Source organism: Stenotrophomonas nematodicola (assembly GCF_009467805.1).
GTDB classification, from domain to species: domain Bacteria; phylum Pseudomonadota; class Gammaproteobacteria; order Xanthomonadales; family Xanthomonadaceae; genus Stenotrophomonas; species Stenotrophomonas nematodicola.
In genome coordinates, this window is the sequence record NZ_WIAY01000001.1 from 1,491,373 (window position 1) to 1,546,653 (window position 55,281).

At 67.6% G+C, this 55,281-nt stretch carries 53 protein-coding genes, 12 tRNA genes and 1 other RNA gene (2 of these 66 cut by a window edge); 26 read left to right on the top strand and 40 right to left on the bottom strand.

Features of this window, described 5'->3' with window-relative positions; all coding sequences use genetic code 11:
* Positions 1-109, bottom strand: the 5' portion of a protein-coding gene (gene rpmF / locus GDJ08_RS07020) for a 50S ribosomal protein L32 (protein ID WP_017357626.1). Its footprint begins 89 nt before the window's first position; only the first 109 of its 198 coding nucleotides appear in the window; its start codon is at positions 107-109; the stop codon falls past the left edge of the window.
* 107 nt (positions 110-216) lie between these two features.
* Positions 217-726, bottom strand: a complete 510-nt coding sequence (locus GDJ08_RS07025) for a YceD family protein (protein ID WP_136005608.1) — start codon at positions 724-726, stop codon at positions 217-219.
* 114 nt (positions 727-840) lie between these two features.
* On the opposite strand from GDJ08_RS07025, the gene GDJ08_RS07030 reads away from it, so the two are divergent.
* The gene (locus GDJ08_RS07030) at positions 841-1,413 is read left to right on the top strand and encodes a Maf family protein (protein WP_153164555.1); all 573 of its coding nucleotides are present in this window, start codon (positions 841-843) and stop codon (positions 1,411-1,413) included.
* On the opposite strand, the gene GDJ08_RS07035 is transcribed toward GDJ08_RS07030, so the two are convergent.
* Positions 1,398-3,266 carry an ArnT family glycosyltransferase gene (locus GDJ08_RS07035; RefSeq protein WP_153164556.1) on the bottom strand — a complete coding sequence of 623 codons (1,869 nt, stop codon included), beginning with the start codon at positions 3,264-3,266 and terminating at the stop codon, positions 1,398-1,400. The genes GDJ08_RS07030 and GDJ08_RS07035 overlap by 16 nt on opposite strands.
* A 40-nt stretch (positions 3,267-3,306) precedes the next feature.
* On the opposite strand from GDJ08_RS07035, the gene GDJ08_RS07040 reads away from it, so the two are divergent.
* Genes GDJ08_RS07040 through GDJ08_RS07055 form a run of 4 tightly spaced genes read left to right on the top strand, consistent with a single transcriptional unit; the run spans position 3,307 to position 7,702 of the window.
* A complete protein-coding gene (locus tag GDJ08_RS07040) occupies positions 3,307-4,260 on the top strand; it encodes an AAA family ATPase (RefSeq protein ID WP_206147290.1) in 954 nt (317 codons plus the stop codon).
* A gap of 37 nt (positions 4,261-4,297) precedes the next feature.
* Positions 4,298-5,236, top strand: a complete 939-nt coding sequence (locus GDJ08_RS07045) for a DUF58 domain-containing protein (RefSeq protein WP_153164634.1) — start codon at positions 4,298-4,300, stop codon at positions 5,234-5,236.
* The gene (locus GDJ08_RS07050) at positions 5,229-7,181 is read left to right on the top strand and encodes a transglutaminase TgpA family protein (RefSeq protein WP_153164557.1); all 1,953 of its coding nucleotides are present in this window, start codon (positions 5,229-5,231) and stop codon (positions 7,179-7,181) included. The genes GDJ08_RS07045 and GDJ08_RS07050 overlap by 8 nt, the downstream gene beginning before the upstream one ends.
* Positions 7,178-7,702 carry a Slp family lipoprotein gene (locus tag GDJ08_RS07055; protein ID WP_017355152.1) on the top strand — a complete coding sequence of 175 codons (525 nt, stop codon included), beginning with the start codon at positions 7,178-7,180 and terminating at the stop codon, positions 7,700-7,702. Before GDJ08_RS07050 ends, GDJ08_RS07055 begins: the two co-directional genes overlap by 4 nt.
* A 39-nt stretch (positions 7,703-7,741) precedes the next feature.
* Here the strand turns inward: GDJ08_RS07055 and GDJ08_RS07060 are convergent, their stop codons facing one another.
* The 4 genes from GDJ08_RS07060 to dnaX all read right to left on the bottom strand — a co-directional run bounded on the left by GDJ08_RS07060 (position 7,742) and on the right by dnaX (position 11,135).
* Positions 7,742-8,092 (bottom strand): histidine triad nucleotide-binding protein, encoded by a 351-nt coding sequence (locus tag GDJ08_RS07060; RefSeq protein WP_017355153.1) that lies wholly within the window; start codon positions 8,090-8,092, stop codon positions 7,742-7,744.
* Between the two features lie 73 nt (positions 8,093-8,165).
* Entirely contained in the window at positions 8,166-8,765 is a 600-nt protein-coding gene (recR, locus tag GDJ08_RS07065) for a recombination mediator RecR (RefSeq protein WP_017355154.1), read from the bottom strand.
* A 96-nt stretch (positions 8,766-8,861) separates the two neighbouring features.
* A complete protein-coding gene (locus GDJ08_RS07070) occupies positions 8,862-9,182 on the bottom strand; it encodes a YbaB/EbfC family nucleoid-associated protein (RefSeq protein WP_017355155.1) in 321 nt (106 codons plus the stop codon).
* Between the two features lie 6 nt (positions 9,183-9,188).
* Positions 9,189-11,135 carry a DNA polymerase III subunit gamma/tau gene (gene dnaX, locus GDJ08_RS07075; RefSeq protein ID WP_153164558.1) on the bottom strand — a complete coding sequence of 649 codons (1,947 nt, stop codon included), beginning with the start codon at positions 11,133-11,135 and terminating at the stop codon, positions 9,189-9,191.
* 136 nt (positions 11,136-11,271) lie between these two features.
* Between dnaX and GDJ08_RS07080 the strand changes: the two genes are divergently transcribed.
* The 6 genes from GDJ08_RS07080 (at position 11,272) to GDJ08_RS07105 (ending at position 15,278) form a co-directional block, all read left to right on the top strand.
* A tRNA-Ser gene (locus GDJ08_RS07080) sits at positions 11,272-11,364 on the top strand.
* 226 nt (positions 11,365-11,590) lie between these two features.
* Complete coding sequence (locus tag GDJ08_RS07085; RefSeq protein WP_153164559.1) at positions 11,591-12,814, top strand: DNA methyltransferase; 1,224 nt, start codon at positions 11,591-11,593, stop codon at positions 12,812-12,814.
* 2 nt (positions 12,815-12,816) lie between these two features.
* Positions 12,817-13,692: a DNA methylase gene (locus GDJ08_RS07090; RefSeq protein WP_229296475.1), complete on the top strand. Its 876-nt coding sequence runs from the start codon at positions 12,817-12,819 to the stop codon at positions 13,690-13,692.
* Between the two features lie 116 nt (positions 13,693-13,808).
* Complete coding sequence (locus GDJ08_RS07095) at positions 13,809-14,081, top strand: hypothetical protein (RefSeq protein ID WP_153164561.1); 273 nt, start codon at positions 13,809-13,811, stop codon at positions 14,079-14,081.
* A gap of 89 nt (positions 14,082-14,170) precedes the next feature.
* Positions 14,171-14,815 carry a cation efflux transmembrane domain-containing protein gene (locus tag GDJ08_RS07100; RefSeq protein WP_017355640.1) on the top strand — a complete coding sequence of 215 codons (645 nt, stop codon included), beginning with the start codon at positions 14,171-14,173 and terminating at the stop codon, positions 14,813-14,815.
* Positions 14,816-14,828: 13 nt separating this feature from the next.
* On the top strand, positions 14,829-15,278 hold the full coding sequence (locus GDJ08_RS07105) for a GNAT family N-acetyltransferase (RefSeq protein ID WP_136005590.1): 450 nt from the start codon (positions 14,829-14,831) through the stop codon (positions 15,276-15,278).
* 4 nt (positions 15,279-15,282) lie between these two features.
* Here GDJ08_RS07105 and GDJ08_RS07110 read toward each other — a convergent pair whose 3' ends face one another.
* Positions 15,283-15,600: a DMT family transporter gene (locus GDJ08_RS07110; RefSeq protein ID WP_017355638.1), complete on the bottom strand. Its 318-nt coding sequence runs from the start codon at positions 15,598-15,600 to the stop codon at positions 15,283-15,285.
* A 275-nt stretch (positions 15,601-15,875) separates the two neighbouring features.
* Here GDJ08_RS07110 and ffs point away from each other — a divergent pair.
* Positions 15,876-15,972: signal recognition particle sRNA small type (gene ffs / locus GDJ08_RS07115), an RNA gene on the top strand.
* A gap of 10 nt (positions 15,973-15,982) precedes the next feature.
* Here the strand turns inward: ffs and GDJ08_RS07120 are convergent.
* From GDJ08_RS07120 to GDJ08_RS07130, 3 genes are read right to left on the bottom strand one after another with little or no spacing between them, the layout of a single operon-like run.
* Positions 15,983-16,369 (bottom strand): nuclear transport factor 2 family protein, encoded by a 387-nt coding sequence (locus tag GDJ08_RS07120; protein ID WP_153164562.1) that lies wholly within the window; start codon positions 16,367-16,369, stop codon positions 15,983-15,985.
* A gap of 2 nt (positions 16,370-16,371) precedes the next feature.
* Positions 16,372-17,136, bottom strand: coding sequence for an MBL fold metallo-hydrolase (locus tag GDJ08_RS07125; protein ID WP_017355636.1), 765 nt, complete (start codon positions 17,134-17,136; stop codon positions 16,372-16,374).
* Positions 17,136-17,885 (bottom strand): 3-deoxy-D-manno-octulosonic acid kinase, encoded by a 750-nt coding sequence (locus GDJ08_RS07130; RefSeq protein WP_017355635.1) that lies wholly within the window; start codon positions 17,883-17,885, stop codon positions 17,136-17,138. Before GDJ08_RS07130 ends, GDJ08_RS07125 begins: the two co-directional genes overlap by 1 nt.
* 21 nt (positions 17,886-17,906) lie before the next feature.
* Between GDJ08_RS07130 and GDJ08_RS07135 the strand changes: the two genes are divergently transcribed.
* A complete protein-coding gene (locus tag GDJ08_RS07135) occupies positions 17,907-18,947 on the top strand; it encodes a glycosyltransferase family 9 protein (protein WP_017355634.1) in 1,041 nt (346 codons plus the stop codon).
* Between the two features lie 29 nt (positions 18,948-18,976).
* On the opposite strand, the gene GDJ08_RS07140 is transcribed toward GDJ08_RS07135, so the two are convergent.
* A complete protein-coding gene (locus GDJ08_RS07140; protein WP_017355633.1) occupies positions 18,977-19,381 on the bottom strand; it encodes a DUF6165 family protein in 405 nt (134 codons plus the stop codon).
* Between the two features lie 339 nt (positions 19,382-19,720).
* Positions 19,721-19,811 (bottom strand) — tRNA-Ser (locus tag GDJ08_RS07145).
* A gap of 167 nt (positions 19,812-19,978) precedes the next feature.
* Between GDJ08_RS07145 and GDJ08_RS07150 the strand changes: the two genes are divergently transcribed.
* Entirely contained in the window at positions 19,979-20,683 is a 705-nt protein-coding gene (locus GDJ08_RS07150; RefSeq protein ID WP_026070711.1) for a PP2C family protein-serine/threonine phosphatase, read from the top strand.
* A gap of 78 nt (positions 20,684-20,761) precedes the next feature.
* Here the strand turns inward: GDJ08_RS07150 and dnaQ are convergent, their stop codons facing one another.
* From dnaQ to GDJ08_RS07165, 3 genes are read right to left on the bottom strand one after another with little or no spacing between them, the layout of a single operon-like run.
* Complete coding sequence (gene dnaQ, locus GDJ08_RS07155) at positions 20,762-21,493, bottom strand: DNA polymerase III subunit epsilon (protein WP_153164563.1); 732 nt, start codon at positions 21,491-21,493, stop codon at positions 20,762-20,764.
* Positions 21,494-21,497: 4 nt separating this feature from the next.
* Entirely contained in the window at positions 21,498-21,950 is a 453-nt protein-coding gene (rnhA, locus tag GDJ08_RS07160; protein WP_017355630.1) for a ribonuclease HI, read from the bottom strand.
* Positions 21,951-21,961: 11 nt separating this feature from the next.
* Entirely contained in the window at positions 21,962-22,606 is a 645-nt protein-coding gene (locus GDJ08_RS07165; protein ID WP_153164564.1) for a class I SAM-dependent methyltransferase, read from the bottom strand.
* An 11-nt stretch (positions 22,607-22,617) separates the two neighbouring features.
* Here GDJ08_RS07165 and gloB point away from each other — a divergent pair, with 11 nt between their 5' ends.
* Positions 22,618-23,385, top strand: coding sequence for a hydroxyacylglutathione hydrolase (gloB, locus tag GDJ08_RS07170; RefSeq protein WP_153164565.1), 768 nt, complete (start codon positions 22,618-22,620; stop codon positions 23,383-23,385).
* Positions 23,382-24,596 (top strand): lytic transglycosylase domain-containing protein, encoded by a 1,215-nt coding sequence (locus GDJ08_RS07175; RefSeq protein WP_153164566.1) that lies wholly within the window; start codon positions 23,382-23,384, stop codon positions 24,594-24,596. The genes gloB and GDJ08_RS07175 overlap by 4 nt, the downstream gene beginning before the upstream one ends.
* Positions 24,597-24,717: 121 nt before the next feature.
* Here GDJ08_RS07175 and GDJ08_RS07180 read toward each other — a convergent pair whose 3' ends face one another.
* From GDJ08_RS07180 to GDJ08_RS07260, 17 genes are all read right to left on the bottom strand, one after another.
* Positions 24,718-26,691, bottom strand: coding sequence for a peptidyl-prolyl cis-trans isomerase (locus GDJ08_RS07180; RefSeq protein WP_153164567.1), 1,974 nt, complete (start codon positions 26,689-26,691; stop codon positions 24,718-24,720).
* A 179-nt stretch (positions 26,692-26,870) separates the two neighbouring features.
* Positions 26,871-26,947, bottom strand: a tRNA-Asp gene (locus GDJ08_RS07185).
* Positions 26,948-27,037: 90 nt separating this feature from the next.
* Positions 27,038-27,114: transfer RNA gene (locus GDJ08_RS07190), tRNA-Asp, on the bottom strand.
* Positions 27,115-27,196: 82 nt separating this feature from the next.
* Positions 27,197-27,273: transfer RNA gene (locus GDJ08_RS07195), tRNA-Asp, on the bottom strand.
* A gap of 29 nt (positions 27,274-27,302) precedes the next feature.
* A tRNA-Val gene (locus tag GDJ08_RS07200) sits at positions 27,303-27,377 on the bottom strand.
* A gap of 11 nt (positions 27,378-27,388) precedes the next feature.
* Entirely contained in the window at positions 27,389-27,661 is a 273-nt protein-coding gene (locus tag GDJ08_RS07205; protein WP_017356992.1) for an HU family DNA-binding protein, read from the bottom strand.
* A 205-nt stretch (positions 27,662-27,866) separates the two neighbouring features.
* Positions 27,867-30,332: an endopeptidase La gene (lon, locus tag GDJ08_RS07210; protein ID WP_017356991.1), complete on the bottom strand. Its 2,466-nt coding sequence runs from the start codon at positions 30,330-30,332 to the stop codon at positions 27,867-27,869.
* A gap of 143 nt (positions 30,333-30,475) precedes the next feature.
* On the bottom strand, positions 30,476-31,765 hold the full coding sequence (gene clpX / locus GDJ08_RS07215; protein ID WP_017356990.1) for an ATP-dependent Clp protease ATP-binding subunit ClpX: 1,290 nt from the start codon (positions 31,763-31,765) through the stop codon (positions 30,476-30,478).
* Between the two features lie 126 nt (positions 31,766-31,891).
* Positions 31,892-32,518 (bottom strand): ATP-dependent Clp endopeptidase proteolytic subunit ClpP, encoded by a 627-nt coding sequence (gene clpP / locus GDJ08_RS07220; RefSeq protein WP_017356989.1) that lies wholly within the window; start codon positions 32,516-32,518, stop codon positions 31,892-31,894.
* Positions 32,519-32,585: 67 nt separating this feature from the next.
* On the bottom strand, positions 32,586-33,881 hold the full coding sequence (gene tig / locus GDJ08_RS07225; RefSeq protein WP_153164568.1) for a trigger factor: 1,296 nt from the start codon (positions 33,879-33,881) through the stop codon (positions 32,586-32,588).
* Between the two features lie 235 nt (positions 33,882-34,116).
* Positions 34,117-34,201, bottom strand: a tRNA-Leu gene (locus GDJ08_RS07230).
* A 63-nt stretch (positions 34,202-34,264) separates the two neighbouring features.
* The gene (locus tag GDJ08_RS07235; RefSeq protein WP_153164569.1) at positions 34,265-35,602 is read right to left on the bottom strand and encodes a chloride channel protein; all 1,338 of its coding nucleotides are present in this window, start codon (positions 35,600-35,602) and stop codon (positions 34,265-34,267) included.
* A gap of 184 nt (positions 35,603-35,786) precedes the next feature.
* A tRNA-Lys gene (locus GDJ08_RS07240) sits at positions 35,787-35,862 on the bottom strand.
* A gap of 124 nt (positions 35,863-35,986) precedes the next feature.
* Positions 35,987-36,062: transfer RNA gene (locus GDJ08_RS07245), tRNA-Lys, on the bottom strand.
* Between the two features lie 81 nt (positions 36,063-36,143).
* A tRNA-His gene (locus tag GDJ08_RS07250) sits at positions 36,144-36,220 on the bottom strand.
* A 35-nt stretch (positions 36,221-36,255) separates the two neighbouring features.
* A tRNA-Arg gene (locus GDJ08_RS07255) sits at positions 36,256-36,332 on the bottom strand.
* Positions 36,333-36,377: 45 nt separating this feature from the next.
* A tRNA-Pro gene (locus GDJ08_RS07260) sits at positions 36,378-36,454 on the bottom strand.
* Between the two features lie 179 nt (positions 36,455-36,633).
* On the opposite strand from GDJ08_RS07260, the gene GDJ08_RS07265 reads away from it, so the two are divergent.
* Entirely contained in the window at positions 36,634-37,392 is a 759-nt protein-coding gene (locus GDJ08_RS07265) for a Bax inhibitor-1/YccA family protein (protein ID WP_017357323.1), read from the top strand.
* A 53-nt stretch (positions 37,393-37,445) separates the two neighbouring features.
* On the opposite strand, the gene GDJ08_RS07270 is transcribed toward GDJ08_RS07265, so the two are convergent.
* The 4 genes from GDJ08_RS07270 to grxC form a co-directional block, all read right to left on the bottom strand.
* Positions 37,446-38,201 carry a sulfite exporter TauE/SafE family protein gene (locus GDJ08_RS07270; protein WP_153164570.1) on the bottom strand — a complete coding sequence of 252 codons (756 nt, stop codon included), beginning with the start codon at positions 38,199-38,201 and terminating at the stop codon, positions 37,446-37,448.
* A 97-nt stretch (positions 38,202-38,298) separates the two neighbouring features.
* Positions 38,299-39,306: an isocitrate dehydrogenase gene (locus GDJ08_RS07275; RefSeq protein WP_136005567.1), complete on the bottom strand. Its 1,008-nt coding sequence runs from the start codon at positions 39,304-39,306 to the stop codon at positions 38,299-38,301.
* Positions 39,307-39,524: 218 nt separating this feature from the next.
* Positions 39,525-39,917, bottom strand: coding sequence for a carboxymuconolactone decarboxylase family protein (locus tag GDJ08_RS07280; protein ID WP_017357320.1), 393 nt, complete (start codon positions 39,915-39,917; stop codon positions 39,525-39,527).
* Entirely contained in the window at positions 39,914-40,213 is a 300-nt protein-coding gene (gene grxC / locus GDJ08_RS07285; protein ID WP_017357319.1) for a glutaredoxin 3, read from the bottom strand. Before grxC ends, GDJ08_RS07280 begins: the two co-directional genes overlap by 4 nt.
* Positions 40,214-40,365: 152 nt before the next feature.
* Between grxC and GDJ08_RS07290 the strand changes: the two genes are divergently transcribed.
* The 8 genes from GDJ08_RS07290 to lpxH all read left to right on the top strand — a co-directional run bounded on the left by GDJ08_RS07290 (position 40,366) and on the right by lpxH (position 50,513).
* Positions 40,366-42,006: a M48 family metalloprotease gene (locus tag GDJ08_RS07290; protein WP_136005563.1), complete on the top strand. Its 1,641-nt coding sequence runs from the start codon at positions 40,366-40,368 to the stop codon at positions 42,004-42,006.
* Positions 42,007-42,139: 133 nt separating this feature from the next.
* A complete protein-coding gene (phoB, locus tag GDJ08_RS07295; RefSeq protein ID WP_017357317.1) occupies positions 42,140-42,829 on the top strand; it encodes a phosphate regulon transcriptional regulator PhoB in 690 nt (229 codons plus the stop codon).
* Between the two features lie 83 nt (positions 42,830-42,912).
* Entirely contained in the window at positions 42,913-44,253 is a 1,341-nt protein-coding gene (phoR, locus tag GDJ08_RS07300; RefSeq protein ID WP_136005559.1) for a phosphate regulon sensor histidine kinase PhoR, read from the top strand.
* On the top strand, positions 44,250-46,331 hold the full coding sequence (gene ppk1 / locus GDJ08_RS07305) for a polyphosphate kinase 1 (protein WP_017357094.1): 2,082 nt from the start codon (positions 44,250-44,252) through the stop codon (positions 46,329-46,331). Before phoR ends, ppk1 begins: the two co-directional genes overlap by 4 nt.
* A gap of 123 nt (positions 46,332-46,454) precedes the next feature.
* Positions 46,455-47,981: an exopolyphosphatase gene (ppx, locus tag GDJ08_RS07310; RefSeq protein WP_136005556.1), complete on the top strand. Its 1,527-nt coding sequence runs from the start codon at positions 46,455-46,457 to the stop codon at positions 47,979-47,981.
* Positions 47,982-48,078: 97 nt separating this feature from the next.
* Complete coding sequence (locus GDJ08_RS07315; protein WP_017357092.1) at positions 48,079-49,215, top strand: glycosyltransferase family 4 protein; 1,137 nt, start codon at positions 48,079-48,081, stop codon at positions 49,213-49,215.
* Positions 49,196-49,735, top strand: coding sequence for a phosphatase PAP2 family protein (locus tag GDJ08_RS07320; protein ID WP_153164571.1), 540 nt, complete (start codon positions 49,196-49,198; stop codon positions 49,733-49,735). Before GDJ08_RS07315 ends, GDJ08_RS07320 begins: the two co-directional genes overlap by 20 nt.
* Positions 49,736-49,772: 37 nt before the next feature.
* Positions 49,773-50,513: a UDP-2,3-diacylglucosamine diphosphatase gene (gene lpxH / locus GDJ08_RS07325; RefSeq protein WP_017357090.1), complete on the top strand. Its 741-nt coding sequence runs from the start codon at positions 49,773-49,775 to the stop codon at positions 50,511-50,513.
* 85 nt (positions 50,514-50,598) lie between these two features.
* Here lpxH and GDJ08_RS07330 read toward each other — a convergent pair whose 3' ends face one another.
* Positions 50,599-51,855 carry a zinc-dependent metalloprotease gene (locus GDJ08_RS07330; RefSeq protein ID WP_017357089.1) on the bottom strand — a complete coding sequence of 419 codons (1,257 nt, stop codon included), beginning with the start codon at positions 51,853-51,855 and terminating at the stop codon, positions 50,599-50,601.
* Positions 51,856-52,093: 238 nt separating this feature from the next.
* Here GDJ08_RS07330 and GDJ08_RS07335 point away from each other — a divergent pair, with 238 nt between their 5' ends.
* Positions 52,094-53,584 carry a phospholipase effector Tle1 domain-containing protein gene (locus tag GDJ08_RS07335; protein WP_153164572.1) on the top strand — a complete coding sequence of 497 codons (1,491 nt, stop codon included), beginning with the start codon at positions 52,094-52,096 and terminating at the stop codon, positions 53,582-53,584.
* Here GDJ08_RS07335 and GDJ08_RS07340 read toward each other — a convergent pair.
* Together GDJ08_RS07340 and purF are read right to left on the bottom strand one after the other, a co-directional pair.
* Entirely contained in the window at positions 53,557-54,417 is an 861-nt protein-coding gene (locus GDJ08_RS07340; protein WP_206147307.1) for a ferritin-like domain-containing protein, read from the bottom strand. The genes GDJ08_RS07335 and GDJ08_RS07340 overlap by 28 nt on opposite strands.
* A gap of 10 nt (positions 54,418-54,427) precedes the next feature.
* Positions 54,428-55,281 carry the 3' portion of an amidophosphoribosyltransferase gene (gene purF / locus GDJ08_RS07345; protein WP_017357086.1) on the bottom strand. The gene runs 613 nt beyond the window's last position, so 854 of the gene's 1,467 nt are visible here — the last part of the coding sequence; the start codon falls outside the window, past its right edge; it ends in the stop codon at positions 54,428-54,430.

The following is a 55,281-nucleotide window of genomic DNA, read 5'->3' on the forward strand; positions in this document are numbered from 1 at the left end:
GCACTTCGCCCGTGGTCGGGTCGGTCGACAGCTGCTTGGCGCTCAGGGCGTCATGCGCACGGCGCATACCGCGGCGGGACGGGGTAACACGGGATTTCTGCACAGCCATGGGATTGCTCCAAACTCGGTTCGTTTTGCTTCGTCGTTTCGTCGCACAGGACGCCAGCGCCCAGCACAGTCTTCGCTTTCGCCGCAGCCGCCGACGACAACCGGCTGCTATTGTTTTTTCAACGCCGCCAATGCCGCGAACGGATTGGCCTTGCTGATTTCTTCTTCGGTCGGTGCCCAGTCGCGATCCACTGCCTCACCATCGGGAGACAGCGGTACCACCGGGACGGCCAGGACGAGTTCGTCCTCGACCAGTTCCAGCGGACGCAGTTGGCCGTCCTCGGGGACCAGCCACGGCTCATACCCTTCCGGCAACGAGGATTCATCCTCTTCGCTGCGGATCAGGCCGAGCCGCTGCACCATCGAGACCGGCAACAGGAAGCGCTGCAGGCTGCGCTGACAGATCAGCGGCAACTCGGTGTCGATGGTCAGTTCAACATAGGATACCCGCAGGATGTCGTCGTGCGCGAATTCCAGTGCATAGGTGCACCGGCCTTCGGTATCGGCAACAAGGCCTTGCAGGCGGGTCAATTCAGCCAGATCGACCTGGCCGTCGAAGCGCCTGCGCGCTGCGACCATCCGCCAAGCATCCAGCAATTCGGGCACGTTCGCGGACATAAGCCGCTGAATGTTAAGGATCGCCCGGCCTGCTGTCAAATCCGGTTTCAGTCAGGTTGCAGCAGCCGCCCTGGAGCAGCCAGACTGCCGGCCTTCCGCGCCCGGTATTGTCGCATGACCCCGCTCCTGCTTGCCTCCACCTCCCGCTACCGTCGCGAACTGCTGGGGCGCCTCGGGCTGCCCCTGGACACCGCGCGCCCGGACGTGGACGAGACCCCCGCCCCCGGCGAGGCGCCGCGCGCGCTGGCGGTGCGGCTGGCGCAGGCCAAGGCGGCCGAGGTCGCCGCGCGGCATCCGGGCCGCTGGACGCTGGGCTCGGACCAGGTCGCCGAACTGAACGGGGCCCCGCTGGGCAAACCCGGCACCGTGGCCGCCGCGCAGGCCCAGCTGGCGGCGATGTCCGGCCAGTCGGTGGCCTTCCACACAGCCATCTGCCTGATCCGCGATGGCGAGATCCACCAGGCCTGCGACCTGACCGAGGTCCGCTTCCGCACGCTGGGCGCCGATGAGATTGCCCGCTACGTCGCCGCCGAGCAGCCGCTGGACTGCGCCGGAAGCTTCAAGTGCGAAGGCCTGGGCATCACCCTGTTCGATGCAATCGACAACCGCGACCCGACCGCGTTGATCGGGCTGCCGCTGATCGCCGTGGCGCAGCTGCTGCGCCTGGCCGGTTATCGCTTGCCCTGAGCCTCGCCGGCGGGGCGCGCGGGGACCACGAACGCCTGGTCCTGCCAGCGCTCGACACTGCCATCGCGTCCATACAGGTTCAGGCCCAGCCAATGCCGGCCGGGCGCCAGCGCGCGGGTATCGATACGCGCGTCGAAGCCGACGTTGGGGTGCTGCGGGTCGTTGGAGATCTTCCAGAAGGCGGTCACGTCGTAGGCCCGACCGTACTGCGCCTCGGCCACCGGACGATCATCGACCAGCAGCTCCACCCGGGCCAGGCCGATGCCATCCTTGAACGCCCAGCCGCGCACATCGAGCATGCCGTCCACCGTGGCATCGGCCACCGGCGTATCGATCCACGCCATCGCCGGCGTCACGCAGGGCCCGGCGGCGCGCTCGGCCGGCAGTTTGAACAGCAGGAAGCGCTGGAAGCCGTGGTCGTTGCTCACCACCTGCGGCGGCGGCAGCGGGCCCACCTGGCGGCAGACATCGTGGTAGCGCTCCAGCAGATCGCGATAGCGCTGGTCGCTGGGCGACAGCACCAGCAGCATGGGCGCATTCCGCTGCCCCTCGTGCAGCAGCCCCCACAGGCCGAGCTGCGCACTGCGTCCGTGCTTGTCGTTCAACGGGTGCTGCAGCACCTCGATCGACGGGTCACGCAACTGGAAGCCCAGCTCCGCACCCACCTTGAAGTTGCCGGCCAGCACCCGCGTGCCGGGCGGCATCGTCGCCAGCGACTCGCGCACGGCGCTGGCCAACGGCTGCCAGCCGGCGAAATTGCGCGGGTAGTACTTGTAGCCGGCCAACTGCTCGCGCAGCGCCGGCGTGGAGGCCACCAGATAGTAGGAGAAGGCCAGCGCCAGACCGGCGCCGGCCATCCACCAGCCGGTGCGGCGCAGCCAGCGCGGCCAGCCATTGAACACCACCGGCACCGCGATCAGCAGCGCCAGGTAGCCCGGCAGCGGCCAGTGGAAACTGATGCGCTCCACATCGGTGAAGAAGCCGAGCACGAAGATCGCCACTGTCGATACCGCGCCGATCAGGCCGAAGTAGCGCCATTGCGCGCGCGCACCACCGCCAGCGCGGGTGCCCGCAAGTGCCACCTTCCACATCGCCACGCACAGGATCGGCGTGACCAGCATCGGCTGGATCACCAGGAACCACAGGCCACTCCACTGGAAGGCCCACGGATGGCGTTCGACCACCTGGAATTTCAGGCCGGCCTCGTGGTTGTCGGCATTCCATGCCAGCAGCGGCAGCCAGGCCAGCACGCCGACAGCCAGCGCCACCCACACGCGCGGATCGCGCAGCATGCGGCGGCCCTGCGGCAGCAGCAGCAGCGCAATGAACCCCACCACGATCACACCGATGAAGCGGTAGTGGCTGAGCGCGCCGATCATCAGGCCCAGCCCCAGCTTCACCGCCGCCGCCGCATCCACCTGGCGCAGCAGGCGGGCCCCGGCGTCCAGGCACAGCACCGCCGCCAACGCCATCGGCACGTCCGGCACCGCCAGCATGCCCAGCGTGGCAGACAGCGGCATCAACAGGGTGAGGCTGCCGGCCTGCCACCCTGCCACCGCACCGAACCAGCGCGTGGCGATCCGCGATACCGCCCAGGGCAACCAGGCACCGATCGCCAGGAACGGCAGGCGCTGTGCCAGCACATGCGGACCACCGATCTCCACGCCCAGCCGCGACAGCCACGCCGTCAGGCCGGGCAGGTCCGAATACGCGGCCGCCAGATGCTGCCCTTCCTGCCAGTAGAACGCTTCGTCCACGAACAGGGGCAGGCGCGCGGCCACCACCAGTTTGACGGCGGTGACCAGCGTCCATAGCAACAGGAAAATTGTGCGTGCGCGTTGTTCGCCTTGCATTGCTCTATAGAATCAGTGGAATCATCGACACGAGACGGACATGGACAACTCGCCCCACGTGCCAGCCATGCTAACCGATGTCCTGCGACAGTCCCTTCGCAGCGCGCAGGACCAGGTCAACGCCCTGCTGCTGGGCAAGCAGCACGAAGTGCGGCTGGCGTTCGTCGCGCTGCTGTCCGGCGGTCACCTGTTGATCGAAGATCTGCCCGGCCTGGGCAAGACCACCCTCGCCCATGCGCTGGCCTCCAGCCTCGGGCTGGGCTTCCAGCGGGTGCAGTTCACTTCGGACCTTCTGCCAGCGGATGTGCTCGGCGTCTCGGTTTACGACGCAGGCAGCCGTCAATTCCAGTTCCATCCGGGCCCGGTCTTCACCCATGTGCTGCTGGCCGACGAGATCAACCGCGCGCCGCCCCGCACGCAGAGCGCGCTGCTCGAAGCGATGGCCGAGCAGCAGGTCACCCTTGATGGCACCACCCATCCGCTGCCTGATCCGTTCTTCGTCATCGCGACCCAGAATCCGGTGGACCTGTCCGGCACGTTCCCGTTGCCGGACTCGCAGCTGGACCGCTTCCTGCTGCGGCTGGCGCTGGGCTATCCCAATCCGGAATCGGAGCGCGAACTGCTGCGCGGCACCGACCGCCGCCACCTGATCGCCCGGGCGACCGCCCAGCTGAGCGACGCCGACGTGCGCACGCTGCGCGAGGCCGTGGGCCAGGTGCACGCCAGCGACGCGCTGATCGGGTACGTGCAGGCGCTGCTGACCCGCAGCCGGCAGCACGCCGGGGTGCGCGTCGGCCTGTCGCCACGCGCGGGCCTGGCCCTGCTGCGCGCGGCCAAGGCGCATGCATTGCTGCTGGGGCGCGCGCATGTGGTGCCCGAAGACGTGCAGACCCTGTTCGTCGCCGTGGCTGGCCACCGCCTGGTACCCGAGGCCGAGGCCTCCACGGGACCGGCGCTGGCGCGGGCGATCCTGCAGACCGTCCAGGTCGACTGAGATGCACAGCGGCTGGGGAGACCGCTTGAAGCAGAGGATGCTGCCGGCCAATGGCCGGCACTACACGCGTCCGCGCCAGCCCGACACGTTGCCGCAGCGGATCGACCGCCGCCGCATCTATGTGCTGCCGACCCGCTTCGGCCTGTTCGTGGCCGTCCTGCTGGGCGCGATGCTGCTGGGCGCGCTGAACTACAACAACAACCCCGCGCTGCTGCTGGCCCTGCTGCTGGGTGCGACCGGCATCGCCAGCGCGATCAGCGCGCACCTGCAGTTGTCGGGCGTGCAGGTGGACGCGGTGTCGGCCGACCCGGTGACCGCCGGCCACCCGCTGCGCCTGCGCATCAGCCTGTCGCGCCGCGACGCGCGCGCCCGGCGTGGACTGCGGATCGAACACCACAACACCCTGGCCTTTGCGCACCTGGCGCACGACGACCAGACCGAAGTCGATCTGGATATGCCCACCACGCAGCGCGGCTGGCTGGACCTGGACCGCATCCGGCTCTCCACCACCCAGCCGCTGGGCCTGGTGCGCGCCTGGACCTGGGTGTGGCCGGACACGCCGTTGCTGGTCTACGCCGCGCCCGACACCCAGGCGCCGGCACTGCCCGAAGGCGGCGGTGACCCGCTGCACACCCGCGTGCATCCCAGTGGCGAGGAGCTGCATCAACTGCGCCCCTATCGCGCCGGCGACCCGCCGCGCAGCATCGCGTGGAAGCACTCGGCCCGCCGCGATGCGCTGCTCGTGCGCGAGTACGAGCGCCCGGTGGGACTGGACGTCCAGCTGGACTGGCGGCACCTGGCACCGCTGCCGACCGAAGCCCGGATCGCGCGGCTGGCACGCTGGGTGGACCTGGCCGAACGCGAGGGCCGCCGTTACACGCTGACCCTGCCCGGCCACCCGGTGCTGGGCCCGGGCAGCGGCAACGCCCACCACCACCTGTGCCAGCGCGCGCTGGCGGTGCTGCCGCATGGCTGATCCCGTGCTGCCCCCCGATCTGCCGCGCAGCGCGCGCCACTGGAGCCTGGCCAGCGCCGCGCTGGGCCTGCTGCCGCTGCTGCTGCAACTGCCCGATGCGCTGGCGGCGGTAATCGCGGCGGTTGCGATCGGCACGGCGCTGGCCTCGCGCGGACGGGTGCTGCCCGCGCCGCTGCGGGTGCTGCTGGTCCTGGCCATGCTCGGCGCGATCTACTGGCAGATGGGCGCCCGGCCCGGCCGCGACACCGGCTGCGCGCTGCTGGCGGCGATGCTGGCGATCAAATCCAGCGAGCTGCGCTCCCTGCGCGATGCCCGCAGCCTGCTCGGCTTTGCGTTGTTCGCCCCGTTCGCCGCGTTTCTGCTCGACCAGGGGCCGCTGACGCTTGCGCTGGCGATGCTGGCCGCGTTGACCGCCCTGCTCGCCCTGCAGCGGCTTGCGCATGTGGAAGGCCAGGCCGCGCCTCCCGCCGCGCGGGGGCAGGCACGCGGCATCGCCCGGCTGGTGGCGCTGGGGCTGCCGCTGGCGCTGGCCGCGTTCTGGCTGTTCCCGCGCCTGAGCGAGCCGCTGTGGGGTATCCCCGAGCGCGCGGTGTCCAAGCCGGGCCTGTCTGACAGCATGGAACCGGGCACCTGGCTGGACCTGATGGCCGATGACACGCCTGCCCTGCGCGTGCAGTTCTTCGGGGCCGTGCCGGCGCCGTCGCAACGCTACTGGCGCGGCCCGGTGATGACGCGGTTCGACGGCCGGCGGTGGCAACAGGATCGCAGCCTCGACCGACGGCCGCCGCCGCAGGTGACCCACGGGGCGACGCGCTGGGACTACCAGATCGACTACGAACCCACCGACCGCCGGCAGCTGGTGGCCCTGGACCTGCCACTGGCGGCGCCGCCGGGCAGCGAACTCAACGCCGACCACAGCCTGCGCAGCCGCGCTCCGCTCGCATCCCTGACCCGATGGCGCCTGCAGTCCTCCCCGGCCACCGCCTACTCCCAGCCACTGACGCCCTACCAGCGCCAGCTCGCGCTGGCGCTGCCGGCCGGCTTCAATCCGCGCACGGCGGCGCTGGCCCGGGCGTGGCGCCGCGATGCCGGCCAGGACGATGCGGCGATCGTGCAGCGCGCCCTGGACTGGATCGGCCAGCGTTTCGCCTACACCCTCGACACGCCGCTGCCCGGGCGCGACGGCGTGGATGAGTTCCTGTTCGACCACCAGGCTGGCTTCTGTGAACACTTCAGCGGGTCGTTCGTGGTGCTGATGCGCAATGCCGGCATCCCCGCGCGGGTGGTCACCGGTTTTGCCGGCGGTGTCCGCAATCGCTATGGCAATTACTGGGTCGTGCGGCGCATGGATGCCCATGCCTGGACCGAAGTCTGGCTGGACGGCCGCGGCTGGGTCCGGGTGGATCCGACAGCCGCTGTAGCGCCCGAGCGCGTCTACGACACGCTGGAAGACCGTCTGGGGGCCGGCGCCGACGGCGGCCTGCAATCGCGCTGGCTGCAGGCCGGCGAGCTCGGCGACTGGCTGCGCCGCGGCTGGAACGACATGGTGCTGTCCTTCGATGCCAACCGCCAACAGCAGCTGCTGCGTCCGCTGGGCATCGAGCGGCTGGAACCGTCACAGCTGATCGCTGTTTTCATGGTCTTCGCACTGGCCGCGCTAGGCTGGATGGCGTGGCTGTTGGCACGCGGGGAGCGCGAGCGCGATCCGCTGCTGCGCGCCTGGCACCGGGTGAACCGGCGCTACGCGCGGTACGGCCTGGCCCGTGCCCCGGCCGAGACGGCCGGCGACTGGGCGCGGCGTGTCCACGCGCAACGGCCCGACCCCGCCCTGCTGGCACTCAGCGTCCGTTTCGTTCATGCGCGGTACGCTGGCGCAGACGTCGACCTCGCTTCATTATTGCGCGACCTGCGCAGGCATCGCCCGAACCCCGGAGCATCCTCATGAAGATCCAACTGCTGCTTCCCCTGGCCGCCTCCCTGGCACTGGCCGCCTGTGCAACCGCACCCAAACCGCTGCAGGGACAGTTCAGCGTCGTCACCCCGCGCGATTCGGTAGCCACCCAGCAGGTCGGTACGCCCGTCCGCTGGGGCGGACGCATCATCGAAACCACGCCGGGCCAGGGCGAAACCTGCTTCCAGCTCATCTCGCGCCCGCTCAACGGCAGTGGCCGCCCGAGCACCACCTCCTCCGATGCCAGCGACGGCCGCTTCATCGCCTGCCGCGCCGGCTTTTACGATCCGGCCGTGTTCGAGCCGGGCCGCGACGTGACCTTCATCGGCAAGATCGACGGCTACCAGAACACCCGCATCGGCGAGTACGACTACCGCCTGCCCAAGATCAACGCGGACGTGATCTACCTGTGGCCGGAACAGCGCCAGGTCGACGTCGTGCCGGCCTACCCCTACGGCCCGTGGGGCCCGGCATGGGGCCCCGGCTGGGGCTACCGCGGCTGGGGTTGGTGGTAAACAAGCAGCAGAAAGACGCCACCCCAGGGTGGCGTTTTTTCATGCCCCGAAATGCCCCAGCGGTGCGCCGGCGAGCAGATGCAGGTGGATGTGGAACACGGTCTGCCCGGCATCGCCCCGGCAGTTCATGACGATGCGGTAGCCGTTCTCGGCGAACCCTTCGCGGCGGGCGTACTCGGCCGCGGCCAGCGCCAGCTTGCCGATCAGGTGTGCCTGCGACGGCTGCACATCGTCCAGGGTCGGAATCGCTTCGTTCTTCGGAATGAACAACACGTGCACCGGCGCCTGCGGTGCGATGTCCTTGAAGGCCAGCACTTCGTCGTCTTCATAGACGATGGTGGCGGGAATCTCGCGGCGGATGATCTTGCCGAACAGGGTGTCGTGGCTCATGGGGCACCGTAGGAAACAGGGCCCTGGAGAGTAGCGCGGATGCGCTATCGGATTCGACCCATCCCGCGCGCGGTCATTCCTGGATGTCGGTGCGCGTGCCGAAGGCATGCGACAGCGTGCCGCGGTCCACGTACTCCAGTTCACCGCCCAGCGGCAGGCCTTGGGCCAGGCGGCTGGGCCGCACGTTGTGCGTGCGCGCCAGCTGCGCCAGATAGTGGGCCGTCGCTTCACCCTCGACGGTGGCACTGGTGGCGATGATCAGCTCCTGCACCTCGCCCTGTTTCAGGCGGGCGTCGAGCTGGTCCAGCCCGAGTTCGCGCGGGCCGATGCCGTCCAGCGGCGACAGGCGTCCCTGCAGCACGAAGTACACGCCCCGGAAGCCGGTGGCGTGTTCGATCGCCAGGCGGTCGGCCGGCGACTCCACCGCACACAGCTGCTGGCGCTCGCGGCTGCCGTTGGCACAGACCGTGCAGAGCTCGCTCTCGCTGAAATCGCGGCATTGCACGCAATGCCCGATCCGCTCGATCGCCTGCGCCAACACCTCCGACAGGCGCTGCCCGCCATCGCGTTCGCGCTCCAGCACGTGGTAGGCCATGCGCTGTGCGGTCTTCTGGCCCACGCCGGGCAGCACCCGGAAGGCCTCGATCAGTTGTTCGAGCAGGGGCAGGCTCATGGCGGCGGACTCACTCCAGAAACAAACGCGCGAAGCCCGAAGGCTTCGCGGCGCAGGCAACGCGGGACACCGGGCAGGGCCGGCGCGGCGTTGGGATCAGAACGGCAGCTTCATGCCCGGAGGCAGCTGCATGCCGGCCGTGGCCGAGCCCATGCGGTTCTTGGATTCGGCATCGATCTTGTTGGAGGCATCGTTGAACGCCGCCGCGATCAGGTCTTCGGCCATTTCCGGGTCAGCCAGCACGGCCGGGTCAATGCGCACCTTGCGGCACTCCTTGGCGCCGGTCAGGGTCACGCTGACCATGCCGCCGCCGGCGCTGCCGGTGACTTCCAGCTTGGCGAGTTCTTCCTGGGCCTTCTGCAGGTTCTCCTGCATCTTCTGGGCCTGCTGCATCAGTTGGGCGATATTGCCACGCATGGGTCTTTACTCATCAAAGGGACGGATGGAATCGGTCACGACCCGGGCGCCGTGTTGCTGGATCAGCAACTGCACATCCGGATCGGCCATGAAAACGGCTTCGGCCGCCTGTTGTCGTTCGCCACGCTGGCGGTCCGAACGCTGGTGCAGCGTTTCGGCCTCCGCGCCACCGGCTTCGATGACGATCTTCGGCGCCTGGCCCAGCGGACCGTTCAGGGCGTCGGTCAGCGCCGCCAGCGAGCGGTCCGAACACAGGTACTCAAATCCGGGCGATACCGCCAATTTCAAGACACCGCGCTGATAGCCGATGAACGCCGCGTGCGCCGCGAGCTGCCGCGACGGACCGCTGAGCTGGCTCTGAGCGACCAGTTCCAGCCAGGCTTCGGCGCTGGCCAGGCCGATCGGCGCGTCCGGAGCCACAACGGCGGCCGCCGGTTCATCGGCCGCGGACGACGGCGCAATCGCGATCCCCTGCGGACGATGCGGGACAGCGGCCGACGGGGCCGGTCGTTCCGGCGGTGCTTCCCACGGCGCGACCATTGCCGCATCGGGCGTGGCCATTTCGGCGGCCAGCGCTTCGTCGCGGTCGTCGGCGGCCCCGTCCTGGTGCCACGGCGGCAGGTCGTCCGGATCGGCGACCACCGTCGGTGCGGCGGGCGTGGGGGCCGCGGGTTTGGTCGGGGTTGGGGCGGGCGCCGGCGGCGCCACCACCGGGGCCGCTTTCGGCACGGCCGGCGTGGCGGCGGCCGGCGCAGGCGCGACGGCCGCCGCAGGGGCCGCGGCGACGGCACCAACGCCGTGGCCGCTGCCGGTGCCACCGGTGCTGCCCACCCCGGTGCCGGTCTCCGGATCACGCGGTACCGGCGGCACCGCCGCCGCCGGCCGGAAGGCCAGCATGCGCAGCACAGCCATTTCGAAGCCGGCGCGCGGGCTGGGCGCCAGATACAGATCGCGGCGCCCATTCAGCGCCATCTGGTACCACAGCTGTACCACTTCCGGGCGCAGGCGACCGGCAAAGGCCACCGCATCGATGCCCTCACCCGCCGCCGATGCGCCCGGGACCAGCTGCTGCACCTGGATGCGGTGCAGGCCTTCGGCCAGCGCTTCCAGCACGCCACCCCAGTCCGGCGAGAATTCCGCCAGCAGCGCCACCACCTGCAACAGGCGGGGGCCGTCGCCGTCGGCCAGCGCATCGAGCATGGCGGCCACCTGGGTACGGTCGACCGTCCCCAGCATCGTGCGCACCACGTCTTCGCGCAGCGCACCACCGGCGTAGGCGATGGCCTGGTCCAGCAGCGACAGGCCGTCGCGCAGGCTGCCGTCGGCCGCCTTTGCCAGCTGGACGATCGCGCTCGGGTCCGATTCGATCTCTTCGGCAGCCAGAATCCGGGTCATCTGCCCCTGGATCTGGTCCTCGTCGAGCCGCTTGAGGTTGAACTGCAGGCAGCGCGACAGCACCGTCACCGGCAGCTTCTGCGGATCGGTGGTGGCCAGCAGGAACTTCACGTGCTCCGGCGGCTCTTCCAGCGTCTTCAGCAGCGCGTTGAACGCCGCCTTGGACAGCATGTGCACTTCGTCGATCAGGTAGACCTTGTACTTGCCGCGGGACGGCATGTACTGGGCGTTCTCGATCACCTCGCGGACGTCATCGACACCGGTATTGGATGCGGCATCGATCTCCAGCAGGTCGATGTAGCGACCCGAATCGATGTCCAGGCAGGCCGGGCACTGGCCGCACGGGTCGGCGCTGGTGCCCTGCTCGCAGTTCAGCGACTTGGCGAAAATACGCGCGATCGTGGTCTTGCCCACCCCGCGGGTGCCGGTAAACAGGAACGCATGGTGCACACGGCCGCTGTCCAGCGCATTGCTGAGCGCGCGGACCACGTGTTCCTGGCCCACCAGCTCGGCAAAACGCTTCGGACGCCACTTGCGGGCAAGGACGAGATAGGACATCAGGCCACCGTCTTCATCGGGACGTCCATTGTGCCACGCCTGTCCAGCCCCCCTGCCCCCCGCGTCGTGCCGCTTGTGCGTTGGCGATTCCCCCGCTAGAATCTGCGCCCCTGCAGCGGGTTGTTGCCGCAGGTCCGGAGAGGTGTCCGAGTGGTTGAAGGAGCACGCCTGGAAAGTGTGTAAGCGTCTAAACCGCGCTTCGGGGGTTCGAATCCCCCTCTCTCCGCCAGACAAACGTAGAAAGGCCGCCTTCGGGCGGCCTTTCTGCTTTTCGCCCTTCGATCTCAGCCGCCGCGACAACGTCGCGCAATTCTTTGGCGGCGTCAGTCGTCCCGACGTTACCATCCCCCCATCGCATACACGTGAGGCCTCACTTGCTGTTCGCCCCCCCCCCTACCGCCAGGCCGAAGGCGAAGCCGCTGCAGACCGCCCGGTCAGGAACGTTCACGGACAACATGCGGCTGCCCGTCCACCGGTGGTTTCGCTATTCGGCAGGCTTTTCTGCTGAATGGGCGGAAAGCGTCATCGATGCCCACGGCGGCAAGCACTGCACCGTGCTTGATCCCTTCGCAGGATCCGGCACCACGCTTGTCGCCGCGGAGCACTGCGGCGCGGCCGCGTTCGGGTTTGAGAGCCATCCGTTCGTAAACCGCATTGCCGAGGCCAAGCTGTCCTGGCCCAGCGACAGCGATGCGTTCCTGGACGCCGCCGAGACGGTAAAGCAGCGTCTCGACACCTGGGAGGCGCTCATCACCGAGGCACAGGGTGCGCCCGATCTGCTGCAGAAGTGCTACTCCGTCGACGTGCTTGCCCAGCTCTATGCCCTGCGCAACGGATACACGACGGAGTCCGGCGCGCTCGATCCCGCTGCGGCGCGACTGGTGTGGCTGGCCATCACGGGCATCCTGCGCGCCTGCAGCGGCGTGGGTACGGCGCAATGGCAGTACATCCTGCCCAACAAGTCGAAGGCCAAGGTGCTGGAGCCACGGGTGGCATTTGATGCCAAGGTGCAACAGATGGCCGCGGACATGCGCTCGGCCCAGGAACACCGGTGGAGCGGTTCTGCCCGTGTGTTCGCCCACGATTCGCGCAATGCGCAGATCCCGATTGAACCTGGTTCCGTCGATCTCGTTCTGACGTCCCCGCCCTATGCAAACAACTATGACTATGCGGACGCTACCCGGCTGGAAATGATGTTCTGGGGGGAGATCAAGGGCTGGGGTGATCTGCAGAATGCCGTTCGTCAGCACATCGTTCGTTCGTGCTCCCAGCACGCGGCCGCCGATCGCGTCGATCTGGCGAGCATGCTTGAACATCCCAGCCTGTCAGCCATTCACAGCGAGATAAGCGAGGTCTGCAACGAACTCGCCACGGTACGCCTCGGCAAGGGCGGCAAGAAGGCGTACCACATCATGGTCGCAGCGTACTTCCACGACATGGCGGCCACGTTCACCATGCTTCGCCGCGCCTGCCGTGACGGCGCGCGGATGTGTTTTGTGGTCGGCGATTCCGCGCCGTACGGCGTCTACGTGCCTGTCGACGACTGGCTGGGACGCCTGGCGGTGGCCGCCGGCTTCACCTCGTATTCCTTCGAAAAGCTGCGTGACCGCAACACGAAGTGGAAAAACCGGAAACACACCGTGCCTTTGCACGAAGGCCATCTATGGATTGAGGGTTGACTGTGGCGAAATCTCCATCCCACCGCTTTGGACAGATCATTGGCGACCTCCTGGAGGAGATCGTCCTGCCGCAACTCCAGGCGTACTGCGATGCACGCGGGCTCTATCTGGACAAGAAGGGAAAGCGCGCGGCCCGCTCGGGCTCGAAGGTCAGTTGGCAGGATCGCTACAAGAACTTCCACGACCTCGATTTCGTCATCGAGTCGGGCGGAAGCGATGGCGTACGTGGGCGCCCGGTTGCCTTCATTGAAGCTGCCTGGCGCCGCTACACGAAGCACTCCCGCGCCAAAGCCCAGGAAATCCAGGGCGCGGTCATGCCGATCGCCGAACAACACTCCTGGGACAAGCCTTTCCTTGGCGCCATCCTCGCGGGTGTGTTTACCAGGGACTCGCTGGCGCAGATGCGCAGCTGTGGTTTCGAAACCATTCTGATGCCCTATGACTCGATTGTTGAGGCATTTGCGTCCGTCGGCATTGACGCACGATTCGATGAGGAAACGCCGGATCAGGAGTTCGCGCATGCCGTCGAGCAGATCGAATCACTCACGCCCGAGAAGAGAGCCTCGCTCAAAGCGCAACTGACCGCGAACAATGCAGCGCAGTTGGCGGGCTTCTTCGACAGCCTGAAGAAGGCCATCGACAGGGCCGTATCCAAGGTCATGGTCATTCCGCTGCACGGCGTGGAAAGGGAGTTCACCGGGGTGGATGCGGCAACGCAGTTCCTCGCGGAGCACGACCAGGCCAGAGTCGACGAAGGCGCGTTCCGCAAATACGAAATCGTCGTGCGTTACTCCAATGGTGACCGCGTTGAGGCCTCCTTTGAAGACAGGGCAGCGGCCCTTGGCTTCCTGGGTTACATCGGGGCCACTGCGCACTAACCGGGCGCGCGGGGATCGGCCCCAGTGGGGACAAGGTGCATTGTCCCTCCCATGTGGCAGGATCGGGCACTCGGTCAACTGCAAGGAATGCACGATGATGACAAGGGCGATGCGTTGTGCCCTCGTGCGATTGCGTGCAGTCCAGCGGCGCCTCGAGCGACGCCGAGCTGAAGAAGATCTGCGAAGGCCTGGCGGCCACCTCCGCGCAGATGGGAGGCAAGGCAGGCCAGGTCACGTATATGGACGCCTGCCCGTCCCCATCGCAGGGCCGCTGCAGACAGCTGTTCGGCCTGGCGTTCGATGGCTACTACTACGAGCGTTCCGCCGACGACCTGGCCGGCCTGCCGGACAGCTGCACCCACGGGGGCGGCCACTGGACCACCGGCTGAACCTGCCGGCCCGGCCATCCGTCGATCGGCCGCAGCGCCCCGGATCTGGATTACAGTCGCTTCGCCTCCCTCGCCTGTGCGCTGCCCCCATGTCCGACTGCTGCGGTTGCGGAAAGATCGTCGATGTTGCCGCCCTCCAGGCCAGGCAGCGCCGCGTGCTGGGCATCGTGCTGGCCATCAACCTGGCCACGTTCGTGATGATGGCCGGCGCGGCCTGGTGGAGCCACTCGTCCTCGCTGCTCTCCGGCAGCCTGGACAATCTGGGCGACGCGCTCACTTACGCGATCAGCCTGGCGGTGGTGGGCGCTTCCGCGCGGGCCAAGGGGCGCGTGGCGCTCCTGAAGGGACTGCTGATCCTTGGCGCCGCCCTGGCCGTTGCCGTGCAGATCGGCTGGCGGCTCACCCATCCCGCCGTCCCGTTGTTCGAGGGCATGGGAATTGCCGGCGCGCTGAACCTGGCGGCCAACGGGGTCTGCCTCTGGCTGCTCACGCCCTTCCGCCACGGCGACGTCAACCTGGCATCGGCATGGGAATGCTCGCGCAACGACATTGCCGAGGGCGTGGCCGTGCTGCTGGCAGCGCTCGCCGTGTGGGTGTTCGGTGCTGGCTGGCCGGACCTGCTGATCGCCGGCGCGCTGCTGGTGATGTTCCTGCGCTCGGCAGTGCGCGTCCTGCGCGCGGCCTGGCAGGCGCTGCGTGTACAGGCAACGTCGAACACGCCGGTGGCACGCTAGCCATCGCCCCACGATGCGCATCTCCCGCCCCTACCGCCCCGCCGACGCGGACGCCTGCCTGCGCATCTTCGACAGCAATGTGCCCGGCTATTTCGGCGCACATGAGCGCGCCGGCTTCGCTGCGTACCTGCAGCATCCAGACCGCACGGGCGACTACCGGGTGATCGAGCGCGACGGCCGGATCGTTGCCTGTGCCGGCCTGGCGATCGATGGAACAACCGCCGCGTTCTGCTGGGGGATGGTCGAGCATGGCCTCCACCGCCAGGGGCTCGGCCACACGCTGGCGCAGGCGCGCCTGGGGCTGGCGCGTGCCGTGGGTGCGCAGCGCGTGACCCTCAGCACCAGCCAGCACACGCGCGGCTTCTACGCGGCGCTGGGCTTCACCGTGACCCGGGTCGTCACCAACGGCCACGGCCCGGGCCTGGATGCGGTGGAGATGGAACAGGTCCTGTCCGGCCGATGACGGCTCAGCCGCTCGAGACCTTCATCAGCACCAACCCGCTGACGATCAGCACCGCCGCGCCGATCCGCATCGCGCTGATCTGCTCGCCCAGGAAGACGATGCCGACCACGAACGCACCGACCGCACCGATGCCGGTCCAGATCGTATACGCGGTCCCCAGCGGCAGCGTGCGCATGGCCAGCGACAACAGCCAGAAACTGGCGGTCATGGTGACCAGGGTGATGATCGAGGGAGTGAGTTTGCTGAACCCGTCGGACTGCTTCATCGCGAACGCCCAGACGATTTCCAGCACACCGGCTGCCAACAGATAGATCCAGGCCATGCGGCCCTCCTTGATGGGGCCAGGCCGTCCTGGTCAGTCGTACCCGATGCGGGGGAGGTCGTTCCTCCTGTGCGGCGTATTTTACCCACCCGACCGCCCGATGGGCGGTCTGCCGGGCAGCGGGCTACATGGGATTCAGACTCGCCAGTCTGGCACTGCGTGCCGCGCATGCGCTAGAATGCGCGACTGCACTGCCGGACCTGTTCCGTCGCGCAGCTCCAGCATCCAGCGGCCGATCCTGATCGCCCTGTCTGCGGAACGTCTCTATGGTGGCCCCGTCGGCCCCTCGCGACGCTAGGTCGAAAATCCCGCCAGGGCCGGAAGGCAGCAACGGTATCGATCGACGCGGGCGCCGAGGTCAGCCGGCGGGGCCGCCACCTTTTCAGGGGTCCGGTACCGGCGTGCCCTGGTGGAACACCATCCGCCACGCGCCTGCGCGCAACCGCCGCAGCGAACTGCGCAGCACCGTGCGTTGGCGCTCGCCATTGATCACGTAGGCGCTGCGATAGCGCACCTGCGCAACGTGCGCGTCGAGCAGCAGGACGCTGATGTCCTCGGCGAGGATCTCGACCTGCGCCCGTTCGGCCGGCAGTTCCGCCAACGCGGTGGCGCGGTCGAAACAACCGCCGGAACTCCCTATTTCGGCGAAGTCGTCATCCAGCAGTGCCGTCAGGCGCGCCCGGTCACCACGCACGACCAGGTCGTGCAGCGCGCGCTCCAGCGCCTCCAGATGATCGGCCAGCGCGCTGGGCACCCGGCCGGCCGCCATGCTCAGGGGTCCTGCGCGACCACGTTCGCGGCAGTCGGCGTGGCCAGCACCACGCACTCGCCGGGCAGCGCGACGCGATGGCCACGCTGGCGCAGGGCCTCGCCATCGGCGTGGCTGGCGTAGTGGTACAGCATCATCCGCGCCTGCAGCGCGCGGCTGTACTCGCGCTCCAGGTCATCCACACCGGTGTGCGACGGATTGCCGTGCAGGCCGCAGTCGTGGGCGATCAGTTCGTTGTCGTCGGCAAAGCGCGCGAGCATTTCCGGGATCGGCCGGGTATCTCCGCTCCAGGTCAGGGCACCCTTCAGGCGCAGGCCGTAGGCGGTTTCCGGCCAGTGGTGGCGCACCGGGAACACTTCCATGCGCACGCCGTCGTGCCAGAACGCGTCACCGACCACGATCAACTGGAACGCATCCCAGAAGTTGGCACCGCCCTCGGCCAGCACGTTGGGGTAGTCGGCGACCCGCCGATGCAACAGCGGCACTACCGGGGCCGGCACGTACAGGCGGATGCGCCCGCGGCGCTGCGGCGAGAAGAACGCATCCACGAACAGGCGCTCGAACCCGGCCACGTGGTCCAGATGCACATGGGTCACGAACAACGCCTGCGGCATGTGTCCGTAGTGGGCCTGGAAGGCGGTGAGCCCCTCGCCGCCGCAGTCGATGGTCAGCCACGGCCGTCCGGCGCGCTCGATCACCGCCATCGGCGACCCCAGTTCGACGGCCGACGCATTGCCGACCCCCATGAAACGCAGCGCCCAGTCCATCAGTAACCCCGGTTCCAGGCCAGGTCGTAGGCACGGCGCAGCCGTGCATAGTCTTTTTCCACGTCGTCGTGGCTGCGTTCGCCGCGCAGCTTGATCAGCGAGCGCAGCAGCCGCTTGAGATTGCGCTCGCGCCAGCGGGTGGCGGGAATGCGCTGCACGCCGCGGTCGAAATCGATCAGCCAGCCGTGGCCGTTGGCGTCGAACAGGATGTTGTGCGCGTTGAGGTCGGCATGGTCCAGACCGGCGCGGTGGAACCGGGCGATCAGCCGGCCGGTCTCCTCCCAGGGCGCGCCACGGCCCGCCACCAGGGCACGGTCGGCCAGCGAGCGCACGCCTTCCAGGCGTTCCATCAGGATGGCCGCGCGGTACCGCAGCCCCTCGCGCATGTAGAACGCGGCGATCGGACGCGGCACCGGCAGCTTCTGCGCGCGCAGCGCGCGCATCAGGCGGAATTCGGCGAAACTTCGGGTGTGGTTGGCGCCCCGCCAGAAATACTGGTCACGACTGAATCTGGCCGCCACGCCACCGCGCAGGTACTGGCGGAGCACGCTATGGCCGAACGGCGCATCGACGAACCAGGCGCCGCCGCGGCCCCCATCACCGACCGGGCGCGCACGCTCGCCCCAGTGCGCCGGCGAGAACAGGCTCATCTCGGCTTGCCGCAGCCGCTCGCGGTCGAACAGAATGGCACCCATCCCGCGTCCATCGCGGCAGGGCGTCAGCGCTTCAGTGGCGTCGAATGCGACCATTCCTTCGAGTCTAACAACACCATGCCATCAGCGTCCTCTTCCTTGTGCCTTTTGCGTTTGTCCGCACTCGGGGACGTGACCCATGTGGTCCCCCTCGTCCGCACCCTGCAGCGCGCCCGACCGGGCCAGACCCTGCACTGGATCATCGACAAGGCTGGCCACAAGCTGCTGGACGGATTGCCCGGCGTGGTGTTCCACCCCTACGACAAAAAGACCGGGCTGGCCGGGATGCGCGCGCTGCGCGCGAGCCTGCCGCCCGGCCGCTTCGAGGCGCTGCTGCAGATGCAGGTGGCGTTCCGCGCCAACGTGCTGTCGGCCTTTGTGCCGGCGCAGCGCCGGATCGGCTACGACCGCGCCCGCTCCAAGGATCTTCACGGGCTTTTCATCAATGAACGCATTCCCGACCGCCCCGGTATCCATGTACTGGACGCGATCGGCAGCTTCTGCGAGCCGCTGGGCCTGGTGCAGGACACGGTGAGCTGGGACCTGGCGGTACCGCCTGCGGCGTTCGAATGGGCGCAGGCGCAGTGGGAGGATGACGGCCGGCCGGTGCTGATCATCTCGCCCTGCTCCAGCCATGTGCGCCGCAACTGGTATGCCGATCGCTACGCGGCCGTGGCCAACCATGCCACTGCTCGCGGCTGGCGGGTGGTGCTGTGCGGTGGGCGCAGCACGCTGGAGCGGGACATGACCGATGCCATCCAGGCCCAGCTGCAGACCCCGGCACTCGACCTGGTCGGCAAGGACACGCTCAAGCAGCTCCCCGCGCTGCTTGCCCGCGCCAACCTGGTGATGACGCCCGACTCCGGGCCGATGCACATCGCCAACGCAATGGGCGCCAAGGTGCTGGGCCTGCATGCGGCCAGCAACCCCCATCGCAGCGGGCCCTACTCGGACCGCCGCTACTGTGTGGACCGCTACGACGATGCCGCGCGGAAGTTCCTCGGCAAGCCGGCCAGCGAACTGAAGTGGGGCGCCAAGGTGGAGTTCGACGACGTGATGCAGCTGATCACCGTCGAGGACGGCATTGCGGCATTCGAACGGTATGTTGCCGACCGGTAGGGCCGGGCGCTGCCCGGCACCGTCGCCGCTCATGCGCCCGCAGCGTAGTCCTTGTACGACTTCTCTTCGACGTAGGCCGAGCCCAGCGCGAGATTGATGTCTTTCTTGATCCGGGCGCGCGCGTCGTTCTGCAGGTAGACCGTGCGGGCCAGCTCGATGAAGCGCTCGTCGAAGGCCTGGGCCTTGTCCTGCAGGCGGATGTCGTCTTCGGTATCCCACAGGCGCTCGTTGACGGCCTTCAGCTCGGCGCGCAGGCGCGCGACATCCTTGACCGCAGCCGGATGCGCCATCCAGGTCTGTTCCAGCGCGCTCAACTCGGCGCGGATATTGGCCAGCTTGGCCGGATCGCTGATGCGCTCGGACTTGATCTGCAGGATGGAAATCTTGTCGAGCAGCTCGCCGAAGGACACGGGAACGAGGATTTCAGCGGTCATGGTGGGGCATCCGTTACGTGAGGCGGTCAGTTTAACGGACCGCGCCGCGCGGGGCGTCCGCCGCCGGAACGGAGCGCAGCCGACCAACGGTCGGCTCTACCGGATTGCCAATAAAAAAGCCGCCCAGTGGGCGGCTTCTTCATTGATCTGGCGGAGAGGGGGGGATTGCGGGGCGCATCCGTGCGCCCCGCCCTTCCGCGCCATGCGCTCCAGGGCCAGCCTTTCGGCTGGCCGGATTCGCTCCTGGCGAATCCGTCGAACCCCAGCGGGTGTGCGATCAACCCGGCTCCCCGTCAGACCAATAAAAAAGCCGCCCAGTGGGCGGCTTCTTCATTGATCTGGCGGAGAGGGGGGGATTCGAACCCCCGAGGCGCTATAAACGCCTGCCTGATTTCGAGTCAGGTACATTCAACCGCTCTGCCACCTCTCCAGATGGTCCCGGCGAACCGGGGAGCGAATGATACGGGCAGGACGCGCCGGCGACAAGTCATTGCGTGCAATGAAGTGAATTTCTTCTGTATGGATGCCTTGCCGGATGTCCGGCGGGCCGCGATCATGCCGTTCATCCCCGCAACAATCCCCGGCCTTCGCACCGCCATGATCGAATTCGGACACCTGACCCACCCCGGCCTGCGCCGTGACCTCAACGAGGACACCTACTACGGCGATGGAGAGCTGTCCCTGTGGCTGGTGGCTGACGGCATGGGCGGCCACGCCTGCGGCGAAGTCGCCAGCGCCCTCGCCCGAGAGACCATCGTGCGCGAGATACGCCGCGGCGCCACCCTCGCCCAGGCCATCCGCGTGGCCGATGAGGAGATCATCCGCACCTCGCGCCGCCGCAACGACAGCCTGCCGATGGGCACCACCGTGGTTGCCGCGCGCGTGCAGGGCAATCGCTATGAAGTGGCGTGGGTCGGCGACAGCCGCGCCTACCTGTGGCGCGATGGCACGCTGGCGCAGTTGAGCCAGGATCACAGCGTCGTCCAGGAAATGGTCAGCCAGGGCAATCTGACCGCCGAGCAGGCGCGCGCGCACCCGCACCGCAACGTGGTGACCCAGGCGCTCGGCGTGACCGACCCGGCGCACCTGAACGTGGCCACCACCACCGGCGAGCTGCGCCCGGGCATGCAGCTGCTGCTGTGCAGCGACGGCCTGACCGAGGAAGTGGAAGACCAGGGGATCGCCCGCACCCTCGCCTTCGACGACGCCAGCGCGCAGGAATGCGTGGATACCCTGGTGGCCGCTGCACTGGATGGCGGCGGCTCGGACAACATCACCGTCATCCTGGTGCGCTGCCACTGACGCCGCCCCGCCCCGGGCAGCGCCGACCGCGGGTCGGCCGCCCGGGGGCTGCAGACGCTCCCGCGCGCCCGGCGCGATTCAGGCGCTGGCGGCTTCCGCCATCTCCGGCTCGCCGTCCCAGATGGCACGACCGGCCTTCTTGCGCAGTTTGGCCAGACGCGCCTCATGGGCCTCCAGCTCCGAGGCGGTGACGACCACGCGCGGGCGCGGCAGCAGGCGCGAGGTGTCGAAGACCTGGGCGTGCGCCGTGCCCGGCCGGCCCTCATCGACCGACCCGAAGCCGATCTCCTCCTGGCCCGACGTCAGCGCGATATACACATCGCCCAGGATCTGGGCATCGAGCAGGCCGCCGTGCAGCTGGCGGTGCGCGTTGTCCACGCCCAGCCGCTTGCACAGCGCATCCAGCGAGTTGCGCTGGCCCGGGAATCGCTCGCGGGCCATTTTCAGCGTATCGATGACCGAACAGCGGTCGGTGATCCGACCGTACTGGTCACCCAGCAGCGACAGCTCGTTGTCCAGGAAGCCCAGATCGAACGCCGCGTTGTGGATGATCAGCTCGGCGCCGTCGATGAAGGCCAGGAATTCCTCGGCCACCTCGGCGAACGTGGGTTTGTCGGCGAGAAACTCCAGGGTCAGGCCGGTGACTTCCTGCGCGCCGGGTTCGAACTCGCAGTCGGGCTTGAGGTAACGGTGGAAGTGGTTGCCGCTGGGTCGGCGCTCGAGGTATTCCACGCAGCCGATTTCGACGACGCGGTTGCCCTTCTTCCACTCCAGGCCGGTGGTTTCGGTATCCAGGATGATCTGACGCATGGGCTCAGTGTACCGGTCCAGTGGCGCGGATCCGCATGGCCGCGTCGCGGGCGAGCTGGTCCACGCGCTCGTTGTCCGGGTCGCCGGAATGCCCCTTCACCCAGCGCCAGTCGATGGTGTGGCGCAGGGTGGCCGCGTGCAGGCGCTCCCACAGTTCGCGGTTCTTGACCGGATCACCACCGGCGGTCTTCCAGTTCTTGCGGATCCAGCCCGGCATCCACTGGGTCAGGCCCTGGCGCACGTACTGGGAGTCGGTAAACAGCACGATGTTGCAAGGCTCGGTCAGCGCCTCGAGTCCGGAAATGGCTGCCATCAGCTCCATCCGGTTGTTGGTGGTGTGCGCTTCACCGCCGCTCAGCTCGCGCTCGTGCGCGTTGTAGCGCAGCAGCGCCGCCCAGCCGCCGGGGCCGGGATTGCCAAGGCAGGAGCCGTCGGTGTGTATTTCAATTGTTTTCATTGCAGTCCAGATCAGGTCGCCACGGTGCCGTGCCAACGGCGTACCGGCAGTGGCGTTGGCCCCGGCAGGGCCAGGGTGCGTTTTTCAGCAGTGAACAGACAGGCCGCGCGCAGTGGCGCCAGGCTGCTGCGCTCGGGCGCGCGGTCGCGCCACATCGGGCCGAGGTAGCGCAGTTCCTCGCAGGTGAGCCCCGCCTGGGCCAGGGTATGGCGCAGGCGCTGCGGCGAGCGCACCACCAGGCCGTGCCGGCGCCATTGGCTGCCCCACGGGCTGAACGGATTGAGGGTGGACAGCCACAGGCGGCCGCCGGGCATCAGCACGCGCGCGCACTCGTCGATCAGGTGCTCGGCGTCGCGCGCGGTCACATGCTGCAGGACGATGGCGTTGACGCTTTCGCCGGGCAGCGGCAGCGGCAGGCCGCAGCGGGCGTCGCCGGCATAGCCCCCTGCGTCGCGGTACAGGCGCAGGCCGCGTCCAGGCAGTGTGGCCTGCTCCAGCCATGCAGGGGTCGGGGCGATCCACAGCCACGGGGTCACCGGGTGCACGGACAGCAGCGGATGCAGGCGCTCGAACTCGAGACGGCGCAACGCCTGCGCCGGTTCAGTATCAAACCAGGATGCGACTGTCGCTTGACGGGGGCGCGGCGCGGCGGGCATGGTCCAATTCTATGCGACTGACCGCCCTGCCCGCCTTCGCGGACAATTACATCTGGACGCTGGTCGCCGACGACGGCCGTGCGTTGATCATCGACCCCGGCCAGGCCGCGCCCGTGCTGGCCGCCGCAACGCAGCAGAACTGGCGTCCGGAGGCCATCCTGCTCACCCATCACCACGACGACCACATCGGCGGCGTGGCCGAACTGCAGGCCCGTTTCCCGGGGGTGGAGGTGTATGCGCCGGTGGAACCGCGCATCGACCTGCCTGCCCATCGGGTCGCCGAAGGTGAATGCATTCAGGCATTGGGGCTGGGCTTGCACGTAGTATCCGTGCCCGGGCACACCCGGAGCCACATCGCGTTTCACACCGCTGAACACCTTTTCAGTGGCGATGCGCTGTTCAGCCTGGGCTGTGGGCGCATGTTCGAAGGTACGCCGTCCCAGCTTCTGGCATCCCTGCACAAGCTGGCGTCCCTGCCGTCGCAACTGCTGGTCTGTTGCGCCCACGAGTACACCGTGTCAAATGCCGTCTTCGCGCGGCATGTCGACCCCACCAACGCTGCGTTGTCGCAGCGCCATGAGGAGGCTTTGGCCATGCGCCGCGATGACCGCCCCACGCTGCCGGTAACCCTGGCAAGCGAGCTCCAGTGCAATCCGTTCCTGCGTACCCATACTGCCGTGATCCAGCAGGCCGTCAGCGCCCATCTGGGTCGTCCCGTCACCGATGACGTCGACGTGGTCGCCGGTCTGCGGCGCTGGAAAGACGGATTCAGTACGTGAGTCGGCGATTGTTGCCGCTCGCGCTTGGCCTGGCGATCGCCGTGGCCGGCAGCGCGGGCGCCCAGTCGTTGACCGCCGGCATGTCGCAGAACGTCGCAGGGCTGTCCTCGCTGCCACTGGACCCGTCCGCCCTGCCGCCGCCGTCGGTGCGCAATGGCCAGGAGATCTTCGCCAGCTTCCGTGAGGGCCTGGCCGAGCCGACCTGCAATACCGAGGCCACCAGCCCGCGCTGGCAGAAGCAGTTCGCCCACGCCCCGTCCCGCCTGGCCAACCAGGATGATGACGCCCTGGTGCTGTTCGGCTATGTGGTCGAAGAGCTGCGCAAGGCCGACCTGCCGACCGAATTCGCGCTGATCCCGTTCGTGGAGAGTGGCTACCGCCCCAACGCCCGCAACGGCAGTGGGCCGACGGGCCTGTGGCAGTTCATCGCCACCACCGCCAGGAACCACCGCGTGCAGATGACGCCGGGCTACGACGGCCGCCTGTCGGCGGTGGACTCGACCCAGGCGGCGGTGCGGTACCTCAAGACGCTGCACGGCATGTTCGGCGGCGACTGGCGCCTGGCCACAATGGCCTACAACGCCGGCGAGTACCGGGTGCTGCAGTCGCTGCGCAAGGCCGGCATGAACGCGCAGAATGCGCGGCCGGCCGAGCTGCCGGGTCTGTCGCCGATCACCTATGCCTACGTCGAGAAGCTGCATGCCCTGGCCTGCGTGCTTGAAGACGCCGAGACCGAGCCGGCAGTGATGGCCTCGCTGGACCGGACCGTGCCGGTGCTCAAAGGTCACACCCTGCCCGCGGGTACCAGCGTGCAGCAGTGGGCCGCCCAGCGCTCGCTGGACCCGGCACGCATCGCACGCCTCAACCCGGCCCTGGCAAGCGGCAAGGGCCGCCCGTCCGGGCAGGTGACCGTGCTGGCCCCGACCACGCACGCGCCCGTGGACGCCAGTGCCAGTGTCGCCGCCGTGGCCAGTGCCCCGGCCTCCCCGGTAGAGGCGACCAGCCCCCGCAACGCACCCGCTCCGGCCACCAGCCGCACGGTGGCCAGCGCCGATCGCCCGCGCAGCCGCCGCCACACCGTGCGCGACGGCGAGTCGGCGTGGACCATCGCGCGCCGCTACGGCATGCCGCTCAAGGCGCTGCTGTCGCTCAACGGCTTGTCCGGCAGCAGCGTACTCAAACCTGGCGCGGTGCTTCGCGTCGAAGACTGAGCCACCCGCCCGGTCGATACCCTGTCAGAAGCCCGGCCATGCCGGGCTTTTTTTTGTCAGGCGCACAACGCAGAAAGCCCGGCGATGCCGGGCTTTCTGCTGTCCCTGGAACCGGGGTCGGTTACAGGTTCGCTTCTTCGGTCTGCACCTTGTAGTGCTTGCGCATGGCCTGGATGTAGGCCTTGGCCGCGGCCATGCCGTCGATCTGGCTCAGCTGCTGCTTGAGCTGCTGCTGCTGCTCCGGCGTGACCTCAGCCACGTTGCCCGGGGTGACCTTGTTCACCGCGAACACCAGGTAACGCCCCTGCACCTCGACCTTGCCGTAGGTCGGCTTGCCTTCCGCCGGCTGCGCCGCAGAGAACACCGCGCGGTTGATTTCCGGGGTCGGTACCGGCTGCGTGCGCGGCAGGCCCGGCAGCGGGCTGATCTGCAGCTGCTCGCTGGCCTGCAGCGCCTGCAGGGTCTGTCCGGCCTTGAGCTTGGCCAACAGAGCATCCACGGCCTTTTCCGACGCCTGGCGGGTACGGTCGGCATGGATCGCCGCGATCACCTGCTCACGCGCCTTGTCCAGCGGCAATGCCTGCTCGGGGGTGTGCTCGGTGACGCGGATCATCACGCTGTGGTTCGGTTCCAGCTCGATCGGGTCGCTGACCGTGCCGTCCTGCGTCAGCACGTCGGAGAATGCAGCGCGCAGCACGGCCGGGTTGGTGGCGATGCCGCTGGCGGTGGCGCGGTTGAACGGGCCCAGGGTCTGCACCGGCAGACCGATCTCCTTGGCCGCGCCTTCCAGCGAGGTCGGGTTCTTGTAGACCAGATCCACCAGGCGGCCGCTCAGCTCAGTGAACGCACGGTCGTTGTCGGCCTTGAGCTGTTCGGCGGCCAACTGGTCGCGCACCTCCTCAAATGCACGGCCCTCGCCGCCCTTGAGTTCGCGCAGCTTCAGCACGTGGTAACCGAAGTCGGTCTTGACCGGCCCGGTCACGTCACCGACCTTCATCGCGAACAGCGCGTCTTCGAACGGCTTGACCATCGCACCACGCTCGACCCAGCCCAGATCACCGCCGGTGCCCTTGGAGCCCGGATCTTCGGAGTTGGCATTGGCCAGCGCGGCGAAATCGGCACCCGGCGCCTTGGCCTCGGCGGCAATGCGCGTTGCCTTCTCTTCGGCGACCTTGAGCTTGGCCGGGTCGCTGCCGTCGGCGGCGATCAGGATGTGCGAGGCCAGACGCTGTTCGGGCGTGGCGAAACGCGCCTTTTCATCGTCATAGCGTTTGCGCAGCGTGGCCTCATCGGCGGGCGCCGCAGCCGGCAGGTTCGCGCCATTGATCTCCACATACTCCAGCGCCACCGTCTCCGGCTGGCGGAAGTCCTTCAGATGCGCGTCGTACCACTGCTTGATCTGCGCGTCGGTGACCTCGGCGGTATCGGCCGGCGTTTCCGGCAGCGCGGCGATCTCCACGTCACGCGTTTCGCCCAGCAGCTTCATCAGACGCTCGGCTTCGGCCTGGGTGGTGAAGCCGGACAGCTGCAGCGCCGAGGGCACCACGGACTGCTGGATGCTCTCGCGCACCAGCGCCTCGAACTGCGTCGGGGTGCGCGGCGGGTTGCTGCTGGCCAGTGCGATGCGGTACTGGTCGTTGTTGAACTTGCCGTCCGGTCCGATGAACCCGGGGATCGACACGATGTAGTCGCGCACGGCCTTGTCACCGATCACGATGCCGGACTGTTCGCCGGCCAGGCGCACGACCTGCTCGTCGATCATCTGGTCGAGCACGGCCAGCTTGTTCTCGGTGCTTTCGAACTCACGCGGGTCGAAATTCTCGCCCTGCTCCTGACGCGCCTGCTGGCGGGCCTGTTCAAAACGCACGCGGAAGTCCTGCGAGCTGATCTCGTGGTGCTGCCACAGGAACGACATCGGCCACCATGACGGTGCCGACTTCCACCAGGTTGGCGGCGCCGCCACCTTGGCCACGTTCTGCGCACCGACGCCACCGAGGTAGCTGTTGTCGATCACGAACAGGAACGGAATCATCAGCAGCCCCAGGATCACGGTGACGATCCAGCCTGAGGTCTTGTCGCGAAGTTTCTGCAGCATGGGAAGAATCAAGGCCTGATTGGCGAGCCCGGCAGTGTAACCCGCTTCGGGCGCGGCTCCAAAAGCGGCGCGGCGGCCTGCAGTCGCGGGCTTTCCATGCGCGGGCGGGAACGACACGTGCGGCGGCGGCGGACGCGCAAAAGAAAGGCCCCTGGTTTGCACCAGGGGCCCTCAAGAATTGGCGGAGCGGACGGGACTCGAACCCGCGACCTCCGGCGTGACAGGCCAGCATTCTAACCAGCTGAACTACCGCTCCGCGCTTGAAACTTTGCAGGCGCTCATTATATCCGAAGATATTCTGAAAAACCTACCCCGATTTACTGCTTTTCGAGGATTTATTTACAACTGGCGGAGCGGACGGGACTCGAACCCGCGACCTCCGGCGTGACAGGCCAGCATTCTAACCAGCTGAACTACCGCTCCGCGCTTTGACTCTTCTGTTTTCCGCAGCGACTCGCACCGTTGCAGAAAACAAGGCCCCCGATTGCTCAGGGGCCCGGTGTAGTGGCGGAGCGGACGGGACTCGAACCCGCGACCTCCGGCGTGACAGGCCAGCATTCTAACCAGCTGAACTACCGCTCCACTTTCAAACCAGTGTTACTGGCAGTGCTTGGTGGGTGCTGAGGGTTTCGAACCCCCGACCCTCTCCGTGTAAAGGAGACGCTCTACCGCTGAGCTAAGCACCCCAGCAAGCCGCTTAGTTTACGGCATCCTTCAGGGCTTTGCCAGCCTTGAACGACGGATTCTTCGAAGCAGCGATCTTGATGGTGTCGCCGGTCTTCGGGTTGCGGCCGGTACGGGCAGCGCGCGCACGGACCTGGAACGTGCCGAAGCCAACCAGCGTCACCGCTTCACCGCCCTTCAGGGCCTTGGTGACGGAAGCGATGACGGCATCGACGGCGCGGCTGGACTCGGCCTTGGTCAGGTCGGCGGCTTCAGCAACGGCGTCGATCAATTCGGTCTTGTTCATTCTCTACAGCTCCTTTGGCGGGGATTCCGCGTATTCGACAGTAAAGCATCCGACCGACAGTGCAGTCGGATACCGTGAAGTTCTCAGTTCGCCGAATTCAGTTTTTTGCTGACTCGCGAGTGGTGCTTTTATACCAGTCGCCCCCTACCCACGCAAGCTGAAAAGCCAATAACGACGCGGGTTTCGGCGATTTCCAGATGGCGCGTCAGTGCTTGACGCGCGTCGTGGAAGCTGTCTTGCTCTTGCCGCGCACTGTGACGCGCTGCCCATCTTTACCGGGCTTCTTCGGCGTCAGCGGTGTCTCCAGCGCCAGGTCGAGCACTTCTTCGATCCACTTCACCGGCACGATCTTCAGATCACGGGTGACGTTGGCCGGGATGTCCGCCAGATCCTTGCGGTTCTCCTCGGGAATGATCACCGTGGTGATGCCACCGCGCAGCGCCGCCAACAGCTTCTCCTTGAGGCCACCGATGGCGGTCACACGGCCGCGCAGGGTGATCTCACCGGTCATGGCGACTTCGGCGCGGATCGGCACCTTGGTCAGCATCGACACCAGCGAGGTCACCATCGCGATGCCGGCGCTGGGACCGTCCTTGGGCGTGGCACCGTCCGGCACGTGGACGTGCACGTCGTGCTTCTGCAGGAACTCGGCGTCGATGCCCAGGCGCTCGGCACGCGAACGCACCACCGACAGGGCGGCCGACGCCGATTCCTTCATCACGTTGCCGAGCTGGCCGGTCAGGATCAGCGCGCCCTTGCCCGGGACGAGGGTGGATTCGATCTGCAGCAGGTCGCCGCCCACCTCGGTCCAGGCCAGGCCGGTCACCAGGCCGATCTCGTTCTGTTCCTCGGCACGGCCGAAGTCGAAGCGGCGCACGCCCAGGTACTTGTCCAGGTTCTTGCCAGTGACCGACACCAGGGCCTTCTTCTTCGCCCCGGCCTTCTTGCCGGCCTTGGCCGGCTTGGCCGCCGCGACCGGACCGGCCAGTGCGATCTCCTTGACCACCTTGCGGCAGATCTTGGCGACTTCGCGCTCCAGGTTGCGCACGCCCGATTCGCGGGTGTAGTAACGCACCACGTCCTGGATGGCGTCGGCCCCGATGTCCAGTTCCTCCGGCTTCAGGCCGTTGGCCTTGAGCTGCTTGGGCACGAGGTAGCGCATGGCAATGTTGAGCTTCTCATCCTCGGTGTAGCCGGGGATGCGGATGACTTCCATGCGGTCCAGCAGCGGGCCGGGGATGTTGAGCGAATTGGAGGTCGCCACGAACATCACTTCGGACAGGTCCAGGTCCACTTCCAGGTAGTGGTCGTTGAACGCGTTGTTCTGCTCGGGATCGAGCACTTCCAGCAGCGCCGACGACGGATCGCCACGGAAGTCCATCGACATCTTGTCGATCTCGTCCAGCACGAACAGCGGGTTCTTGCTGCCGACCTTGTTGAGGTTCTGCACGATGCGGCCCGGCATCGAGCCGACATAGGTGCGACGGTGGCCGCGGATCTCGGCCTCGTCGCGCACGCCGCCCAGGCTCATGCGCACGAACTTGCGGTTGGTCGCCTTGGCGATGGACTGGCCCAGCGAGGTCTTGCCCACGCCCGGCGGCCCGACCAGGCACAGGATCGGCCCCTTCATCTGCTTCACCCGCGACTGCACGGCGAGGTACTCGAGGATGCGGTCCTTGACCTTGTCCAGGCCGAAGTGATCGGCATCGAGCGTGTCCTGCGCGGCCTTGAGGTCCTTGCGCACCTTGGTGCGCTTCTTCCACGGCACGCCCAGCAGCCAGTCCAGGTAGTTGCGCACGACCGCCGCTTCGGCCGACATCGGCGACATCTGCTTGAGCTTGTTGAGCTCGGCCTTGGCCTTGGTCTCCACCGGCTTGGGCATGCCCGCCTCGGCGATCTTGCGGGCCAGCTCTTCCAGTTCGCCCGGCGCGTCGTCCAGATCACCCAGTTCCTTCTGGATGGCCTTCATCTGTTCGTTGAGGTAGTACTCGCGCTGGCTCTTTTCCATCTGCGACTTCACGCGGCCGCGGATGCGTTTTTCCATCTGCTGCACGTCGATTTCGCCGTCGACCAGGCCGACCAGCATTTCCAGGCGGTCGCCAATCTGCAGGGTCTCCAGCAGGCGCTGCTTGTCGGCCAGGCGCACGCTGATGTGCGCGGCGATGGTATCGGCCAGACGCGCCGGTTCGTCGATGCCGGCCAGGGTCTGCAGCAATTCCGGCGGCAGCTTGCGGTTGGTCTTGACGTACTGCTCGAACAGCGACATCAGCGAACGGGCGATCGCTTCGATCTCACGCGGCTCGCGCGATTCGTCCGATTCGATTTCCACGCCCACGCCATGCAGCGAGCCGTCGCGCTCGGTGACCTGGGTGACGTTGACGCGCGACAGGCCTTCCACCAGCACCTTGATGGTGCCGTCGGGCAGTTTCAGCAGCTGCAGCACCTGGGCCAGCGTGCCGACCTGATAGAGGTCGGCCGCAGCCGGGTCGTCGGTCTCGGCCGACTTCTGCGCGAGCAGCAGGATGCGCTTGTCCGCCTCCATCGCCTGCTCCAGCGCATGCATGGACTTGTCGCGGCCGACGAACAGCGGAATGACCATGTGCGGGAACACCACCACGTCACGCAGCGGCAATACCGGCAGGTCGAGAGTCTCAGTAGGGGAACGGGCCATGTGGGCTCCAGTGGAACAGTGGGAATGGCCTCCGGGCGGCCTCGCCCGGATACAAAAAAAGCCGATGGCCTCGTTATGGGGCCATCGGCTTCTAGATGCAAGCTGTTCTGAAAAAATTCTTTCAATTCAATTACTTGAACTGATTATTCAGCACCAGCCGCCTTCTGTTCAGGCGCCGGCGGCGTCTGGTAGATCAGGTACGGTTCGGACTTGTGTTCGATCACCGATTCGTCCACCACCACCTTGCTGACGTTCTCTGCCGACGGCAGGTCGTACATGGTGTCCAGCAGAACCGATTCGACGATCGTCCGCAGGCCGCGGGCACCGGTCTTGCGCTTGAGCGCCTTGCGGGCAATGGCAGCCAGGGCGTCCGGACGGAACTCGAGCTCGACGTGTTCCATCTCGAACAGCTTCTTGAACTGCTTGGTGATGGCGTTCTTCGGCTCGGTCAGGATCCGCACCAGGGCCGCTTCGTCCAGCTCTTCCAGGGTGGCCACGACCGGCAGGCGGCCGACGAACTCGGGAATCAGGCCGAACTTGATCAGGTCCTCCGGCTCGACTTCGGCCAGCACCTTGCCCACTTCCTGCTTGCGCTCGGCGCTCTTGACCTTGGCCCCGAAGCCGATGCCGCCCGAATCGTTGGACCGCTGCTGGATCACCTTGTCCAGCCCGGCAAACGCGCCGCCGCAGATGAACAGGATGTTCTTGGTGTCCACCTGCAGGAATTCCTGCTGCGGGTGCTTGCGGCCGCCCTGCGGCGGAACGCTGGCCACGGTGCCTTCGATCAGCTTCAGCAGGGCCTGCTGGACGCCTTCGCCGGACACATCGCGGGTAATCGACGGGTTCTCGCTCTTGCGCGAGATCTTGTCGATTTCATCGATATAGACGATGCCCTGCTGTGCCTTCTCGACGTCGTAGTCGCACTTCTGCAGCAGCTTCTGGATGATGTTCTCCACGTCCTCGCCCACGTAACCGGCTTCGGTCAGCGTGGTGGCGTCGGCCATGGTGAACGGCACGTTGAGCAGGCGGGCCAGGGTTTCGGCCAGCAGCGTCTTACCCGAACCGGTCGGACCGACCAGCAGGATGTTCGACTTCGCCAGCTCGACGTCGTCGTTCTTCTGGCGGCTCTCGATGCGCTTGTAGTGGTTGTACACGGCCACGGCCAGCGTGCGCTTGGCGCGGTTCTGGCCGATCACGTACTGGTCCAGGACCTCGAGGATCTCGCGCGGCTTGGGCAGCGAACTGCGTGCCGACTGCGCCTTCTCCTCCAGCTCCTCACGGATGATGTCGTTGCACAGCTCCACGCATTCATCGCAGATGAATACGCTCGGACCCGCAATCAGCTTGCGCACCTCATGCTGGCTCTTACCGCAGAAGGAGCAGTAGAGGATCTTGCCGCTGTCCGTGGAACGACCTTGGCGGTCTTCGCTCATGCTTCGCTTACCCAGTTACCCCACCCGCTGAACGGGGGTTCGATTCGAGAATAACACAGGGCCCGGAGGACGCCAGTCCTGCCCGACCCTGCGGAAACAAGCCGGAATGCCGGCCTGGTGGCGTCATCACGCCGGCTGGATCGACTCTTCCGGACGACGTTCCAGCACCTGGTCGACCAGCCCGTAGGCCATCGCCTCGGACGCGCTCTTGAAGTTGTCGCGTTCGGTATCGCGCGCGATGGTCTCCAGCGACTGACCGGTGTGCCGTGCCAGGATTTCATTCAGGCGCGAACGCAGCGTCAGGATCTCGCGCGCATGGATGTCGATATCCGTGGCCTGGCCCTGGTAGCCGCCCAGCGGCTGGTGGATCATCACGCGCGAATTGGGCAGCGCATAGCGCTTGCCGGCTTCGCCCGCGGCCAGCAGGAGGGCGCCCATCGAGGCCGCCTGGCCGATGCAGGTGGTGCTCACATTCGGCTTGATGTACTGCATGGTGTCGTAGATCGCCATGCCGGCGGTGACCACGCCACCGGGCGAGTTGATGTAGATGTTGATGTCCTTTTCCGGATTCTCCGACTCCAGGAACAGCAACTGCGCCACCACCACGTTGGCCATGTGATCGTCGATCGGGCCCACGAGGAAGATCAGGCGCTCCTTCAACAGGCGCGAATAGATGTCATAGGCGCGCTCGCCGCGGCTGGTCTGCTCGACCACCATCGGAACCAGGTTCAGGGCTTTGGTTCGGTTGTCCATTACGTGAGGCACCTATCTTGGGGGGGACAACCCCGCGCCGGAGCGCGGGGCGTGAAACGCCGTCCGCTTACTGACGGATGGCGTCCTGGAACGACATCTGCTGCTCGGTGTGCTGGGCGCGCTCGGCGATCCAGTCGATCACCTGCTCTTCCATCACGCGGTTCTGCAGCCCACTCATCAGCTGGGGGTCGTTGCGGTACATCTCAATGACCTGCTCCGGCTCTTCGTAGGTCGAGGCGATCAGGCGCATGGTTTCATTCAGGCGCTTGGGGTCCAGGCGCAGGTCGTTCCTGCGGGCCACTTCACCGACCAGCAGGCCGACGAGCACGCGCTTGGCGGCGGCGTCCTTGAAGCCTTCGTGGGCATCGGCCGGGACGTCGCCCGGGTTGCGGCCGCTGCGGCGGATCTGCTCGATCTGCTGGGCCAGCATGGCGCGGGCTTCGTTCTCGACCAGGCGCGGCGGCATTTCCACCGACGCATAGGCAGCGATCAGCTGTTCACCCACTTCACGGCGCAGGCGGTTCATGAGCGCACCCTTCAGCTCGCGCTCCAGGTTGGCGCGGATGTCCTTGCGGAACTGCTCCACATCGCCACCCTTCACACCAAAGCTCTTGATGAAGTCTGCATCGACCTCCGGCAGCACCGGTTCGGACACGTCCACCGCCTTGACGGTGACCTTGACCTGCTTGCCCGCCAGCGCCGGCACGCGCCAGTCGGCCGGGAACTCGACGTCGAGGGTCTTTTCCTCACCCTTGGCCAGACCGACCAGGCCCTGTTCGATCTGCTCGAACATCATGCCCTGGCCCACGATCACGCTGCCCTTTTCGCTGCCTTCGGCCGGCAGGCGCTCGTCGCCGGCCTGCGACCAGGTTTCCAGCGCGACCAGGTCGCCGTCCTGGGCACCCCGGGTGACCGGGCTCCAGCTGCGGCGCTGTTCGCGCAGGTTCTGGATCATCTGGTCGATGTCGGCATCGTTGATCTCGGCGGTGTGACGCACCACGGTCAGCTTGCTGACGTCCACGTCGCCGAAGTCCGGCACCAGTTCGACGGTGGCCACGAAGGAGAATTCGCCGTCATCGCCCTTGTCGATGCGCGGGGTGCCGGCAATGCGCAGCTCATGCTCGCGCAGGGCGGCATCGAAGGTTTCGCGCAGCAGGCCGTCGACGGCTTCGCTGCGGACCTGCTGACCGAAACGCTGCTCGATCACCTTGGCCGGGATCTTGCCCGGACGGAAGCCCTTGATCCGCGCAGTACGGGCGATTTCGCCCAGACGGCCGCTGATGTGGGTCTGCAGGCGGTCTTCCGGCAGCGAGAAGGTCAGGCGGCGTTCCAGGTTGCCGGTGGATTCGATCGAAGCTTGCATGTTGACTCCTGCCACCGGCGGCATGGGCCCCGGCACGATGTGATGGATGAAACGGGTTTTGGACGCGGGGTCGTGAACGCGCTTGCCCGCCGCAGCCCTGTAGTTTCGCCGATTACGGCCAGCGCCGCCAGCACAGGGCCGGGAACGTCACAGGGCGCGTCACGCCCAGCATGTGGCCGTCTCCCGGATCCGGGACGTGCCCTTGGTCATGGGTGCGGGCCAAACCGGCCCGCACTGGTGCGAAAGGGGGGACTCGAACCCCCACGCCTTGCGGCACTGGAACCTAAATCCAGGGCGTCTACCAATTCCGCCACTTTCGCGAGCGTGCGCTCAGCAGTGCATTGTTGCAGGCGGACGCACAAACAGGAAGATCATCACCTTGCTTAACCGGCCGCCGACGGCGTTGCGGCGGCGGTGGGTGGCGGCATGGCCTGCTGCAGCCGGTCGGCCAGGGCCCGGTAGATCGGCGTGCGGCATACCCACGACGAGGTTGCCCGCGCGACGAGCACCGCCGCCAGAATGGGCAGCAGCAGATCGCTGGTATTGGTGAGCTCCAGCGAGATCACCGCAGAGGTCAGCGGCGCCTGGGTCACGCCGGTCAGATAGGCGCACATGCCCAGCACCACCAACGCCGCCGGGTCCACCCCCGGCAGCAGCGCGGCGAGGTTGTGGCCGATGCCGGCGCCCACCGCCAGCGCAGGTGAGAACAGCCCGCCCGGGATGCCGGCAGCGTAGGAGACCAGGTTGGCGGCAAACTTCATCAGCCCGAACTCATGTCCGACCAGGGCCTGGCCCTGCACCAGGCCCCGCGCCTGTTCGTAGCCGGTCCCGAACGCGCCGGCCCCGAACACCAGGCCGAGCAGCGCCAGCAGCAGGCCACAGCCGGCGGCGAACAGGACCGGACGGGCCGTGCGTGCGCGGCCGAGCCAGCGCGGCCGGCCATCCATCACCGCCAGCACCAGGCGACTGAACAGACCGCCGCCCAGGCCACCGACCACACCGCACAGCAGGACCGCCACCCAGCCGATGCCCAGCGGCAGCGTCGCGCCCACCCGGCCGAAGTAGGTGTAGTTGCCCAGCAGCCCGAGCGAGACCACGCCGCCGACGATCACGGCCGTCAGCAACGCGCCGGAGAAACGGTGCTCAAAACGCCCGGACAGCTCCTCGATCGCGAACACCACGCCGGCCAGCGGGGTATTGAACGCGGCGGCGATGCCGGCTGCGCCGCCGGCCAGCAGGAAGTGGGTGGCCTGGCGCGGATCGCGGAAGCCCAGCGCGCGCCCGATCACGTACATGAGGCTGGCACCGACGTGGACGGTTGGCCCTTCGCGCCCCACCGACGCACCACCGAACAGGGCCAGCACGGTCAAGCCGAGCTTGCCGACGGACACCGGCAACGACAGATTGCGCTGGCGGAACGCGGCATCGGGCGTATCCAGCGCGGCAATCACCTGCGGGATACCGCTGCCGCGGGTGGGCCGCAGCACGCCCTGGGTGAGCCACGCCAGCACGGCGAACACCGTCGGGGTCAGCAGCAGCGGCCACCACGGGGAAGCATCGTAGATATGCCGGAACAGGGCGAATGCCGCGTCGCTGGCCTTGGCAAACAGGATCGCCGCCAGCGCGACCGCGACCGCCCCGCCCCACAGGGCCAGCCGTTCAAGCCACTGGCGCCGCGACCCCAGCCAGCGGGGAGAGGGAGTAGGTGAAGGCGCGTCCATGCCCACATTGTTTCACCGCCCGGCTCCACGCGATGTGCAGGGGCTGGCGACAGAGCCGACCGGATCGGGGCATCGGACGGACGCTGCCGCGCAGTCGCGGGGCTTTGCTGCAGACAGTGCGTGGGCTGCTGTCCGGGTCCAGGAAAAGAAAAAAGCCGCCTGGCGGACCAGGCGGCTTCTGTCTTGGTGGGCTGTCAAGGATTCGAACCTTGGACCTATTGATTAAGAGTCAACTGCTCTACCAACTGAGCTAACAGCCCGAAAATCGGGAGGCGAATTATGCAGGAATCCTGGCGATGGATGCAAGCACTTTGTTTGAACGGCAGAAAAACCACCGTGCCGGCAAAGAAAAAAGCCACCCGGCGGACCGGATGGCTTCTGTCTTGGTGGGCTGTCAAGGATTCGAACCTTGGACCTATTGATTAAGAGTCAACTGCTCTACCAACTGAGCTAACAGCCCTGAAAACGCAGGCGCACATTGTAACGTGACTGCCCTTTTTTGCAACCCTGATTCACTTTCGGTGAACCAGGTTCTGATCAGTGGGGTGGCTGAGGGGATTCGAACCCCCGACCACCGGAATCACAATCCGGTACTCTAACCAACTGAGCTACAGCCACCACTGAAACCTTTGCTTCCTACCGCTTGCACCGAATGGCGCGCCCGACAGGAATCGAACCTGTAACCGCCGGCTTAGAAGGCCGGTGCTCTATCCAGTTGAGCTACGGGCGCTCGATCCGGATTGTCGCATTTCCAATCCCGTTCTGAGCAGCGGATTGGTCGGGGTAGAGGGATTCGAACCCCCGACATCCTGCTCCCAAAGCAGGCGCGCTACCAGACTGCGCTATACCCCGGCGGTTTTGTTTCCCTCCGAGGTTCCCCCCGAAAGAGTCGGCTATTGTGGGAATCAGCGAGGCATCTGTCAACGGTTTTCACACATCGATTCACCTGTCGCCATCGACTCCCCCTCCTTCGGCTATCCTCGACACAGCGGCCGGATGGCCAAACCGTACCCCTTTCAAGGAGATTGACAATGCGCAGCGGTAATCCCGCCCTTTCCGAGTCGACCTTCCTCGACCTGGCCAGCGGCTCGGTCGTGAGCTCACCCGACCAGGCGATGACCATCAATGGCACGGTCAACAAGACCGGCATCCTGCTGTTGCTCACCGTGCTGACCGCTGCGTTCGCCTGGAGCCAGACCGTTGGTGCCGATGGGCAGATCGCGCCGGGCGCGATGATCTACGCCGTCGGCGGCGCGATCGGCGGCCTGGTGCTGGCGCTGGTCACGGTGTTCAAGAAGGCGTGGTCGCCGGTGACCGCGCCGCTGTACGCACTGGTGGAAGGCTTCTTCCTCGGCGCGATCTCGGCCGTGTTCGAAATGAAGTTCCCGGGCATCGTGTTCCAGGCCGTGCTGCTCACCTTCGGCACCCTGTTCGCCCTGCTGGTGGCCTACCGCACCGGCCTGATCAAGGTCACCGAGAACTTCAAGCTCGGCGTCGTGGCCGCCACCGGCGGCATCGCACTGCTGTACCTGGCCTCGTTCGTGCTGGGCTTCTTCAACATCAATGTGCCGGTCATCCACGAAGCCAGCGGCTGGGGCATCGCCTTCAGCCTGTTCGTGGTGGTGGTGGCGGCGCTGAACCTGGTGCTGGACTTCGACTTCATCGAAACCGGTGCCGCCGCGCGCGCGCCCAAGTACATGGAGTGGTACGGCGCGTTCGGCCTGATGGTCACGCTGGTGTGGCTGTACGTGGAGTTCCTGCGCCTGCTGTCCAAGCTGCAGAGCCGCTGAGCGCCGCACCCTCACCACGAAAAAGGGCGCCTGCGGGCGCCCTTTTTCGTTGATCAGCCCGCGCGTCCCAGCAGCGCCGGCACCGACGAGGCGAGCAGCGCCACGCCCGAGGCGGTGAGCAGGCCCAGCACGATCTGCCGGAAGCGTGCCTCGCTGATGCCGACGTATAGCTTTGCGCCGAACAGGGTGGGCAGCAGCATCGCCGGTGCGACGATCGCGAACAGGGGCAGCACCTGCCGGGTGACCACACCGGTCGCCAGGTAGATGCCCATCGTCACCAGCAGCATGGACAGGTTGAAGTTCTGGACAATGGCGCGCTGGGCATCCTTGTCCATGCCACGCAGCGTGCACCACAGCGTCGGCAGCGTCCCGGTGAAGCCACCGATGCCACCCAGCACGCCACCGGCCATCCCCACCGCCGCATCCGCGATCCGACCGCCGGCGGTGACCCGCGGCAATGCGCGCGCCATCAGCATGGCCGGGCACCAGATCACCAGCAGCCCGCCGAGCAGCGCCTTGAACCAGTCCATGTCCAGGTGCGGCAACACGGCCACGCCGAGCGGAATGCCGGCCAGGCCCCCCAGCACGAACGGCAGCAGCCGCTGCAGCTCGAAGCCGCGGCGCACGGTGAAGGCCGCCAGCACCTGCCCCACCAGGGCGCCGAACACCGACAGGGTCGCCGCCAGACGCGGATCCAGGGTCCATGCCCAGAACGACATGGCGACCAGGCCAAAGGCGAACCCCGACAGCCCCTGCACGAATCCCGCCACGATCGCGCCGAGGGCCACGATCAGATACACCGACTCCATTGCCTTGCTCCTGTCGCACTGCGCGCCGCGTGCGACGCAAACGCAACGGGGCGCCCGAAGGCGCCCCGCTGGAGGTACCAGGCGATGCCAGGACCGCTTACAGGCGGCTGGCGATGGCCTGGGCGAAGCCCATCGTGTTGCCGGTGCCGCCGAGATCGCCGGTCAGCGAATCCTTGGCTTCCAGCGTGGCCACGATGGCCTTGCGCAGGCGCTCGGCGTTCTCGGTCTGGCCGACGTGGTCCAGCATCTGCGCGGCGGCGAGCAGCAGCGCGCACGGATTGGCCTTGCCCTGGCCGGCGATGTCCGGGGCGGTGCCGTGCACGGCTTCGAAGATCGCCGCGTTCTCACCGATGTTGGCGCCCGGGGCCAGCCCCAGCCCGCCGACGAGGCCGGCGCACAGGTCGGAGATGATGTCGCCGAACAGGTTGGTGGTGACGATGATGTCGAACTGCTCCGGACGCATCACCAGCTGCATGCAGGCGTTGTCGACGATCATTTCCTGGAACTCGATGTCCGGGTACTTGGCCGCCACTTCGCGCGCCACGGCCAGGAACAGGCCCGAGGTCGACTTGATGATGTTGGCCTTGTGCACGGCGGTGACCTTCTTGCGGCCGGTGCTGCGGGCCAGCTCGAAGGCGTAGCGCACGATGCGCTCGGAGCCCTTGCGGGTGATGCGGGTACCGGAGAAGGCGGTTTCGCCGTCGGCCGAGACTTCCTGGCCTTCGGCCAGGTAGGCGCCTTCGGTGTTCTCACGGACGGTGATCAGGTTCACGCCGTCGCCGAAGCGCGACTTGGTGTTCGGGAACGAGGTCGCCGGACGCACGTTGGCGTACAGGTCGAAGTGGCGACGCAGGCTGACGTTGATCGAGGTGAAGCCACCACCGACCGGCGTGGTCAGCGGGCTCTTCAGGGCGATCTTGTTGCGTGCGATCGATTCCAGCGTGGCCGCCGGCATCAGGTCGCCGTGCTTTTCCAGCGCGACCAGACCCGCGTCGGCGTCTTCGTATTCAAAGCCGGTGTCCAGCTTGCCGAGCACGAACAGGGTAGCGTCCATGATCTCCGGGCCGATGCCGTCACCGCGGATGACCGTGATTTTCTGCGTCATTTGATCTGTTTCCGAACCGAGGGGGAGCGCCGTCCAGCAGGTGCGGAAAGCACCGGCGCAAGGGAAGTTTCACCCGCAATTATGCCTGACCCGGCCCGGGGACCCCAAATCAGCCTTTGGTCCAAGACCGCAGGCCGTACCGGCCTGCGCTTGGCACCTGCCGGTACGGTGGCGGAGAGACAACCGGTGGCGCCCGACCGCCGGCCGGACAGTTCCGGTCAATGTTCGTGAACGGCCGGGGCGGCGGCGCCACCTTCGAGCTGGTCCAGGAAGTCCACCGCGCGGCGCAGGTGCGGAATCACGATGGAGCCGCCGACCACCAGACCGACCGAGAAGGTCTCGAAGAACTCCTCGCGGGTGACGCCGGCGTCCTTGCACTGGGCCACGTGGTAGCTGATGCAGTCGTCGCAGCGCAGCACCATCGAGGCGACCAGACCGAGCAGCTCCTTGGTCTTCACATCCAGCGCGCCGGCCTGGTAGGTCTGGGTATCCAGCGCGAAGAAGCGCCGCACGACCTGGTTGGGCTCGCCGAGGATGCGCTGGTTCATGCGCTGGCGGAATTCGGTGAATTCGGCGATGCGGTCCCGGCTGCCGTCGTCGGCCGCGCTCATGCCTGGCCCTCGCCGGCCAGCAGCGGTTCGAGCTTGCCGGCGCGGTGCAGCGCCATCATGTCGTCGTAGCCACCGACGTGGACCTCGCCGACGAAGATCTGCGGCACGCTGGTGCGGCGGGTCCTGGCCATCATTTTTTCGCGCTCGACCGGGTCCAGGTCAATCCGGACTTCGGTCCAGTCGCGGCCCTTGCTCTTGAGGAAGTTCTTGGCCGCCACGCAATAGGGACAGACCGCGGTCGAATAGATGGTGATGGCGGGGGTGCCACCCGGGGTGGAAGCGACATCTTGGCTCACGGGAAACTCCACAGCGGAACGAGTGTCTGTATATGGTAGCGGCCCGCTGGAATTTCCACGTCACCGCCGCAACACTGTGGATTAACCATAGATTTGCAGGCCCCCTGCCACCCTGTACCGGCTGTACCTGCCCACCCTTCCAGGAGCTTCGTTTGCGCCCTCTGCTGCTTTCCGCTGCGTTGACCCTGGCCTTGGCCGTGCCACTGGCCTCGGCCCAGGACAGCAAGCTGCCGGACATCGGCTCCTCGGCCGGCGAACTGCTGACCCCGGCGCGCCAGGCCGAATACGGCGGGATGATGCTGCGCGAACTGCGCAACTATGGCTATCTGCTCGATGACCCGCTGGTGGACGACTGGCTGCAGACGATGGGTGCACGGCTGGGTTCCAACAGCGCCCAGCCGCGGCAGCCCTACACGTTCTTCATGCTCAAGGACCGCCAGATCAATGCCTTTGCCACGCTGGGCGGCTACATCGGGGTCAATGCCGGGCTGGTGCTGACCGCCGAGCGCGAAGACGAGGTGGCGGCGGTGCTGTCCCACGAAATCGCCCACGTCACCCAGCAGCATGTGCTGCGTGGGGTCGAACGCGCCCAGCGTGACCAGATTCCGATCCTGCTGGGCATGCTGGCGGCGGTGGTCGCCGCGCAGCAGGCCGGGGGCAACTCCTCGGGCGATGCGACGATGGCGGCGATCACCTCCGGCATGGGCCTGATGCAGCAGCGGCAGATCAACTACACCCGGTCCAATGAATCCGAAGCCGACCGGCTCGGCATCCGCACCCTGGCCCGCAGTGGCTACGACGTGGATGCGATGGCCGGCTTCTTCGAACGCATGTCCGCCTCGATGCGGGGCAACGCCGGCGGCTATTCGGTGCCGGACTTCCTGCAGACGCATCCGGTCACCACCACCCGCATCAGCGAGGCCAAATCCCGCGCCGAGCAGATGAAGAAGGACACCGTGCTGCTGACCACCGCCGTACCCGGCGGCGTGCGCGAGGAACGCGTGGACCCGGCCGACCCGGCGCTGTCCGATCCGCTGGTCCGGCGCAACAATCCGCTGCTGCCGGCGTCCATGCAGGTCTCGGTGACCACGCTCAGCCGCGGCGCCACCGGGCAGTTCGAGTGGGCCCGCGAGCGGCTGCGGGTGCTGAGCGCCGACACACCCGGCGATGTGCTGAAGGAATATGAAAACCTGCAGCGCGCGCAGAAGGACGGCCTGACCGAGCCCCAGCGCTATGGGCTGGCCCTGGCCCGGCTGCGCAGCAGCGCCGCCGGCCAGGCCCGCGACGACCTGCAGGCCCTGCTGCGCGATCACCCCGACAACCTCTGGGTGGCGCTGGCCCTGGGCGAGGCCGAATCCCGCGCCGGCCAGCCGGCCCAGGCCAACGCCCGTTTCGAGGCCCTGCTGCGCCAGCATCCCGGCAGCCGACCGGTGGCGTTGACCTTCGCCGCCATCCTCAATGAGCAGGGCGGGCGCGAGGCCGGGCAGCGCGCGCAGGCGATGCTGCGTCCGCTGCTGTCGCAAAGTGGTAATGATCCGGTGTTCCAGACCCGTTTCGCCCGGGCCAGCGAACTGGCCGGAGACACCACCCGCGCCAGCGAGGCCTATGCCGAAGCGGCGTTCCTCAGCGGCCGGCCGGAGCAGGCGTTGATCCAGCTGCAGGCGCTCAAGCGCCAGCCCGCGCTGGACTATGTGGGCCGCGCACGGGTGGATGCCCGCATCGAGGCGATCACGCCGACGGTGCTGGAAATGCGCCGGCAGGGTATCCAGGACCCCGATCTGGACCGGCGCTGAGCCGGCCGCCGCCCCCGTCCACATGACCGGCCGATGGCACCGGGCACCGATACCGCCCCGGTCGTCACAAACATGTCATGAAACCGTAGTCTACTGGGCTCAATCCCGGTCTGATAAGCATTACGGTGGGCACGTGCAGAAACGCATCCTGATCGTCGACGACGAACCCGCGATCCGCGAAATGGTCGCGTTCGCCCTGCGCAAGGGCGATTACGACCCGATCCACGCCGGCGATGCCCGCGAGGCCCAGACCGCCATCGCCGATCGCGTCCCGGACCTGATCCTGCTGGACTGGATGCTCCCGGGCACCAGCGGCCTGGACCTGGCCCGGCGCTGGCGCAAGGAGGCCCTCACCCGTGAGGTGCCGATCATCATGCTCACCGCCCGTGGCGAAGAAAATGACCGCGTCGGTGGGCTGGAAGCCGGCGTGGACGACTACGTGGTCAAACCCTTCTCGGCGCGCGAACTGCTCGCGCGTATCCGGGCGGTGATGCGCCGTGCGCGCGACGATGACGAAGACGGCAGCGTGGCGGTCGGCACGATCCGTATCGACGGCGCGGCGCACCGCGTGTTCGCCGGCGACCAGCCGGTGCCGATCGGCCCCACAGAGTACCGCCTGCTGCACTTCTTCATGACCCATCCCGAGCGCGTCTATACCCGCGCGCAGCTGCTCGACCACGTGTGGGGCGGCAGCGTGTATGTTGAAGAACGTACCATCGACGTGCACATCCGCCGCCTGCGCAAGACGCTGGAGCCGTTCGGTGCGGAGAACATGGTGCAGACCGTGCGCGGCGCGGGCTACCGTTTCTCCACCGCCACCTGATTCCAGCCCGTCCAGCGCGGGGCAGATCCTGTTGATTCAGCCGGGCAGAGCCCCGCGCTACGGACACTTTTTACGAGACTGTAATGCCGCGCCACATCCGTTCCGCCTGGTTGAAAACGCTGGCTACCCTGGCCACCCTGCTGCTGGCGGCCGCCGTTCTGGGCCTGCTGCTGGGACAGGTGTGGATGTGCATCGCGCTGGCGGCCATCGGTGCGCTGGCCTGGCATTACTGGCGGCTGCGGCGGGTGCTGCGCCGGCTGACCGCGCGTCATCGCTGGGATGTGGGCGACGGCACCGGCGTGTGGAATGAGCTGGACCGGCTGCTGTACCGCAACCAGCTGGAAATGCGCACGCGCAAGCGGCGCCTGCTGGACATGCTGCGCAGCTACCGCGCCGCCGCCGCGGCGCTGCCCGACGCGGTGGTGGTGGTGGATCGCAACAGCCAGCGCGTGCAGTGGTTCAACGAAGCGGCAACCTCGCTGCTCGGACTGCATCATCCCGGCGATCTCGGCGAGGCGCTGGTCGAACGCCTGCAGCCGATGCCGCTGGCGCACTGGCTGGCGGGCGGCCGCAATGCCGAGCCGATCCTGGACGTGCCATCGCCGGTGGACCCGGCGATCCGCCTGAATCTGCGCCTGATCCCCTACTCGCCCGACTACTGGCTGCTGATCGCGCGCGATGTAAGCAAGCTGCTGCGACTGGAGCAGGTGCGCCGCGACTTCGTCGCCAATGTCTCGCACGAACTGCGCACGCCGCTGACGGTGGTGCACGGCTACCTGGACATGATGGACCCGGAGGATTTCCCCGGCACCGGCCCGATGCTGGAGGAGATGCGCAAGCAGTCCCAGCGCATGGCCCAGCTGGTGGAAGACCTGCTGACGCTGTCGCGGCTGGAATCGCAGGAACATACCGAAGAAGAAACGGTGGCCATGACGCCGATGCTGGCCACCCTGCGCCGCGAGGCCGAGGCGCACAGCCAGGGCCGCCACCAGATCAGCATCGTCGACAGCGCCGGCGTGGACCTGCAGGGCTCCAACAAGGAACTGCACAGCGCCTTCTCCAACCTGGTCACCAACGCCGTGCGCTACACGCCCGCCGGTGGCCGCGTCGAGGTGGTACTGGCACGCGAAGGCGACGGCGCGGTACTGTCGGTGCGCGACAGCGGCTACGGCATTCCGGCCAACCACCTGCCGCGCCTGACCGAGCGCTTCTACCGTGTCTCCAGCAGCCGTTCACGCGAAAGCGGCGGCACCGGGCTGGGCCTGTCGATCGTCAAACACATTCTCGGCCTCCACCACGCCCGCCTGGAGATCCAGAGCGAGGTCGGCAAGGGCAGTGTGTTCTCCTGCCACTTCGATGCCGATCACGTGCGCGCGCGCAATGAGCTGGCCTCCCTTCCCTCTTCCGAGGACTTTTCCGCATGAGCAATCTCGTTCCAGCCGTTGTGAATGTGGACAGCGACCCGCTGCGCGACCCCGCGCTGTACATCAACCGCGAGCTGTCCCAGCTCGACTTCAACTTCCGGGTGTTGGCCCAGGCGCTGGATACCCAGGTGCCGCTGCTGGAGCGCCTGCGATTCCTGTGCATTTCCTGCACCAACCTGGACGAGTTCTTCGAGATCCGCGCCGCCGCGGTGCGCCACGCGCAGGAATTCGGTCTGCCGCCGGCCCCGGACGGCATGAGTCCGCAGGCGATCCTCAACGCCATCCACGACCGCGCCGCGCAACTGGTCGATCAGCAGTACCGCTGCTGGAATGACACGCTGCGCCCGGCCCTGCACGAGGCCGGCATCGACGTGCTCGGCCGCCACTCCTGGAACCATCGGCAGAAGCGCTGGCTGCGTGCCTACTTCCGCAACGAGATCATGCCGGTGCTGTCGCCGCTGGGCCTGGACCCGTCGCACCCGTTCCCGAAGATCCTCAACAAGTCACTGAACATCGTGGTGGTGCTCAAGGGCACCGACGCGTTCGGCCGCGCCGGCCATCTGGCCATCGTGCGTGCGCCGCGCTCGCTGCCGCGCATCATCCAGCTGCCGGAAAAGCTCGGCGGGGGGCAGACCTATGTCTTCCTGTCCTCGGTGCTGTCCACCTTCGTGGACGAGCTGTTCCCGGGCATGGAGGTCCAGGGCGCCTACCAGTTCCGCGTCACCCGCAACTCCGAACTGGTGGTGGACGAGGAAGAGGTGGAGAACCTGGCGTTGGCGCTGCGCGACGAGCTGGTCGACCGCGGCTACCGGCCTGCGGTGCGGCTGGAGATCGCGCAGGATTGCCCGCGCGACATCGTGCGCACCCTGCTGCAGAACTTCGGGCTGACCGAGAACGCGGTCTACCGCATCGACGGGCCGGTCAACCTCAACCGCGTGGTCCAGCTGTACGATCTGCTGGCCCGCCCGGACCTGAAGTACCCGCCGATGAGCCCGCGCACGCTGCGCGACAGCGACGGCATCTTCGAGGTGGTGGCGCGCAGGGACGTGCTGCTGCACCACCCGTTCGACGCGTTCACGGCCGTGCTGGATCTGATCAAGCAGGCCGCGATCGACCCCAACGTGCTGGCGATCAAGCAGACGCTGTACCGCACCGGCAAGGACTCGCTGATCGTCGATGCGCTGATCCAGGCCGCGCGCAACGGCAAGGACGTCACGGTGGTGGTCGAACTGCGCGCGCGCTTCGACGAAGAGGCGAATCTCGGCCTGGCCGATCGCCTGCAGGAAGCCGGCGTGCAGGTGGTGTACGGCGTGGTGGGTTACAAGACCCACGCCAAAATGCTGCTGATCGTGCGTCGTGAAGGCCGCAAGCTGCGTCGCTACGTGCACCTGGGTACCGGCAATTATCACAGCGGCACCGCACGCGCCTACACCGACCTGAGCCTGATCACCGCCGATGCCGATATCGGCAACGATGTACACCTGCTGTTCCAGCAGCTGTCCGGGCTGGCCCCGCGGATGAAGCTCAAGCGCCTGCTGCAGTCCCCCTTCACCCTGCACACCGGCGTGCTGCAGCGGATCGAACGCGAAACCCGGCTGGCCGCCAGCGGACGTCCGGGCCGGATCATCGCCAAGATGAACGCACTGAACGAACCCCAGGTGGTGCGGGCGCTGTATGCCGCCTCGCAGGCCGGCGTGCAGATCGACCTGATCGTGCGCGGCGCGTGCACGCTGCGTCCCGGCGTGCCGGGGGTGTCGGACAACATCCGGGTGCGCTCGATCGTCGGGCGCTTCCTGGAACACAGCCGGGTGTACTGGTTCGGCAACGATGGCGCCGCCGAGCTGTACTGCGCCAGCGCCGACTGGCTGGAGCGCAACCTGCTGCGCCGGGTCGAGACCTGTTTCCCGATCCTGGACCCGGAACTGGCACGCAAGGTGTACCGCGATGTGCTGCAGAACTACCTGGATGACAACCTCAACGCCTGGGAACTGCACGCGGACGGCAACTACCACAAGTGCGCCCCGGCCCATGACGAGCCGCCGCACTCGGCGCAGATGGCGTTGATGCAGGGTCTGTAAGGGGCCCCTCGAGGCAGCGCGGTGTTCCGGCCATTGGCCGGCCCTGTCACGCGACACTGCGTCGCATCCCATGTGAAGGCCGTGCGGTGACGCCGCACACCGGCCTTCGGCTAACATTCGCCCATGCCGCATACCACCACGACTCCGCCCGCCCTGCAGGATGGCGACCTGCTCGCCGCCATCGATCTTGGATCGAACAGTTTCCATATGGTCATCGCGCGCTACACGCTCGGGCAGCTGCGGGTGGTTGACCGCCTGCGCGAGACGGTGCGCATGGCCGATGGGCTGGATGGCAAGGGCGGCCTGTCCGCCGACGCGCGGCAGCGCGCGCTGGAATGCCTGGCCCGGTTTGGCCAGCGCATCCGCGCCATTCCGCCGGTGCGCGTCCGCGCCCTGGCCACCAATACCGTGCGCCAGCTGCGCTCGCCGCAGGCCTTCCTGATGCCGGCCGAAACCGCGCTGGGGCATGCCATCGAAGTGGTCAGCGGCCGCGAGGAGGCGCGCCTGATCTACCTGGGCGTGGCCCACGCGCAGCCGCCCAAAGCGGACCAGCGCCGCCTGGTGATCGACATCGGCGGCGGCTCCACCGAGTTCATCATCGGCCAGGGCATGCAGACCCTGGAGCGCGAAAGCCTGCAGGCTGGCTGCATTGCCAGCACGCGGCGCTTCTTCCCCGGCGGCAAACTCAGCCGCAAGCGCTGGAAGGACGCATTGACCGAGATCGGCGCCGAGTTCCAGCAGTTCGCCACCAAATACCGCGCGCTGGGCTGGCACGAAGCGCTCGGCTCGTCGGGCACACACAAAGCGATCAGCGAAATCTGCGCGACGATGAAGCTGAGCAAGGGCGCGATCACCGCCGAGGCCCTGCCGCAGCTGCGCGACGAGCTGCTCAAGGCCAAACGGATCGACGACATCGACCTGCCCGGCCTGTCGGCCGACCGCCGCCCGATCATCGCCGGCGGCATCCTGGTGCTGGAGGCCGCCTTCCAGGCGTTGGGCCTGCAGAAGCTGCTGGTCAGCAAAGCGGCCATGCGCGAAGGCATCCTGTACGACATCCTCGGCCGCGCCAGCGAGAACGACCTGCGCGACGAGTCGGTGGCCGCGCTCAGCCTGCGCTACGGGATCGATACCGTGCAGGCCGAGCGCGTGGAACGCACCGCGATGGACCTGCTTGGCCAGGTGGACGCCGCCTGGGGGCTGGACCCCGACGATGCACGCATGCTGGGCTGGGCCGCGCGCCTGCACGAGCTGGGCCTGATGATCGCGCACAGCGGCTACCACGTGCATGGCAGCTATGTGCTGGAGAACTCCGACATCGCCGGCTTCTCGCGCCAGGAACAGCAACTGCTGGCCGCGCTGGTGCGCACCCATCGCCGCAACGTGCCCAAGGCCGCCTTCGATGCGCTGCCCGAGCGCCTGCTGCTGCCGGCGCGCCGGATGGCCGCCCTGCTGCGGTTGGCGGTGCTGCTCAACCGCGCCCACGAGGACACCCCCATGCCGGCACTGGAACTGACCGCCGACGACACCCGGCTGTCGCTGATCCTCCCACAGGCGTTCATCGACGCGCGGCCGCTGCTGCGCGCCGACCTGATCGGCGAAACCGAGGGCCTGGCAGGGCTGGGGATGCAGTTCAGGCCGTTCGTGGCCTGAACCGGGCGGCCCGGCCGGGCCGTCATCCGATGGTCATGCCAGGGTCATGTCGGCTACATCGCCGGCGCCCAGCATGCGCGCATACGGGAGGTCCGCCATGCGCTATGCCATCGTCACCGAGACATATCCACCCGAGGTCAACGGCGTTGCATTGACCGTCCAGGGGCTCGAACAGGGGCTGCGTGCGGCCGGCCACCAGGTTGATCTGGTGCGTCCACGCCAGGCCGGCGACGCCGACGGGGAGAGCACCCTGCTGGTGTCCGGAGCGGCCCTGCCCCGCTACCCCGGCCTGCGCTTCGGCCTGCCGGCACCCAAGCGGCTGGCGCGCCAGTGGCAGCAGCAGCGCCCGGATGCGATCTACATCGCCACTGAAGGCCCGTTGGGCTGGTCGGCCCTGCGTACGGCGCGGCGGATGGGCATCCCGGTCGCCACCGGTTTCCACACGCGCTTTGACGAGTACCTGCCCGACTACGGCGTGGCCTGGCTGCAGGCTGCGGCACTGCGCTGGATGCGGCGCTTCCACAACCAGTCCGACGCCACCCTGGTCCCCACCCAGGAGCTGCAGCAGTTCCTCTGCGAACAGGGCTTTGAGCGGGTGCGCCTGCTGGCGCGCGCGGTGGACAGCCGTCAGTTCGAGCCGACCCGGCGCGATCCGGCGCTGCGCGAGGAATGGGGCATCGACGGCACCGGCTTTGCCGCGATCTACGTCGGCCGCATCGCACCCGAAAAGAACCTTGCGCTGGCAGTGAAGGCCTTCCGGCGGCTGCAGCAGGTGCGGCCCAAAGCCCGCTTCGTGTTCGTCGGCGACGGCCCGTCGCGCGCCGCACTGGCGCATGACAACCCGGACTTCATCTTCTGCGGTGTACAGCGCGGGGATGCGCTGGCCCGCCATTTCGCCAGTGGCGATCTGTTCCTGTTCCCCAGTCGCAGCGAGACCTTCGGCAACGTGACCCTGGAAGCGATGGCCAGCGGCCTGGCCACGGTGGCCTTCGACTATGGCGCGGCGCGCGAACACCTGCGCACCGATGAGAGCGGCATTGCGGTCGGCGACGACGCCGCGTTCGTGACCGCCGCCGTGCAGTTGGCCGGGGACGATGTGCTGCGGGCGCGGCTCGGGCGCAACGCGGCCCTCGCCATGAAGCGGCTGCATCCGCAGCAGGTGGTGGCCGAGTTCGATGCCCTGCTTGCCGAGCTGGCCCAGGCCCGGAGGCCGCATGCCGACCACGCCGCTTGACGCCCTGCGCGGCCATGAAGCGCGCTGGTGCCGCCGCGCCAATCACTACTGCCGGCGACGGCGGGTACGGCAGGGGTTTGCCGCGGTCAGCCGCCTCGGCGACGGCGTGTTCTGGTACGTCCTGATGGGCGCGCTGGTGCTGCTGGACGGCTTCGACGGCCTGCGCGCCTCGCTGCACATGGCGGCCACCGGGCTGTTGGCGCTGCTGCTCTACAAGGGCCTCAAGCGCTGGACACGACGCCCGCGCCCCTACACCGCCGATCTGCGTATCCGCGCGTGGGTAGCGCCGCTGGACGAGTTCAGCTTTCCTTCCGGCCATACCCTGCACGCAGTGTCCTTCACCATCGTGGCGCTGGCCTACTACCCGTGGCTGGCACCGCTGCTGGTACCGTTCACGGCGGCGGTCGGGGTGTCGCGGGTGGTACTGGGCCTGCACTATCCCAGCGATGTGCTGGCCGCCACCGCGATCGCCACCGGCCTGGCCGGTGCCAGCCTGCAGTGGTTGCCGCTGCCGGTGTGAGGCGGTGCGGCGGCGCCCGACGTTTTACAATGCGCGCATGACCACGTTGTTCATTTCCGATCTGCATCTGGACCCCAGCCGTCCAGCCATCACCGACCTGTTCCTGGCCTTCCTGCAGCGCGACGCACTGCAGGCCGACGCGCTGTACATCCTGGGCGATCTGTTCGAGGCCTGGATCGGCGACGATACGCCGTCCGCCGCCGCCGATGCGGTGGCCGATGCGCTGCACGCGGTAGCCGACGCCGGGGTGCCGGTGTACTTCATCCGCGGCAACCGCGACTTCCTGGTCGGAGACGACTACGCCCGGCGCGCGGGGTTCCGCATCCTGCCCGACCCGAGCGTGATCGACCTCTACGGCCGGCCGGTGCTGCTGCAGCACGGCGACCTGCTGTGCACCGATGACGTGGCCTACCAGCAGTTCCGCACGCAGACCCGCGACCCGGCCTTCCAGGCGCAGTTCCTGGCGCAGCCGCTGGCCGCGCGCATCGCGTTCGCACAGAAGGCGCGCGATGCCAGCCAGGCGCGCCAGTCGGAGATGAAGCAGGGCGACAGGGCCCAGTTCGAAACGGTCACCGACGTCGCCCCGGCCGACGTGGAGGCCGCCTTCATCCGGTACGGCGTGGACACCATGATCCACGGCCATACCCATCGTCCGGCGATCCACACGCTCCACGCGGGCGGGCGCGAGTGCACGCGCATCGTGCTCGGCGACTGGTACGAACAGGGTTCGGTGCTGCGCGTGACCCCACAGGGGTGGACGCTGGAATCGCTGGCGTAAGGTACCGACCCACCGTTGGCACCTGCCCGCTTGGTCGAGTGGGTACCCACCCTTGCCGGGTGGGCACCCACAGTCCCCGGCAGCGTCAGCGGAACGCGGCGACGGCTGCCTTGGTGTTGACCAGCACCCGCTGGTTGTCCGCACTGGCGGCAATGCCCATCGGAATCCCGTTGTAGCTGATGTTCGGGTTGGACCAGAAGTTCAACCGCGGGCAGCTGCGCGTGCAGTTGTAGGCCATGATCGTGCGCCAGCCGGTGCCCGTGGCCGGTTGGTAACGGTAGCCGTGGCCATAGGCGTACGGCGAGGTGCTCGAATCGGTGGCGATGTCGTGGCGGGCGCTCTGCAGATGGCCGATCTCATGGGCGAAGGAGTAGTACCCGGTCGCGCAGTCCCAGTGCACGGCGGCGAACGCTGTGCTGGCGGTGGAGCCGATGCCCGAGGCCAGGCCGCAGGAACTGGCGTTGTTGATCACCAGGACCGCCACGTCGGCGCGGGTGGTGTTGCGGCTGGTGTGGATGCTGTCCATATAGCCGTCACTGGTCTGGCGGAAGCGCGCCAGGTCGGTGGAGAAGCTGCTGGACTCGGTATATGCGGTGGTCTCGTAGCCGGCCAGCTGCAGCGTGATGCCGACGTTGCTGTTGACGTAGCCCTGGTTGGATTCCGCCACGGCCAGCTGCACCAGCGACTGCATGTTGCCGCCGTACGCGGCGACCGCGCCGTTGGTGGCCACCACCAGTACGCGGATGGTGGCCGGCGTACCCGAGGACGCGGCCGCAATGCCGATCTGCTCGTTGACCGGCATCGCCACCGTCGGCAGCCGGTTGTAGTCGGCCGGATGGTCGGCCGGCATGCGCGACTCATCCACTTCCACCAGCACGTGGCGCCCGTCGCTGATCGGACGCAGGCGGTACAGCTGGCCATCACGCCGGATGGTGCCGGTGACCGTGTCGCCGGCGCGCACCAGGATGACCTGGTTGAGCGGGTCCGGGGCACCGGCCTTGGCCAGCCGCGCACCGGCACGGGTACCGAGCTGGCCGTACCACACGCTGCCCCCGTCGGCGAGGGTCTCCACACGGCTCTGCAGGGCCTGCACCGGCTGCCCGAGCAGCTCGAACTCAAGTTGCTTCTGGGTCGCGGTCACCGCAGCCGCATCCACCTGCACTTCCTGCACGGTGGCCGTGGACGGGGAGTTCATCAGCGCGCTCAGCGCCGGCTGGCTGCTGGCCGATGCGCGGCTCACCACGGTGACCGGGGCGAACAGCGACGCGGCCGAGGCACTGCCGGCGGTCAACAGGCACAACGTGATCACACCTGCGGTCTTGCTCATCGATCTGGACATCATGTCGGCTCTCTATGAGTGGGAACACTGCGGGGAAGTCGTTGCTGCAAGCGGCCGATTGCGACAGGCCAGCGCCATATGGCGCCTGTTGATCGCGTGAATTCAATAGATGCAACTGATGACCTTTCAAATCTGTGATCCGCATCCGCACGGTTCAGCAACATCACGTTCCGCCTCCCCGTCGCGCCAGTCCCGGTTTCGCGCTAACGTGATCGGGCATCGACCGGGGGGCAGGAGCGACATGGCGGGGGGACATGGCAATGAAGGCACGGCAGCGCCGGTACCGCTGCAGATCGGCCTGTTCTTCGACGGTACCCGCAACAATGCCGACAACCTGCGGCACGCCTCGCGTCCGCCCGGCAGCACCACACCCGCTCCACGCCCGCCGGCGATCCGCGCCGACGATGCCTCGCCCTACCAGAGCCGGCTGACCAGCAGCTACAGCAATGGCCTGACCAACATTGCGCGTCTGCACGGCCTGTACCCGGACCATCGCGGCACCGGCCACCCGGCCGCCGGCCCGCTGTCACTGGCGATCTACATCGAGGGCGTCGGCACGCGCACCGGCAAGGACGACGACCTGATGGGCCTGGCCTTCGGCGTTGGCCGGACCGGCGTGCGCGCCAAGGTCCACCGCGCCTTGGACGTCCTGCTGCCCGATGCCCTGCGCACGCTGGCCCGGCAGCCCAGGCTGCCGGCGATCGCCGCGGTGCGGGTGGACCTGTTCGGTTATTCGCGCGGTGCCGCCGCCGCACGCGATGCCGTCAATCGCTTTGCGCGCCCCGAGGGAGCGGCCTGGCTGCGTGAACAACTGGTGCGCGCCGGGCTGGCGCTGGCGCCGGCGTTCCCCGGGCAAGCGCGCCGGGTCCGTTTCGTCGGGCTGCTCGATACCGTGGTGGCGGTCGATCGTCGCCAGCGCGACCAGCTGCCCGAGGTCGCACTCGCCGCCGACTGCGCGGACACGGTGCTGCAGCTCACCGCCCGCGACGAACATCGCGAGCACTTCGCGCTGACCAGCGTGGCACCGCCGCACGAGGAAATCGCCCTGCCCGGTGTGCACGCCAACATCGGCGGCGGCTACGACCAGACGGTGGAAGGCCCCAAACTGCTGACCCGCCCGCTCGGCCAGATCCTCGATGACCACGGCTTGGCCGACGGCGCGACGCCGCCCCTGTCGCTGCTGCGTGCCAGCGACGTCCATCGTCGTGCACAGGCGCAGTGTCGCCAGTGGCAGGCCACCTTGAGCCTGGGCGACGAGGCGGTGTGGGTCGACGTGTGGCACCAGTGGCAGCAGCAGCGTCGGGCCGGCAGCCGCAGCGTGCGCCTGCTGCCCACGCTGCACGTCTACGCGGCGGTGGTACTGCGGCGGGCCATCGACCCGCGCTACCAGTGGATCGCACTGCGCCTGCTGCACCAGCGGGCGGCGGCGGCCGGCGTGCCCTGGCGGGCCACACCGGACCAGGACCCGGCGCTGGCTCTGCCGGCACCGCTGCTGCCCATTGCCGCGCGCCTGCTGGCCGGCCAGCCGCTGGATGCCGCGCAGGAACGGTTGCTGCGGCAGCGCTACGTGATGCAGTCGGCCCACTGGAATTTCGATGCGCTGGGCGATACGGCGCTGCTGTACGCCGCCGACGAGGCCGCCCGCGAGCTGCCCTATCGGCCCGGCCCGGGACTGTTCTACGTGAACCGGCCGACCGAGGACGGTCAGCGCGTGGTGCTGGCCAACGCCTGACCGCGCATCTCGGTCTGCTCGATCAGTTCGGCCAGTTCGTCCTCGTCGAACCCGGCCAGCAGCCGCGCTTCGAGATTGAACGGGCCATACAGGAAACCGCCGGCGTACTCCTTCAGCAGTGCCATGAAGCGCGGCCGTGGTTCGACGCCTGCACGGGTGCAGTACCAGCGGTACCAGCGCGAGCCGGCCGCCACATGCGCCACTTCCTCGCGCAGGATGATCTCCAGCACGTCGGCGGTGTCGGCATCGCCGCTGGAACGCAGTTTGACGATCATGCCCGGGGTCACATCCAGCCCGCGCGCTTCGAGCACGCGCGGCACCAGCGCCATCCGTGCCAGGCCGTCATGCGCGGTCTTCTCGCACATCTCCCACAGGCCGTTGTGCGCGTCGAAGTCGCCGTAGGCATGGCCCAGGGCCTGCAGGCGACCATGCAGCAGCATGAAATGACGCGACTCGTCGTCCGCCACGCCCACCCAGTCGGCGTGGAACGATCCGGGGAGCCCGCGGAAGCGGTACACCGCATCCCACGCGAGGTCGATGGCATTGAGTTCGATGTGGGCGATGGCGTGGATGAACGCAGCGCGCCCCTCCGCACTGCCCAGGCCGCGTCGCGGCAAATCGCGCGGGTGCACCAGGGTCGGCCGCACCGGGCGGCCCGGCATGCGGATTGGTTCGGGGGGCGGCGCCTCGGCCGGTGCCTTCAGGCGCCCGGCGCGGAACTGCGCCGCGTAGTGCTGGGTCAGCGCGACCTTGCGCAGCGGATCGGGCTCGGCCAGGCACTGCTGCGCGGCGCGCAGCAGGTTGCCGGCGGCAGTGTCCATCGCCTCGCCCATGCCAACGGCCTCAGGCGCGCCGCTTGTGCTTGGCATCGTCCGAACGCAACTGCTGGATGCGCTCGAAGTAGCCCGGTTCAATCCCGGTCGGGTAGATCCCGTTGAAGCACGAGGAGTCGAACGTCTTCAGCTCCGGATTGCCTTCGCGCACCGCCGCTTCCATGTCCTCGATGTCCTGGTAGATCAACCAGTCACAGCCCAGGTGCGCCTCGATTTCCTCGACGCTCCGGTTGTGCGCGACCAGTTCCTCGGCCGCCGGCATGTCGATGCCGTAGATGTTGGGGTAACGCACCGGCGGCGCGGCGCTGGCCAGGTAGACCTTGCGCGCACCGGCGTCGCGCGCCATCTGGACGATCTGCTGGCTGGTGGTGCCGCGCACGATCGAATCGTCTACCAGCAGCACCACGCGGTTGCGGAATTCCAGGTGGATCGGATTGAGTTTGCGACGCACCGACTTCACCCGCTCGCCCTGCCCCGGCATGATGAAGGTGCGGCCGATGTAGCGGTTCTTGATGAAGCCTTCGCGGTACTTCACCCCGAGCGTGTTGGAGATCTCCAGCGCGGCGTCACGCGAGGTGTCCGGGATCGGAATGATGGTGTCGATGTCGTGGTCCGGGCGCAGGCGCAGGATCTTCTCGCCCAGCTTGATGCCCATGCGCATGCGCGCCTTGTGCACCGAGACGTTGTCGATCATCGAATCCGGGCGCGCGAAGTACACGTACTCGAAGATGCACGGGCTGTGCTCGGCCGGCTCGGCGCACACTTCGGAGAACAGCTCGCCGCGCGCGGTGATCACCAGCGCTTCGCCCGGGCGCACATCGCGCACGCGCTGGAAGCCCAGCACGTCCAGCGCGGACGACTCGG

Coding starts and splice junctions, on each gene's coding strand:
- GDJ08_RS07265 (WP_017357323.1), top strand. CDS start 36,634: ATGCGCAGCGGTAATCCCGCCCTTTCCGAGTCGACCTTCCTCGACCTG.
- GDJ08_RS07180 (WP_153164567.1), bottom strand. CDS start 26,691: ATGCTGCAGAAACTTCGCGACAAGACCTCAGGCTGGATCGTCACCGTG.
- phoR (WP_136005559.1), top strand. CDS start 42,913: ATGCCGCGCCACATCCGTTCCGCCTGGTTGAAAACGCTGGCTACCCTG.
- GDJ08_RS07125 (WP_017355636.1), bottom strand. CDS start 17,136: ATGGACTGGGCGCTGCGTTTCATGGGGGTCGGCAATGCGTCGGCCGTC.
- lpxH (WP_017357090.1), top strand. CDS start 49,773: ATGACCACGTTGTTCATTTCCGATCTGCATCTGGACCCCAGCCGTCCA.
- GDJ08_RS07335 (WP_153164572.1), top strand. CDS start 52,094: ATGGCGGGGGGACATGGCAATGAAGGCACGGCAGCGCCGGTACCGCTG.
- GDJ08_RS07130 (WP_017355635.1), bottom strand. CDS start 17,885: ATGGTCGCATTCGACGCCACTGAAGCGCTGACGCCCTGCCGCGATGGA.
- ppx (WP_136005556.1), top strand. CDS start 46,455: ATGCCGCATACCACCACGACTCCGCCCGCCCTGCAGGATGGCGACCTG.
- GDJ08_RS07110 (WP_017355638.1), bottom strand. CDS start 15,600: ATGGCCTGGATCTATCTGTTGGCAGCCGGTGTGCTGGAAATCGTCTGG.
- GDJ08_RS07340 (WP_206147307.1), bottom strand. CDS start 54,417: ATGGGCGAGGCGATGGACACTGCCGCCGGCAACCTGCTGCGCGCCGCG.
- recR (WP_017355154.1), bottom strand. CDS start 8,765: ATGAGCCTGCCCCTGCTCGAACAACTGATCGAGGCCTTCCGGGTGCTG.
- tig (WP_153164568.1), bottom strand. CDS start 33,881: ATGCAAGCTTCGATCGAATCCACCGGCAACCTGGAACGCCGCCTGACC.
- GDJ08_RS07050 (WP_153164557.1), top strand. CDS start 5,229: ATGGCTGATCCCGTGCTGCCCCCCGATCTGCCGCGCAGCGCGCGCCAC.
- GDJ08_RS07105 (WP_136005590.1), top strand. CDS start 14,829: ATGCGCATCTCCCGCCCCTACCGCCCCGCCGACGCGGACGCCTGCCTG.
- GDJ08_RS07060 (WP_017355153.1), bottom strand. CDS start 8,092: ATGAGCCACGACACCCTGTTCGGCAAGATCATCCGCCGCGAGATTCCC.
- GDJ08_RS07270 (WP_153164570.1), bottom strand. CDS start 38,201: ATGGAGTCGGTGTATCTGATCGTGGCCCTCGGCGCGATCGTGGCGGGA.
- GDJ08_RS07330 (WP_017357089.1), bottom strand. CDS start 51,855: ATGATGTCCAGATCGATGAGCAAGACCGCAGGTGTGATCACGTTGTGC.
- clpX (WP_017356990.1), bottom strand. CDS start 31,765: ATGAGCGAAGACCGCCAAGGTCGTTCCACGGACAGCGGCAAGATCCTC.
- GDJ08_RS07100 (WP_017355640.1), top strand. CDS start 14,171: ATGTCCGACTGCTGCGGTTGCGGAAAGATCGTCGATGTTGCCGCCCTC.
- GDJ08_RS07150 (WP_026070711.1), top strand. CDS start 19,979: ATGATCGAATTCGGACACCTGACCCACCCCGGCCTGCGCCGTGACCTC.
- GDJ08_RS07040 (WP_206147290.1), top strand. CDS start 3,307: ATGGACAACTCGCCCCACGTGCCAGCCATGCTAACCGATGTCCTGCGA.
- rnhA (WP_017355630.1), bottom strand. CDS start 21,950: ATGAAAACAATTGAAATACACACCGACGGCTCCTGCCTTGGCAATCCC.
- GDJ08_RS07030 (WP_153164555.1), top strand. CDS start 841: ATGACCCCGCTCCTGCTTGCCTCCACCTCCCGCTACCGTCGCGAACTG.
- GDJ08_RS07055 (WP_017355152.1), top strand. CDS start 7,178: ATGAAGATCCAACTGCTGCTTCCCCTGGCCGCCTCCCTGGCACTGGCC.
- GDJ08_RS07120 (WP_153164562.1), bottom strand. CDS start 16,369: ATGGCGGCCGGCCGGGTGCCCAGCGCGCTGGCCGATCATCTGGAGGCG.
- GDJ08_RS07280 (WP_017357320.1), bottom strand. CDS start 39,917: ATGAGCGCGGCCGACGACGGCAGCCGGGACCGCATCGCCGAATTCACC.
- dnaX (WP_153164558.1), bottom strand. CDS start 11,135: ATGTCCTATCTCGTCCTTGCCCGCAAGTGGCGTCCGAAGCGTTTTGCC.
- GDJ08_RS07320 (WP_153164571.1), top strand. CDS start 49,196: ATGCCGACCACGCCGCTTGACGCCCTGCGCGGCCATGAAGCGCGCTGG.
- ppk1 (WP_017357094.1), top strand. CDS start 44,250: ATGAGCAATCTCGTTCCAGCCGTTGTGAATGTGGACAGCGACCCGCTG.
- gloB (WP_153164565.1), top strand. CDS start 22,618: ATGCGACTGACCGCCCTGCCCGCCTTCGCGGACAATTACATCTGGACG.
- GDJ08_RS07275 (WP_136005567.1), bottom strand. CDS start 39,306: ATGACGCAGAAAATCACGGTCATCCGCGGTGACGGCATCGGCCCGGAG.
- clpP (WP_017356989.1), bottom strand. CDS start 32,518: ATGGACAACCGAACCAAAGCCCTGAACCTGGTTCCGATGGTGGTCGAG.
- GDJ08_RS07235 (WP_153164569.1), bottom strand. CDS start 35,602: ATGGACGCGCCTTCACCTACTCCCTCTCCCCGCTGGCTGGGGTCGCGG.
- GDJ08_RS07315 (WP_017357092.1), top strand. CDS start 48,079: ATGCGCTATGCCATCGTCACCGAGACATATCCACCCGAGGTCAACGGC.
- GDJ08_RS07035 (WP_153164556.1), bottom strand. CDS start 3,266: ATGCAAGGCGAACAACGCGCACGCACAATTTTCCTGTTGCTATGGACG.
- GDJ08_RS07025 (WP_136005608.1), bottom strand. CDS start 726: ATGTCCGCGAACGTGCCCGAATTGCTGGATGCTTGGCGGATGGTCGCA.
- dnaQ (WP_153164563.1), bottom strand. CDS start 21,493: ATGCGTCAGATCATCCTGGATACCGAAACCACCGGCCTGGAGTGGAAG.
- GDJ08_RS07070 (WP_017355155.1), bottom strand. CDS start 9,182: ATGCGTGGCAATATCGCCCAACTGATGCAGCAGGCCCAGAAGATGCAG.
- GDJ08_RS07140 (WP_017355633.1), bottom strand. CDS start 19,381: ATGACCGCTGAAATCCTCGTTCCCGTGTCCTTCGGCGAGCTGCTCGAC.
- GDJ08_RS07165 (WP_153164564.1), bottom strand. CDS start 22,606: ATGCCCGCCGCGCCGCGCCCCCGTCAAGCGACAGTCGCATCCTGGTTT.
- GDJ08_RS07045 (WP_153164634.1), top strand. CDS start 4,298: ATGCTGCCGGCCAATGGCCGGCACTACACGCGTCCGCGCCAGCCCGAC.
- lon (WP_017356991.1), bottom strand. CDS start 30,332: ATGGCCCGTTCCCCTACTGAGACTCTCGACCTGCCGGTATTGCCGCTG.
- GDJ08_RS07135 (WP_017355634.1), top strand. CDS start 17,907: ATGCCATCAGCGTCCTCTTCCTTGTGCCTTTTGCGTTTGTCCGCACTC.
- GDJ08_RS07205 (WP_017356992.1), bottom strand. CDS start 27,661: ATGAACAAGACCGAATTGATCGACGCCGTTGCTGAAGCCGCCGACCTG.
- GDJ08_RS07085 (WP_153164559.1), top strand. CDS start 11,591: ATGCGGCTGCCCGTCCACCGGTGGTTTCGCTATTCGGCAGGCTTTTCT.